Source organism: Sinorhizobium sp. CB7 (assembly GCF_041357635.1).
In the GTDB taxonomy this organism is placed as follows: domain Bacteria; phylum Pseudomonadota; class Alphaproteobacteria; order Rhizobiales; family Rhizobiaceae; genus Rhizobium.
Window position 1 is genome coordinate 1 of the sequence record NZ_JAULLL010000020.1, and the last position, 56,544, is coordinate 56,544.

Consider the following 56,544-nt stretch of genomic DNA (forward strand, 5'->3'; position numbering starts at 1 on the left):
CGAGCAAAAAATCAGGTACCGCGAAAGCCCCTCATCCGCCCTTCGGGCACCTTCTTCCCGCAGGCGGGGCGAAGGGGGAGTCGCACCCTCCGTCGTCCCTCACGGCGGTGTTGATCCGCCGCCGCTTGGCTGACAGCCGCCTCACCCTCTGTAGCGCAATGCATCGAGCACGACCGCGAAGGCGGAGGACGGTTGGCGGCGGCTTGGGTAATAGAGGTGATAGCCAGTCCAGAGCGGGCACCAGTCTTCAAGGACCCTGACAAGACGCCCCGCCTCCACATGCGTCCGCGCGAGATCTTCCGGCATGAATCCCAGTCCGTAACCGTCGAGCGCGGCGGCAAGGACCTGGTTAATGCCGTTGAAGGTCGTCTGGCCGTCGACCCGCACCCGGATCTCCTGGCTGTCCTTCTCGAATTCCCAGACATAGTTCCCGCCATGGGTCGGAAGCCGCAGGTTGATGCATTGATGGCCCGTCAGATCGTGGGGGACCCTCGGCCTCTGCCGTCCTTCGAAATAGGCCGGAGAACCGACGACGGCGAAAGCCAGGTCGGGAGCAATGCGCACTGCGATCATCCCGCTTGCGACCGTCTGGCCCAGCCTGACGCCGGCGTCGAACCGTTCCGCGACGATATCGGTCAGGCCGTAATCGGTCATGATCTCCACATTGATGTCGGGATAATCTCTCAGCACCTTCGCAAGCTTCGGCCAGATGACGGTGTCGATCGCATAGTCGACTGCCGTGATGCGGATGGTTCCGGCCGGGGTCCCACGCATTTCGGTGACCGCGGCGAGTTCCGCCTCGATCTCCTGAAAGCGCGGGCTTAGTTTTTCGAGAAGGCGTTCTCCCGCGGGCGTCGGGCTGACGCTGCGGGTGGTGCGCGTCAACAGCCGCACACCCATCCTTTCCTCGAGCTGGCGGACGGTATGGCTGAGCGCGGACTGCGAGACCCCGAGCTGGGCGGCTGCTCTCGTGAAGCTCCGTTCCCGCGCAACGGCAAGGAAGAACAGGAGATCGTTGACATTTTCGCGCAGCATTTATGATCAGTCCTCATAAGTCTATGCGCGGTTTATCATATTATCGAAAGAAACGACAGCGCCTAAGCTTTCACATCAGATCACGATATCGCGCGGGTGGATGCCTGCTCCGCCGGTCGCACAAATATTCAGCCCGCACGAGTGTCCACGATGTCCGCAAGCTCCTCCACCAATGTCGCAGCACCCTCCGTCGCGGCAGCACTCCTGCCGATCATGACGACGGTGTTCATCGCCTTCCTCATCATCGGTCTCGCTCTTCCCACGCTGCCCCTCCATGTCCACGACGATCTTGGGCTCGGCGGCTTCGCGGTCGGCCTCGTCGCCGGCAGCCAGTTCGCCGCCTCGCTTGTCTCGCGGATATGGGCAGGCGACTTCGCCGACGGACGGGGCGCCAAGCGTGCCGTCGTGATGGGCCTTGCCGCAGCCGCGGTTGCCGGACTGTTCTATCTCGCATCGCTCGCCTTCAAGGACAATCCGCCGCTCTCGGCCTCGATCCTGTTGCTGGGCCGGGCCGTGCTCGGCGGTGCGGAGAGCTTCATCATAACGGGCGCAGTGAGCTGGGGCCTCGCACTCGGCGGAGCGGCCAATACCGGCAAGGTCATCGCATGGATTGGAATGGCGATGTATGCGGCCTTCGCCATCGGCGCGCCGCTTGGCGGTTCGCTCTATGACGCCTATGGATTCCTTGCGATAGCGATAGCAACCGCCGTCGTCCCGCTCATGACGCTCCTGGTCGTCGCGCCGCTGAAGCCGGTTGCGCCGCAGCGCCGCGCCCCCTCCTCGGTCAGAACGGTTCTCGGCGCGATCTGGATGCCCGGCATCGGTCTCGCGATGGCGAGCTTCGGCTTCGGTGCGATGATGACCTTCGCATCGCTGCTGTTCGCCGAGCGCGGATGGGAGCCGGTCTGGCTTGGGGTTTCCGCATTCGCCGTCTCCTTCATCATCGCCCGCATGTTTTTCAGCCATCTCACCGACCGCCTCGGCGGCGCCCGCGTGGCTCTCGCTTGCCTGCTGGTCGAAGCGGCCGGTCTCGCCCTCATCTGGCTCGCGCCATCGGAAGCCATGGCATTGACGGGTGCCATCCTCACGGGTTTCGGCTACTCGCTGGTCTATCCGGGCTTCGGGGTCGAGGCCGTCCGCCGCGCGCCGGCGGAAAGCCGAGGGCTTGCCATGGGAACCTACACGGCCTTCCTGGACCTTGCCCTGGGGCTTGCCAGTCCTGCCCTCGGGCTTCTTGCGGGGCAGGCCGGAACCGGCCGCGTGTTCCTGGTCAGCGCCCTCGTCGTCGTCCTCGCCTCGGCGGTCGCCCTATGGCTGCGCCGGCACCCGGCGTCCGCCTGACATGCGAGAGCCGGAACGATTTATCGCCTCACCTCATAAGTCTATGCGGAGGTTGCCCCCTAATCCCGAACAATCCCTCGCTTAGATTCATCACGATAAAGCCGATCCCGAAAGGAAAACTATCATGGAAATCACGAGAAACGGCTCGAACCCTTCCGGAAAAGGAACATCCGACTGGTTCAGCGGCACGGTGCGCATCGACCCGCTCTTTGCCGCCAACGAGGCGCGGCGCGCTGCCGCAGGCAGCGTGACCTTCGAACCCGGCGCGCGCACCGCCTGGCACACGCATCCCCTCGGCCAGACCCTCATCGTCACAGCGGGCTTCGGCCGCGTGCAGCGCGAAGGCGGCCCTGTCGAGGAGATCCGGCCGGGCGACGTCGTCTGGTTCGAGCCGGGTGAAAAGCACTGGCACGGCGCCTCGCCGACGACAGCCATGACGCACATCGCCATCCAGGAGAATCTCGACGGCAAGGTCGTCGACTGGATGGAGCACGTCACCGACGAACAATACCAGGGAAAATAAGGGCGGGAAGACAATGAAGACGCTCGCTGCAATCCTTGCCCCGTTCGCCCTCCTTGCCGCATCCGCCAATGCCGAGACCATGGAAGTCCGCAAACCTGCCGCTGCGCCGGGCACTGCGGAGAACTTCACCGGCGACGTGCTCGTCGCGCCGCTTTTTTCTCCAGCGCAGCACTCGCAAACGAGCGGCGGCCACGTCACCTTCGAAGCCGGTGCGCGAAGCGCCTGGCACAGCCATCCCGCCGGCCAGACCCTGATCGTGACGTCAGGCACGGGCTGGGTACAGGAGGAAGGCGGAAAGAAGCGGGAGATCCGGCCCGGCGACGTGATCTGGACGCCGCCCGGCGTCATGCATTGGCACGGCGCCACCGACGATAGCGCGATGAGCCATATCGCCATTACCGAGGTCGTGGACGGCAGCAACGTCGAGTGGATGCAGAAGGTCACGGACGCGCAATATCTGGACTGAAATTCGAAACAAGGGACAGCATCGATGCCGCATGTCATCGTGAAGCTTGCCGCAGGCCGGTCGGAGCAGCTGAAGCAGAACCTCGCCGCAGAACTCGCCAAAGCCGTCACATCGACGCTCCATTGTGATGAGGCTTCCGTGTCGGTGGCGATCGAGGACGTCGAAATGACGGACTGGACCGAGAAGGTTTACGTCCCCGACATCAAGGAGAAACCGGAGCTCATCTACAGAAAACCGGGCTACGACCCGCTCAGGTGAACGAGTCGATCTGCACCTTTCCGCGCCTCTGCCGGAAAGCACAACGAAAGGAAAACCGAGGATGGAATGGTCGAGAGATGAACTGGAGAGGATCGCAGGTGCCGACGATCTGCACGTCTCGCCCTTTCGCGAGGACGGACAGACATACGGCACGCCGACATGGATCTGGTCGGTCGCGGTCGATGACGGCCTCTATGTGCGCCCCTACAACGGGCCGGATTCCCGCTGGTACAAGGCCGCAATGCGCGAGAAAGCCGGAAGGATCACCGCCGCCGGCATGACGAGGGACGTCTCCTTCGAGCCGGTGGAAGGGCCAATCAACGACCGGATCGACGACGCCTATCGCGAAAAATACGCCAGCAGCCCCTATCTCGCCCCAATGATCGGCGCTCGCCCGCGCTCAGCCACGGTCAGGATCGTGCCCCGTACCACCAGCGCCTGATCGACTGCCCGCGGCGGCTCGGAATGCCGCGCCGGTCACGGCAAGGATGAGGGCAGTTTCACAAGGAGGATGAATGCAGAAACGCAAGCTCGGACAAGGTCTCGTGGTTTCGGCGCTGTCGCTCGGCGCCATGGGCTATGGAAAGGCCCGTGAACTTCCCGATAGGGCGGAAATGATCAAGCTCATTCGAGTAGCGGTCGAACGCGGAATGGACTTCTTCGATACGGCGGAGACCTATGGTCCGTTCACCAACGAAGACATGGTTGGCGAGGCGCTTGAGCCATTGCGCGACCAGGTCAGGATCGCCACCAAATTCGGCTGGGACATCGATCCCGATACCGGCGTCCATCATGGCGGCGTCAACAGCAAGCCCGACCATATCCGCCGAGCCGTCGAAGGCAGCCTCAAGCGCCTGCGGACCGATCATATCGATCTGCTCTATCAGCACCGGGTCGATCCCGAAGTGCCAATGGAAGATGTGGCCGGTGTCGTGAAGGACCTGATCGCCGAAGGCAAGGTCCGCTGGTTCGGCCTGTCGGAAGCCGGTGCCGGTTCGATCCGGCGTGCCCATGCGGTGCAGCCGGTCGCAGCGCTCCAGAGCGAATATTCTTTATGGACGCGCGAACCGGAGGCCGAAATCATCCCCACACTCGAGGAACTCGGCATCGGCATGGTACCCTTCAGCCCGCTCGGCAAGGGATTCCTCACCGGCAAGATCGATGTCGACACCGCCTTCGACGGATCCGACATGCGCAACAACATTCCGCGCTTTGCTCCGGAAGCGCGCGAAGCGAACCGCAACCTTGTCGACCTTATCCGCGGCATCGGCGAAAGGCACGGTGCGACGCCGGCACAGGTGGCCCTGGCCTGGCTGCTCGCGCAGAAGCCCTGGATCGTCCCGCTCTTCGGCACCCGCAGGTTGGAGCGCTTCGAGGAGAACATCGGCGCGCTCGCAGTCCAGTTGACGCAGGAGGATCTCGCCGAGATCCAATCGGCCGATATCCGGATCGAGGGGGCGCGCTATCCCGACGAGCACATGCGCCGCGTCGGTCTGTAGCGGTTCGGTGCGCCTCTACCCGCACTCCCTGTGCTCGTCACAGGAATCTAGCGGTGGCGCGGGAGAACCGCTTCCTGCGATGTCGTCGCCTTGGCCCGTCGCATTGGAAGTCAGCGCCGTCTAGCGGGAGCCTTTTCGCCGTGCGGACGCCCGGCGGCTGGATCCCTGTGACGAGCACAGGGAAGAGGGAGACTGGGTAGGCTTCCGCGTCAAACAACTACCTATGAAATACTGGAGCCTTAGTACCGGTTCTGTCGTTTCCAAGTTCTCAGCCGGTGATTTGGGTCAGGGAGGCCTCATACTGCCTCTTCCCTGTGCTCGTCACAGGGATCCAGCAGCGCCGTGTCCACGGCGCGGGAGACTCATCTATTGAAACGAATCGAAATCTCTTTCCATTCGGCATCGCCCCTGGCCCATCACTTTGGCCGGTCAGGAATCGATCCAATTCCCGCAAGATTGGCGCTTCGGAAGATTACAGCTGTAGCGTGTCCGCACGCCGCTGACATGCTTCGGCAACACGCCCAACTTTAAAAGGCTTCTCTTTACAACGGAGAGGCTCATGGAAAATTCATCGACTCATCTGCCGGCAGCCGAAGATCTTCCGGTTCTGACAATCGCTGAGGTCGACGCGGACCCCCACGGCGTATTCCGGCACTGGCGCAGGACCCACCCTTTCGTGGCGCATGAGGCAGGCGGCTATATCGTTCTGCGCCACGCCGACGTCACACGGCTGAGCGGCGATCCCCGCCTTCGCTCGACGGAAACCGGCTTCCCGCAATCGCGCGGGATAACGCAAGGCCCGCTGTTCGATATGTTCCAGTACGGCATGCTGACGGCCAATGACGGGGTGCACGCCCGGCGCCGCGCGCCAATGTCGCGAACCTTCGCGGTCCAGATAGTTGACGAATTGCGGCCGCACATCCGGCGGTCCGCCGAGGATCTGATCAATGCATTCTATGACGACGGGCATGCGGAGTTCGTCAGCCAGTTTGCCGCCCATATCCCGGCGCATACGCTTGCCAGCCTTCTCGGCTTGCCGCGCGAGGACATCCCGTCATTCACGCGCCTCGTCTATGACGTAGGCCGGTTCTTCAGCCCGAGCTCGACGCAGGACGATATCCATCCTTGCGAAGCGGCGGCCGAGCAGCTGCAGGATTATGTCGAGAACATACTGCACGAAAGGCGCCGCGCCCCTCGTGGCGATTTCCTCTCGACATTCCTCGCGGAAGCGGACGAAGGGACGAAGCTGTCGGCGCTCGAAATGATCGTCCAGATCATCCAGCTGATCATTGGGGGCACGGAGTCCGTCCGCGCCGCAATCGTGGCGCAGACGGCCGTTCTGCTCCTGCATCGCGACCAATGGAAGGCGGTATGCGGCGATCCCGGACTTATCCCCGCCGCCGTTTCGGAAGCCATGCGCTTCGAGCCCGGCATTGCAGGGATGGTCCGATTTTCGGCCGAGGACATCGACATCGACGGGCTGACCCTTCCCGCCGGGCAGCTCGTCACGCTCTCGACCATGTCGGCTATGCGCGACGAGAACGCCTATAAGCGCCCCGACGAGTTTAATATTCACCGCAGCGACCTGCCGCGGCTGCATCCCGTCTTTGGCGGGGGGGCGCACCGCTGCATCGCCGAAGCCGTGGCGCGGGTCGAGCTGGAGGTGTGTCTGGCCGCGCTGACGGCCCGCATCCCTCACCTGCGCTTGGAAGAAATCCCGGTGTTCAAGGGCCATATCTTCGTGCGCAGCATGAGCTCGATGTGCGTTTCCTGGGACACCTGAAGTTCTCCGGAAAGTCGGGCAAGACACCCGACTTTCCGTTCGATCATGTCCTCACGGGCTTTCGGGAATAAAGCCATCCCCGTGCGACAAGCACGACACTGGCCATGACCGAGGCGTAGATCACAAGCGGCCAGGCGGTGTCGCCCTGCAGCCGGATCACCGCAAGCGTTCCCGCAAGACCGACAATCAGGCTTTGGATGCAGAAATAGATCGCGACCGCCGAACCCGCCATGTCCCCGAAATCTTCGAGCGCGCCGTTGGCAGTCACCGACACCGTGAACACGATCCCGATCGCCATGACCCACACGGGCGCGACGAAGGTCCAGAGCGAGGGGTTGCCGAAGACCTGTCCTATACCGAGGAGTGCTGTCCCCAGGAGCAGCATGACCATGCCGCGCAACAGACTGCCCGCGTTGCCCCAGCGGGCGACAAAGCGCCTGGCGAAGCGCGCCGTCACGATCATCGCGATTGCTGCCGTCGCAAAGGCAAGACTGAATTCCAGCTCCGTATAGCCTGCCCTGTCGATGAGGACGCGGGGCGCGGTGGAGAAGAACACGAAGAACGTCCCCATGGCGGCGCTGAATCCAAGGGTATAGGTCCAGAACGCGAGGCTGCGGAGAATGGGCAGGAACGAGCGCCGTGACAGGGCTGCCGGCGCGGGGCGGGTCTCATGCCATCGCGGCAAAGCATGCAGCGCCGCAAGAAGGGCAAAAGCGCCCAACGAGACGAAGATCGAGCGCCATCCGAACCTCTCCGCAAGCAACGCCCCCGCTATCGGTCCAAGAGCGGGCACGAATGCCAGCATGGAACTGAACAGGCTATAGATGACCACGCTTTCCGCGCGGTCGGCATAGACATCGCGGACCGTTGCGAAGGTGGCCACCATGGCCGCCGATGCCCCGAGCGCTTGCAGGAAGCGAAGGGCGACAAAGGGAATGGCCGCAGATGATGCGGCAAGACCGAACGATGCCGCCGCAAAAAGGAGCGCGCCACCGATCAGGACGGGCCGCCGCCCGATGCGATCGGAGATCGGGCCGAAGATGACCTGGCCGAGGCCGAGCATCACCATGTAGAGGCTCAGCGTGAGCTGAACCACGGCCGGGCTGGTTCCGAGAATGCCGGGCATGGCCGGCACGATGGGGAGATAGATATCCATGGCGAGCGACGCGAGGATATCGAAGGGCGCCATCAGCAACAGCGCTGTTGGCAGGCAATAGGCCCAGACAGGGGCTTTTGAAGACATGGGAAAACATCCGCTCAAATGAGGAACATTTGGCGGCGATCTGCCTGTCAGCTTGGGCTGAGATCGGTTCGACAGACGCCGCAACAACAAAGAAAGCGTTGTTGCGGCTTACTTGTCCGACGACTTTTGGGCTCCCATGCCACGGCTCCGGATCATGCGAAGTTGGAAGAAGGTGTGTTGGTTATCACGTTGTCCCGAGACGGACAATGCTCCTGAGATAGCAGAACCTTTTGCCCCTCTCAGGCGGCCAGTTTCAGCAATCCCATGTAAATAGCGGGCCGGATCGTGGTAACGGGCTCTGAGCGGAAAAACTCCATTCATCGAAAAACGCGAGTCTCCCGCGCCGTGTCCACGGCGCGAATGACTCGCCTTTGCGGTGCCGGCCGGGAAGGTTGCCTGTTACGTCGGTATGAGCCCGCCGTTCTGTTTCGAAGCATGTAGACGTAAATCCTTCATGGTTGCATGAGTGGCGGAGGATTAGGCTTCAGGCAATCGGCATGAGGAGTCTTTTCGCCGTGCGGACGCACGGCGGCTGGATCCCTGTGACGAGCACAGGGAAGAGGGAGGCTGGGGAGATGCCCATCATGAGCAACAGGCGCTTGCTACCTCCGCTTGGCCGCAGCAGGATGCCTTGCGCTTTTCTTCGGCGAGCCAGCGGTCGCGCGGCTTGCAGCTTGCGGGGCGCGGCGCGAGTTCCACATGCATGGCACCGTCCCGCAGGTCCGGAACGGCGGCGGAGTAGAGCTGCATCGGACTGACACCGTCGCTCACCTCGAAGGTCAGCTTTGCGGATCCGTCGAGCTGCACATGCTCCGACACCTTGCGGATGATCGCCGCGAATTTTCCGGCAAGCATATGCGTGCGATCGCCTTCCTCGATATTCCAGAGTTGCACGAAGATTTCCGACCAGGACTCTGGATTGGCACCGCAATCGAGTGCGGCGAACTGCCCGGCCTTGACCTCGGTTACGTGATAGCCGGGCTTCACCGGCCGCCCATCATAATGGAAGACCAGCGGCAGATCCGAAGCACCCGCCAGGGTCTCCAGCAGGAGGCCGAGGCTGATGTCCTGGGAAAGGGTCTTGTCGATCGCATTCATTTGGGCTACTCCTAATTTCAACACTTCAAGGATTATTGAATCATGGACGAACGTCAAGCCCTCGCCTCCTTCGGCGCATTGTCGCAGGAAACCCGCCTGCAGATCGTCCGCATGCTGGTCGTCGCCGGGCCTGACGGCATGGCGGCCGGAACGATCGCAGAAAGGCTGGAGGTTTCGCCCTCGAATGTCTCCTTCCATCTCAAGGAACTCGACCGCGCCGGCCTCATCACCCAACAGCGCGAATCCCGCTCTATCATCTACAGCGCAAACTACGATGCTCTCCGCGGCCTTATCCGCTTCCTGATGGAAGACTGCTGCGCCGGTCATCCCGAAATCTGCGCGCCGGCGGCCGTCGCTGCCTGCTGCGCACCCGAAGCGGAGACGGTGCGATGACCGCCGCCCCTAGCCTGGCGAAGCCGGCCACGGCTGAATTCTCCCCTTCGCGCCGCCTCTGCGCCGAAGCGCTCGGAACCGCCATCTTGGTCGCCACCGTGGTCGGTTCCGGCATCATGGCGACGCGGCTGACCGGCGACACCGCTCTGGCGCTGCTCAGCAACACGCTTCCGACCGGCGCCATTCTCGTCGTGCTGATCACGATCTTTGCGCCCGTCTCAGGTGCTCACTTCAACCCGGCCGTCTCCCTGATCTTCGCCCTGCGCCGCGAGCTGCCAGGTGGCATCGCCCTGGCCTATGGGCTTGCGCAAATCCTCGGCGGGATTGCGGGTACGTTCCTGGCACATGCGATGTTCGAGCTGCCGCTGCTTCAGGTGGCGGCGACAATCCGAACCGGGCCGGGACAATGGCTCGCGGAAGCCACGGCTGCATTCGGCCTTGTCTTCACTATCCTCGCCGGCCTGCGTTTCCGGGCGGACGCGATCCCGTGGCTGGTCGGCCTCTATATCACCGCCGCTTACTGGTTCACGGCCTCCACCTCCTTCGCCAATCCCGCCGTCGCGATTGCTCGCGCGCTGTCTGATACATTTGCAGGCGTCCGGCCGCTCGATCTGCCCGGTTTCATCGTCGCCGAGGTCTTGGGCGCTCTTCTCGCCCTCGCCGTTGCCGGATGGCTGTTGACCGAATCCCGTTCCCCTCAACCCCTCACCAACCAGGAAGGTGCCAGATGACCATCGACGTCACGATCTATCATAATCCCGCCTGCGGCACCTCGCGCAACGCGCTGGCCATGATCCGCAATGCCGGGATCGAACCCACCATCGTCGAATACCTGAAAACCCCTCCGACGCGCGCCGAGCTCGCCAGGATGATTGCGGATGCAGGCTTGAGCGTGCGCCAGGCCATCCGAGAGAAGGGCACGCCCTATGCGGAACTCGGCCTCGACAATCCGGATCTGACGGATGACCAGTTGCTCGATGCCATGCTGAAGGATCCTATCCTCATCAACCGGCCGTTCGTCATAACACCGCTCGGCACGCGCCTGGCACGGCCTTCAGAAGCGGTCCTGGACATTCTGCCGGACAGCCACAAGGGCCCATTCACCAAGGAAGATGGCGAGCAGGTGCTCGATGCCGAAGGCAAGCGCCTTGTCTGAACGGGTGCCGGTCGCAGCCGTTCTGGCGCTCGGCGTCACGCAGATCATCGGGTACGGCACCCTCTACTACAGCTTCAGCATCCTTGCGCCGGACATGGCGCGCGGCTTCAATCGGTCCTCGGAATGGATCTTCGGTGCGCTTTCGGCTGCTCTCCTGATCGGCGGCCTGGCTGCGCCGACGATGGGAAAGTGGGTCGATCGCTTTGGCGCGGGGCGCGTCATGACGGTCGGTTCGGCAATCGCGGCGGCCGCGCTGGCCGCCTGCGCCTTCGCTCCCGGCAAGATTGCCTTCGTTGCCGCATTGATCGCACTCGAAACAGCCTCGAATCTGGTCCAATACGCCGCCGCCTTTGCGTTGCTTGTCCAGATCCGGCCTCGGGTTGCCCAGCGCAGCATTACCTATCTGACCCTGATCGCCGGATTCGCTTCAACCATCTTCTGGCCAATTACGACGGCGCTGCACGCGCACATGTCGTGGCAGAACGTCTACTTGATCTTCGCCGCACTCAACCTTGTGGTCTGCCTTCCCATTCATGCATGGCTGTCGCAAAGTGCCAGCGAAACTCGCAAACGGAGCGGAGACGAAGCGGCAAAACATGTCGCACCCACCCTTCAGCCTTCGGTGCGAACCCCAGCCTTCATCCTGATGGTCATGGGTTTTGCCTTGGAAAGCTTCGTCAACGCCGCGCTCCTCGTGCACATGGTCCCGCTGCTATCCGGACTTGGGCTTGGAGCCATGGCGGTGATGGTTGGCACGCTTTTTGGCCCGTCGCAGGTGCTGAGCCGCTTCATCAACATGGTCTTCGGCGGCGGACTGTCGCAACTGGCACTGGCGCTCATCTCTGCTGTATTGTTGCCGGCGGCCCTGGTCATTCTGATAGTCACCGCCCCGTCGGTGCCAGGCGCCTTGCTATTTGCCGTCGTCTTTGGTCTCGGCTCAGGGCTCACCAGCATCGTGCAGGGAACGTTGCCACTGGTGCTATTTGGAAGTGAGGGCTACGGACGACGACAGGGACGGGTGTTGTCCGTTCGTTTGGTGATCTCGTCTACCGCGCCGTTCGTTCTGGCGTTCATGATGGAAAATATTGGCGCGCTGTGGTCTCTGTCCCTCGCCGCAGGGCTCGGCGCGGTCGCCGTCGCTGCATTCCTCGGCATCATGCGGCTGATGCGCACGTTTGCCCGCACCGAGCCCCTGCTCAGCGGGCAGTGACCCGCCGCTTACTCTCAGGTGTATCCGTCGACAAAGGCATGGCAGATCGATGCGGTTTCCATGATCAGAACGAATGCCGCTGTCTTTCAAAATGCTGCTTCAGACGCGTTATCTGTTCGGACGTCCACCCCTTAACATCCGTCACTTCGATCCACGCGTCGATATAATGTTCCGGCGCATAGACGTGCCCGTACCCCATCGGCGACGTTGTCGCCGTTGCGAAGTCGAACATGAGCTGGAGAAATGTCACCAGTGGATACCATCGCAGCTCGGGAGACACGTCCGGGCCGCGCGGCGCAATCATCCACTCCGGTTCCCTGTACAGAGACCGGTAGTCGAAGAAAGTCACCGGGTCGCTCGCATACTGAAGATAGACAATCCGCATCGGTCCCCAACGCGCTCCCGGAATATGCAGGGCGTTTTCCTGGTTCGTAAACCGTACGTACGACCCGTCCCGGAAACGCGGCAGCCAGGCGGGCGAATCGCGATCGCGATCGGCGGTGACCGAACGCCAGATTCTGCTCGGAAATGGCGGGCCGCTCCAAAGTGCTCCCTGATATGGATCGCCGATCACTTCGAACAGTTCCGCCGATTGCTCGGAGCTCAAGGCGCCAAGGCTCAGCCCGTAAAGGTAGAGCCTGGGGCGATGCTCCCTGGGGAGCCTGGTCCAATACCCGTAGACTTCCGCAAAAAGGGCGCGAGCGGCCTCGGCCCCGTAACCCGGCTCGACCAGAAGGGAGAGCCAGCTTGAAAGATAGGAGTATTGTATGGCAACGCTCGCGAGGTCGCCGCCATGCAGATATTCGACGGTGTCCATGGCGGACGGATCGATCCATCCGGTACCCGTCGGCATTACGACAATCAGCACCGACCGTTCGAATCCGCCCACACGCTTGAGCTCCTCGAGGGCAAGCTTTGCGCGTGCCTCGGCTGTCTCGGCAGACCTCAGCCCGGCATAGACGCGGATCGGTTCAAGCGCGTCTCTGCCCAGGAACGTGCTCAGATCCTTGGCTGTAGGTCCCGTCGCGATGAATTCCCGCCCCCTCCTTCCAAGTTCGTCCCATCGGACTAGGGATGCATCGCTGCCCGTCTTGTTGGGGTCGGTGGGTCGTGGGGTTTCAGGATCGATGAGTTCGTCGAGCGCCTGGAACGACGAATCCGCCGAGTGGAGCGCAACCCTGAAGAGGACTCCGTTGATGATCGACCAGAACAACACCACCGCAGCGACAATGCTGACCACATAGGAGATGCGCCGTGGCACGAACCGGTTGAGCGTTCCGGAGATGAACAGGAAAGTCAGCCGGAACAAGCGTGCCAGGACGATCAGGAATGCGAAGTTCAGCAAGGCGATCGCACCGACCTCGAGGGGACGCGCCGTATCGACCGGTTCCAGTCCCATAAAGTGTCTTATCGAGTTTTGCCATTCCGATGCCCGCCAAAGGAAGACGACGGCGGCGAGCGCGCAGGCAACGGCGGCAACGAATCTGAGTATCCGCAGGGTGCGGGCATTCGGCCTGGGTATTTCAAGATAGTCAGCCAGCCAGAGCCCGCCTACGCCAAGGCCATATCCGGCGGCGAACGAAAATCCGGACAGAACGCCCTGCATCTCAAACGTGCGCGGAAGCAGCGATGGCGTTAGCGAGGCGGCAAAGAAGAGCATTCCGATCATCAGGCCGACGGCCGAGAAGGAATGCCAGAACCTGAACCGTAATGGGTACACGGTGGCAGCCCCCGGAAGGAATGGTTCGAAGCAGCCTACTGTGCATGTCCCCTTGGCGCAATCCGCTCATCCGCGATGGCGCAGCGCATCGACTAGCAGGGCGAACGCCGGCGAGGCATGCCTGCGGTTCGGATAGTAGAGATGATAGCCCGGAAACGGCTGGCACCAGTCCTCCAGTACGCGGACCAGCCTGCCCCCGGCGACATGGATGTGCACCTGGTCCTCCGGCAGATAGGCAAGTCCCAGTCCGTTGAGGGCGGCTTCCAGCCGCAGCGCGATGTTGTTGAAAACCAGCTGGCCCTCGACACGGACGCGGAGCTCGCGGCCGTCCTTTTCGAACTCCCAGGCAAACAGGTTGCCATGCGTCGGGAACCGCATGTTGATGCAGTTATGCGCCGTAAGCTCCTGCGGCGTCGCCGGCGGCGGATACCGCTCGAAGTAGGAGGGGGACCCGACAACCGCGATCCGCACTTCGGGACTGATACGCACCGCGATCATATCCTTGGCGACCTGCTCTCCAAGCCGCACACCCGCGTCGTAGCGCTCGGCGACGATATCGGTCAGGCCGTAGTCGACGATGATCTCGACATTGATATCAGGGTTCTCGGGAAGGAACCGCGCAAGCGCTGGCGCAAGCACCGCGACGGCCGGATGCTCGCCCGCCGTGATCCGGATCGTGCCGGCCGGCTTGTCGCGCATTTCGCTCAAGGCGGCAAGCTCGGTCTCAATCTCCTCGAACCTCGGACCGATCGTGCGCAACAGCCGTTCGCCCGCCTGTGTCGGCGATACGCTGCGGGTCGTGCGGGTCAAGAGGCGCAGACGGAGCCTTTCCTCCAGCCCGCGGATGGTCTGGCTGAGTGCGGACTGCGAGACGCCGAGCTTTGCCGCTGCCTTGGTGAAACTCTGTTCGCGCGCGACGGCGATGAAGGCGGCCAGGTCATTGAGGTTTTCCCGAGGCATTCATTAATCCAGCTTATAGGTCCATGCCGATTATGACATCTAATCGCAAGCTGCCACAGGGTCTAGATTCCGGTCAACGCAACAACGAGACGGATGAACCTGATCCAGAGCCGGATGATTTCAGGTCGACCGACCTGAAATCTGAATCCGTCTCTCAATCAAAAAGTTAGAGCGGGCTGTCGCCCGCTCTAAGGAGGATCAAATGCGCAAACGCAAACTCGGCAGCGGCGACCTCGAAGTCTCCGCCCTCGGCCTCGGCTGCATGGGATTGAGCTTCGGCTACGGAACGGCGACAGACACGAAGGATGCGGTGAAGCTCATCCGCACCGCCTATGAACGCGGGGTTACCTTCTTCGATACCGCGCAGGTCTACGGCCCGTTTACCAACGAGGAGGTTGTCGGCGAAGCCCTTCAGCCGATCCGCGACAAGGTCGTCATCGCCACCAAGTTCGGCTTCGAGCTGCCGAGCCCTGACGGCGGGCAGCACCTGAACAGCCGCCCGGATTATGTCAGGCAGTCGGTCGACGCCTCGCTGAAGCGGCTCAAGACCGATGTCATCGATCTCCTCTACCAGCATCGCGTCGATCCGAACGTTCCGATCGAGGACGTGGCGGGCACGGTCAAGGACCTGATCGCCGATGGCAAGGTAAGGCATTTCGGCCTCTCCGAAGCCGGCGCCCAGACGATCCGCCGCGCCCATGCCGTCCAGCCGGTGGCAGCGCTTCAAAGCGAATATTCCCTCTGGTGGCGCGAGCCCGAAAAGGAAATCCTGCCGACGCTCGAGGAGCTCGGCATCGGCCTCGTGCCCTTCTCGCCGCTCGGCAAGGGCTTCCTGACGGGCACGATCGACGAGAAGACGAAATTCGAGAGCAACGATTTCCGCAACATCGTGCCGCGCTTCTCCGAGGAGGCGCGCAAGGCCAACCAGGGCCTCGTCGATCAGCTCGGCGCAATCGCATCCGAGAAGGGCGTCACCCCGGCGCAGATCGCGCTTGCCTGGCTGCTTGCCCGCAGGCCCTGGATCGTCCCGATCCCCGGCACGACGAAGCTGCACCGCCTCGAAGAGAACATCGGCGCCGCGTCCGTGGAGCTCAACTCCGCAGACCTGGCCAAGATCGAGGAGGCGCTGTCGAAGATCACCGTGCAGGGCGACCGCTACCCGGCACACCTGCAGGCCCGCGTCGGCCGTTGACAGCAGGCATCGTTTCGCAGTCGTTGGACATCACCGGCGCACCAGTCCCCTCGCCACGCGTGCGGGGAGAGGGCTAGGGTGAGGGGCAGACCTCTCAACGAATCCGATAGTTGCGAATAAAAATTCGAGTGCGGCGACAGCCCTCATCAGCCCTCGGGGCACCTCCCTCGCAAGCGGGGCGAAGGGGAGTCGCACCCTCCATCGTCCCTCACCGAGATATTCGTCCAAAACAGCCCACTTCCAGGCGCTGTCGAAGATCATCGTGCAGGGCGACCGCTACCCGGCGCATCTGCAGGCCCGCGTCGGCCGCTGATAGCAGGGCCCGACCGACGTCTTCCTAACCCTGCATAGCGGCTGAGGTACAGGCTCAAGCTCTTCAATAGCTTTAAGTAAGCGGTCTATGCCCTTGGCCCGGCTACAGCCGGTCGCGCGGTTTTGCAGAATCGCGGGTTTTTCAGGAAGCGGCCCGAGGGAACGCCGCGTTCCCGCCATTTTGCTGTATTGCCTTCACTTGCAAAGTATTCAATATTTACAACAGCTTTGGGGACACCGACATGTGTCGCAAGGGAACGGCACTCAATGTTTCGGATCAAACACAGCGTTCAGACTCGAACCGGCGAAATTCTCTCGGATGAGACCTTGGCAGCAACTTTTTCACAGGCTGGATTGGCCACTCCTCTCATTGAAGAGCTTATATCGACATTCGATAAACATGGCTTCGATAAGCGAAACGGCCGATGGTGGGCCTCGAGCAAGAAGCGATCTGGTGAAATTCACTTCTGGTGGGTCTTTTTTGAGGAGGATTCCCTCGATAACGACGGCAATGAAGGGTGATCATCGCCAGCTGCGAGAGGCTGTGGAACCCTAACTTATCAGGAGCGTTAATCTCTTCGGACCGCCGCTACCACTGTTGATGAGCGACAGTTTGGCTCCGCTTCCCATCCATCAGGAAGCGGCGCGACGGTCCGCCTTGATTGTCCCTCGCTTAGCCCCGCCAGTTGCGGGGCTTTTCGTGGAACTAACAGTTCCCTGGAAACGCTGCTGGCCGAGAAAGCGGCTCAAAGAGGCAACCTACAAGCCCGGCACCGGCTCTCCCCAAATTTCCCGCTTGCATAAAAGTACGAACGTTCGTATATTAAAGCCGTTTCCGTGGAGCCGCATCGTGTCCAGAACCAGAAAGATCACCGCCGACGAAATCCTCGACGCCGCCGAAAGGGTGGTCGTGCGCGAAGGGGCGGCCGGGCTTTCCATCGATGCCGTCGCCAGGGAAGCCTATGTGAGCAAGTCGCGGGTTGTTTACGACCACAAGACGAAGAGCGCCCTTCTCGAAGCGCTGATCGACCGCCGCGTTCAGGCGGAACTCGAGCGGACCAGGAAGAGCGTCGAGGAAAACGCCGACACACCCCATCCGGAACTCTTCGGAAGGATCGCGACGTCCGAGCGCGTCATGGATGAGACCGAAAGGGCCGTTGCCATGGCGGTCACCGCGTCTATGTCAAAAGAGGTGAAGATCCAGCAACAGATTCGGGACTGGGTCCTCACCGATCTCAAGGCAATGGAGAGCGGCCCGCGTCCGAAAGCAGCATTCATGGCCTACCTCGCACTGTCAGGCTTTTGCTGCATGGAACTCTTCGGCTTCCATGAATGGCAAGAAGCCGAGAGGCACAAGATTCTCGATGGGGTCCGCGCGATCTACGCCAGTTACCCCGAAAACGCATAGGCCCGCCCTCGGGCGGCATCACATTACAACAAGGACCTTACTCATGTTCAGCAGCCAGCCGCTGCCGCGCCTTAGAACTTTTTTGGCAGCCACGTCACTCATGATTCTCACATCAGGCATCGCCTTTGCCCAGCAGGGCGGCGAGATGCCGCCGACCGCGGTCGGCGTGATCGAACTCAAGGCCCATGCCGTTCCCGTCGTCAGTGAGTTGCCGGGCCGCGTTGCCGCAACGCGCGTGTCCGAGGTTCGCGCCCAGGTTTCCGGCATTCTCCAGGAGCGCGTTTTCGAGCAGGGCACGTTCGTGAAGCAGGGCGACGTTCTCTATCGCATCGACCCCAAACTCTTCAAAGTACGCGTCGCCAGCGCCGAAGCATCCCTTCAGCGCGCCAAGGCCACGCAGGCCAACGCCCGCCAGCAGCTCGAGCGGCAGAAGAACCTTCGCGACCGCAATGTCGCAAGCGGCGTGGAATACGACACGGCCGCCGTCAATCTTGCCCAGGCGGATGCCGACGTCGCTCTCGCCGAGGCCGCGCTCGACGAGGCGAAGATCAATCTCGACTATACCGAGGTGCGCGCCCCGATCAGCGGCATCATCGGCGGCGCGCTCGTCACCGAAGGCGCGCTCGTGACCGCCGATGGTTCACAGAACCTCGCCTTGATACAGCAGGTCGATCCGGCCTATGCCGACTTCACGCAGTCCGCTCAGGAACTGCTCGCCCTCAAGCGCGCCGTGGAACAGGGCAAGCTCGCAAGCCCCGCCCCCGGCGAGGCCAGTGTCGAGCTCGTCTTCGACGACGGCAGCGTCTACCCGCAGCCCGGCCGCCTGCTGTTTGCGAGCGCCAATGTCGACTCCACCACCGGCCAGGTGACGTTGCGCGCCGAGTTTCCGAATCCGACCCGCGACCTCCTGCCCGGCATGTATGTCCGGGTCAGGATCGCCCAGGCCGTGCGCCAGGATGCGATCACCGTGCCGCAGCGGGCCGTGCTCCGGACGCAGGACGGACGCCCTCAGGTCTATGTGGTGGCGGAAGGCCCCACCGCGGAACTGCGCGACGTCACCCTCGGCCAGGCCCTCGGCTCCGAATGGGTCGTGGAGTCCGGCCTGAAGGCCGGAGAGCAGGTCATCGCCGACGGCGCCCAGAAGGTCCAGCCGGGCGGCAAGATCGCCCCGGAGCCGTGGAACGCAACGAGCGGTGAGAGCAAGCCCACCGCAGACCAGGCCCAGAAGTAAGGTAGGCAAATGGCACAGTTCTTCATCAGACGGCCGATCCTTGCCTGGGTTTTCGCGCTGTTCATCTCCATCGCCGGCATCATCGCCCTTCCCTTCCTGCCGATCGCGCAGTATCCGAAGGTCGCGCCGCCGCAGCTCACCATCTCGACCAGCTATCCCGGCGCCTCGCCCCAGGAAATCTACCAGGGTGTGACGCGCCTTATCGAGGACGAGCTCAACGGCGTCGACGGGCTGATGTATTTCGAGTCGACCTCTGACACCTCGGGCTCGGCCTCCATCAACGCCACCTTCGAAGCAGGTACCGATATCGACCAGGCGTCCGTCGACGTCCAGAACGCGATACGCCGCGTCGAGTCCCGCCTGCCTTCGGTCGTCACACAGCAGGGCGTCACCGTCGAGGAGGCGTCGTCGGGCTTCCTCATGTTCATCTCGCTGACCTCCACCGACGGCAAGATGGACGAGGTCGCCCTCGGCGATTACATCACCCGCAATATCATCGGTGAACTGCGTCGTATCGACGGCGTCGGCCGTGCGCAGCTCTTCGCGGCCCAGCGCGCCATGCGCGTCTGGATCGACCCGGACAAGATGGTCGGCCTCAACCTGACGACCGCTGACATCAATGCCGCGATCGCCGCACAGAACGCTCAGGTCGCAGCCGGCCAGGTGGGTGCCGCGCCGAACCCCGTCACGCAGGACCTGACGGCAACGGTCCTGGTCAAGGGCCAGCTCGCCAACACCGAGGAATTCGGCAACATCGTGCTGCGCGCAAACGCCGACGGCAGTACCGTCCGGCTGCGCGACATCGCGCGCATCGAACTCGGCGCCGAGAGCTACAACTTCTCGAGCCGTCTCAACGGACAGCCGAGCGCTGCCGTCGCGATCCAGCTTTCGTCGACCGGCAACGCGGTCGCGACCTCGAACGCCGTCAAGGCGAAGATGGAGGAGCTGTCGCGGTTCTTCCCCAAGGGCGTCGAATACACCGTCCCCTATGATACCAGCCCCTTCGTTTCGGCATCGATCGAGAAGGTCCTGCACACCCTCATCGAGGCCGTCGTGCTCGTTTTCTTCGTGATGCTGATCTTCCTTCAGAACATCCGCTACACGCTGATTCCGACGCTCGTGGTTCCGGTCGCCCTCCTCGGCACCTGCGCGGTGATGCTGGCCGCCGGCTTCTCCATCAACGTGCTGACCATGTTCGCGATGGTTCTCGCGATCGGCATCCTCGTGGATGACGCTATCGTCGTGGTCGAGAACGTCGAGCGCATCATGGCGGAGGAAGGCCTGTCGCCCAAGGCCGCCACCAGGAAGGCGATGGGCCAGATCACGGGCGCGATCCTCGGCATCACGCTGGTTCTCTCCAGCGTGTTCATTCCGATGGCCTTCTTCCCCGGATCGACGGGCATCATCTACCGCCAGTTCTCGCTGACCATGGTCGTCTCGATCCTGTTCTCGGCGTTCCTGGCGCTCTCGCTGACACCCGCGCTCTGCGCCACTTTCCTGAAGCCCATCAAGCAGGGGCATCATCACAAGAAGGGCATCGGCGGCTGGTTCAATCGCAAATTCGAAGGCCTGACCAAGCGCTACACGATTCTCGCGGGTGGCATGGCGCGCCGCGCCGGCCGCATGATGGTGGTCTACCTCGCCCTCGTGGTCGGTCTTGGATACCTGTTCGTCAACCTTCCGAGCTCCTTCGTCCCGAACGAGGACCAGGGCTTCCTGATCGTCGACATCCAGGGTCCGCCGGAGGCAAGCGCCAACCGGACGCTCGCCTCGATCGAGCAGATCGAGAAGATCTTCCGTACCGAGCCTTCGGTCCGCGACGTGGTTGCCATCCAGGGCTTCAGCTTCTCGGGCAACGGCGCCAACGCCGCCCTGATGTTCGTTACCCTCAAGGATTGGTCGGAACGCGGCGAAGGCCAGTCCGTCCAGGACATCGCCAATCGCGTGAACATGCAGTTGTTCGCTCTCAAGGATGCGACAAGCTTCGCGCTCTCGCCTCCGCCCATCGAGGGCTTCGGCACGACGGGCGGCTTCTCCTTCCGTCTGCAGGACCGCAACGGCCTCGGCCAGGCCGCCCTTTCGGCGGCAGCGGGCGAACTGATGCAGAAGGCGGGCCAGAGCCCGGTCCTCGCCGGCATGCGCATCGAGGGCCTGCCGGATGCCGCACAGGTGCTGCTGGTGATCGACCGCGAGAAGGCCAACACCTTCGGCGTCACCTTCTCCGACATCAACAACACCATCACGGCCAACCTCGGATCGTCCTATATCAACGACTTCCCGAACGCCGGCCGCATGCAGCGCGTCATCGTCCAGGCCCAGGACCGCGACCGTCTCCAGGTCGAGGACATCCTGAAGCTCAACGTCCGCAACGCCAGCGGCGGCATGGTGCCGCTCTCCTCCTTCGCGATTGCTGAGTGGCAGAAGGGCACGCCGCAGATCGTCGGCTACAACGGCTATCCGACGGTCCGCATCTCCGGCGAACCCGCCCCCGGCATGTCTTCCGGCGCTGCAATCGCCGAGATGGAACGTCTCGCTTCGCAATTGCCGAACGGCATCGGCTTCGAATGGAGCGGGCAGTCGCTGGAAGAGATCAAGTCCGGATCGCAGGCTCCGATCCTGTTCGGCCTCAGCATCCTGTTCGTCTTCCTGCTGCTGGCGGGGCTTTACGAAAGCTGGTCGATTCCGTTCTCGGTCATGCTGGTGGTGCCGCTTGGCGTCATCGGCTGCGTGCTTGCCGTCATGCTGCGCGACATGCCGAACGACCTCTACTTCAAGGTCGGCCTGATCGCCATCATCGGCCTGTCGGCGAAGAACGCGATCCTGATCGTGGAGTTCGCCAAGGACTACTACGCGGAAGGAAGGTCGCTGATGGACTCCGCCGTCGACGCCGCCCGCGTGCGCTTCCGGCCGATCATCATGACCTCGCTCGCCTTCACGCTCGGCGTCGTGCCGCTTGCGATTGCGGCAGGTGCGAGTGCGGCCAGCCAGAACGCCATCGGAACGGGCGTCCTCGGCGGCATGATTTCGGCCACCATCCTTGCCATCTTCTTCGTGCCGGCATTCTTCGTCTTCGTACTTAAGGTCCTGCGAACGAAGCGGCCGTCCGAAGAGGACGATGCGGAAGATCGCCCTCTCCCCGCATCGGCCGCCCATCCCTGACCCCAGCCAGGATGGGCGGCACTCCCGCCTATGGCAGTGATGCAGCTGCGGCGCCGCGCGTCTTATCGGACGCACGGCGCTCCAATTCTTCAGTGCATGTCGCGCAAAAGTGTGCAGCGGTTTTTGCGATAACGACATGCATAAACAAGATGCATGCCGCGCAAAAGTGTGCAGCGGTTTTGCGGCACCGACGTGCATGAAAACAATAGCTTAGCCTGAATCTCACCTATGTCCTGTTCTGTGCCCTGCGCCGCCTCGCCTCAACATCTCGCCTTGCCGGTGCTCATCCATGGGAGCAATATAAGCAACATAGAATAATCGGCTGGTTATCTGGGGGGAACTCGGCAATCATGGTGCGGCACCGCTTAATTATCCCTGTTGCCGCCGTCGTTCTCGTTCTAAGCCTTGTGCTCATCGGTCTCGGAATTTGGATGGGAACCGTCATTGTCTCGATCATGTCCGAACGCCTGATCGCAGAAGTGACGCAAGCTGTGCATCGAGACGTGGGTCATTTGGTGCGGGGCGCTGACAGAGCGGTATCCCGCATGGCCGATGATCTTGTCCGGCACGATGTGCCGCTTGACGATCCACATGCGGTCGCAGGGGAGCTTTATGCATTGCTGGCCAATGAACCCGATGTCGACTGGCTGTTTTTCGGCAATAAGGCTGGCGGGATCGTTTCGGTGGGGCGATTGGAAGACGCAAGCACCGTTTTTTTGATGACCGATGAATTTCGCGCTGGCGTCGTGCGCGAGTTCGAAGCGTTGCCGGCGGGGCGGGTCGGTCCATTGCGGAAGTCGGAAAAAGCCTTCGATTCACGCCAGAAGCTCTGGTACGCCAACGCGAAGGACACGGGCAAGCCGTACTGGACCGAGCCCTATCTCGGTTCAGTCGAGCCGATCTTGGGCGTCACGCTCGCCGCCCCCGTCTTCACCAAGGATGGCGACTTCATCGGGGTGTGTGGGATCGACCTTATCCTCACTCAGCTTTCCAGATCCTTACAGGGGCTCGAACTGGGTAGGCACGGGCGAACTTTCATCATCGATGCCACCGGACATTTGGTGGCAGCCTCGGGCGGAGTCTCACCTGTCGCGATCGGCGCCAATGGCGAGCATCTGCGCCTGCAGGCGTCGGAGGCTGCCGATCCCATCGTTCGCGAGACGGCTCGCCATCTCGGTCAGCAGGCTGACATTGTCGGGTCGTCCTCGACTGCGCCGCGGGTCTTTTCCTTCGATGACCCCAAGAGCGGCAGGATCTATGCTGCCGTTAACCGCTCTGAAGCGCCAGGCGCACTTAAGTGGACCATCATCTCGGCGGTGCCAGCTTCGGATTTCCTGGGGCCCGTATATCGAGCGGCATATCTTGCGATGGGCATCGGCACAGTTATCGTTGCTGCCTTCGTGCTCCTCGGACTCTGGTTGGTCGCACGTACGTTGCGGCCGCTGACGGCCCTGACGCAGGCGGCGCACGCAATCGCAAAGGGAGAATGGCGAGACCTGCCCGAGGTTCGGCGAAACGATGAAATCGGCTTGCTTGCCCAGGCGTTCACTCTCATGACGTCGCGCCTCAAGGAGACATTGGACGGTCTGCGTCGGAGCGAGGCCTGCCTGGAGGAAGCTCAACGCGTCGCCCACGTCGGCTATTGGGAACGTGACCTGGCCACAGGCCGTCTTGCCTGGTCAGACGAGACCTACCGCATCTTTGGGCTCGCGCCGCGTGAAGGCACGGTTAGTCTTGCTCAAGCGATTGAGCGGATACACCCGCAGGATCGGTCGATCTGGAGCCAGGCTGCTGCCGAAGCCATACGTGGAGAATCGCGCTACGACCTGGAGTTTCGGATCATCCGGCCTGACGGCGAGCAGCGCATTGTCCACAGTCAAGGCGATCTGACAAGGGATGCACCGGGCCCGTCATGCAGCATGTTCGGTACGATACAGGACGTTACCGAGCGCAAACGCGCGGAAGAGGCGTTGCGGGACAGCGAAGAGCAATGGAGAGCCGTCTTCGAGAACAATCCGACGATGTACTTCATGGTCGATGCGACTGGCATCATCCTGTCTGTGAATCCCTTTGGGGCCGAGCAACTTGGCTACACCGCCGACGAACTGATCGGCCGTCCCGTACAGGACATCTTTTACGAGGCGGACCGAGAGGCCGTCCAGCGGCATGCGGCCGCCTGCCTCGATCATCTCGGCCAAGCCATAAGCTGGGAGCTGCGCAAGATTCGCAAGGACGGCTCGATGCTCTGGGTCCGCGAGACGGCCCGAGCAATGACAATCAAGAAGCGACCCGTCGTCCTGATCGTGTGCGAGGACGTCACCGAGCGCAAGCGCGCTGAAGAGGCTGCCCAGCGGAGTGAAGAAGAGCTTCGCGAGGTCATCGAGACAGTCCCGGCGATGGTGTGGACCGCGTTGCCCGACGGCCATGTCGATTTCATCAATCGGCGTTGGCAGGAGTTCACAGGTTTGTCCCTGGACGAAACAATGGGATGGAGCTGGGAAGCCGAAGCGCCGTTTCATCCTGAAGATCGTGAACAATATCTCAGCAAGTGGAATGCCTCCCTGGCCACCGGCAAGCCGTTCGACGTCGAGGTGCGGATGCGTCGCGCGACTGACGGCGAATATCGCTGGTTGTTCGAAAATGCCGTGCCGCTGCGCGACGAGCGCGGAAACATTCTTAAATGGTACGGGTTCGTCGTCGACATTGAAGACCGCAAGCGGGCCGAGGAGGCGCTGCAGAGGGCACAGGCCGAGCTTGCGCATGTCACGCGCGTAATGACGATGGGCGCGCTGACCTCCTCCATCGCCCATGAGGTTAACCAACCGCTGGCCGCCATGGTCACCAACGCCAACGCGGCCCTGCGCTGGCTCGCCGGCCAGCCCCCGAACCTCGAAGAGGTGCGGGAGACACTAGGGCGCATCGTCCGGGATGGACATCGGGCCAGCGAGGTCATCGGGCGGGTGCGAACGCTCCTTAAGAAGACGGCAACCGTCACGGCGCAAGTGGACCTGAACGGCCTGATCGAAGATACAGTCGCTCTCGTCCATAGTGAGGTACGCCGTCACCGGATCCAGGTGAGGACCGATCTGGCGCACGACCTTCCGCCTGTAGCGGGCGACCGGGTACAGTTGCAGCAGGTGGTCCTGAACCTGGTGATGAACGGCATCGATGCCATGAAGAACGTGACGGACCGGCCGCGTGAGCTGCTGATAAGGTCCGAGACCGACGCATCCGGGGCGGTGCAGGTCGCCGTGCAAGACTCTGGCGTCGGGCTGGAGCCACAAAATGCGGAGCGGGTCTTCGAGGCGTTTTACACGACGAAAGCAGAGGGCCTGGGTATGGGTCTGGCCATCTGCCGGTTGATCATCGAAACGCATGGCGGCCGGCTGTGGGCAAGCGCGAATGAGTCTCGGGGCGCTGTTTTTCAGTTCACCCTGCCCCCAGAACGGGACGGGAGCGCTCCCGGCGAGCCTGCCGGCCAAAAGGCAATCGTCTAAGATAATGCATGTCGCGCAAAAGTGTGCAGCGGTTTTGCGGTAACGACATGCATAAAAAACAACAAAGCTGTTCAAAGTGCTACAGGCGATCTTTGTGCGTCTGAAAAGACGCACGGCGCTGTAGTGGGCGGGGGCAAAGTCGCAGACCTGCAGGAGTTGGCACGGCCTCCGAGCAGCCGTCATGATCCGCTTTTGCCGTCGCTACCGCGCGACACGGCGCTACGGATGCAATCAAGCAGATCCTGCTCGTCAAATGGCTTCGTCAGGAAGCAGACGATGTCAGTGCCCAACCCCCGTGCGCGCCCATTCTCATCCGAATATGCAGTGATCAGAACTGTCGGAATGGCCTGGCCCAATGCCACGAGCCGCCGGTGAAGATCAATCCCGCTCATTCCGGGCATGTGGATGTCCGACACCAGACAGGTCGTGTTGCGGAGGTTGGGGAATCTCAAAAAATCATCCGCGGATGAAAAGGTCTCGGTGTCAAATCCCAGTGACCTCATGAGTCCCTTGATAGCCTCGCGCATCGACTCGTCGTCATCAACGATCGCAATCAGAGGCTTCTTGGTTGGCACTGCCGCCTCCAAAACTCGCGACAAGCGTTTTGCAGAATTCTAGCGCTGTCGAGCACACGCTAAGATACATCAGCATGGGAGGGCGACAAAGGCGGTCGAAGCTATACGATGGTATAGCTTAGATTGCACCATGGGGTCACGAGCGTTTGAGCCCTGCTTGCACTGCTCTCGCCGCCGCCCCCAGCGAGGCACAGCGTTCTCGCGCAGCCTGATCGCCTCGCAATTTGCCTTGTGACTGAGGTAATTAGGGCGCATTCTGATCTTCCAGGAAATTGTTGTCGATACAGGCGAAGGGGACGAATGGTCTCATCGCGTCATTGGCGCTCTGCTCGTAGGGCTTCCTCCCGTGCTGCCGCAGCGGGTGCAGACAGTGTATGTCTGCGAGATTCGGTTTCCCTTGCGAGGCGCCGACGATGACCGAGTTGCGAGAAACCGTCATTGTGATCGACGACGATCCGGCGATCCGGGAGGCGCTGGGCAGCCTGCTGCGATCTGTCGGCTTTGACGTGAACCTTCTCGCTTCGGTGCGCGACTTTCTCAAGTCCGGGCGGCCAGACGGACCGACCTGCCTCGTGCTTGATGTCCGGCTGCCAGGACAAAGCGGTCTTGATTTTCAGCGCGAATTGTCGCGGGAAAACTTCCGACTCCCGATCGTCTTCATCACCGGGCATGGCGACATTCCCATGTCCGTCCAGGCGATGAAAGGGGGCGCCATCGAGTTTTTGACGAAACCGTTTCGCGATCAGGATCTGCTCGACGCAGTGCACGTCGGCCTGGCGCACGACCGCGTGTGGCTTGAGAATCAAAAGGCATTGGCGACGTTGCGAGCGCGTTTCGATAGCTTAACCCCGCGGGAGCGCGAGGTAATGGCTTTGGTGGTGGCTGGACGACTGAACAAGCAGATCGCTGCCGATCTCGGCGTGAGCGAAATTACTGCGAAGGTTCACCGCAGCCAGGTCATGCAGAAGATGCGCGCCAAATCCCTACCCGAACTCGCCCGCATGGCGGACAAACTAGAGCTGGCAGCGCGAAAGTCGCAAGATTCTTAGGTCCGGATAAAAGCACTTAGACCCGCGTATAGGTCACCCCTTCCTTATTGGTGTCCGACCTTTCCTCTCGACCAATAGGCGGGTTGGGAGTGCATTGCTATGGTCGGACTACATCCTCCCGTGGGCCGTTTCCCCGAACTGGCCCCTCTCAAGCCCCTCCCAGCCCCCCCGGGAGGGGCCTTTTTTTGCGGCTAGAGCAATTCCAGGAAAAGTGCGGAACGCGGTTTTCCGTCCGGAATTGCGTAAAAACAAAAGGTTAGAGCGGTTCCGCGATTCCATAAAAAGCTGAATCACTCTAAATTGCAGTTGGCGGGCTCAATCCTCTGGCAGAGTGAAGACAGCGCAGGGATCGGCGATGCCGCGCAACGGGTGCTGGCCGAGCGGGGTCAAAGCCGTTGTCGTCTGGCCTGCCACCGCGCCCGAGATGAGCACATTGCGGCCAAGCACCTTGCACAGCCCTTCGAGCCTGCTGACGAGATTGACCGCGGGGCCGATGGCGGTGAAGTCCAGCCGGTCGGCCGCGCCGATATTGCCCCATAATATCTCGCCGAAATGCAATGCCGCGCCGAAGGGCAGTGGCGGCAGGCCCTGCGCCTGCCGCACGGCATCGAGATGGGCCATGCCGGCGCGGACGGCGACGACCGCGCGCAGCGCCGCCTCACAGGCCTCGCCCGGCGCACCTGTAACGGGGAAAATCGCCAGCACGCCGTCGCCCATGTATTTCAGCACCTCACCTCCGAAAGCGTGCACCGCGCCTGTCACGCGGTCGAACCAGGCGTCGAGCGCGGCAATCATCACCGCCGGTTCAGTCACCTCGGAGAGCGCGGTGAAATCGCGCAGATCGGCGCAGAGCAACGCCGCGCGGATGGTCTCCCCGCTGCCGCGGCTAAGCGACCCGGCCTGCACCCGGGCGGCACTGCGCCGGCCGAGATAGGCCTCCAGCAATGCGGCCATTGCCGCCCGCGCGGCGAGTGATGCCAGAGGAGCAGCGGCAAAGCGTGCGACTTGGCGTAACCGGCCGGCCTCGGCGGCGCTGAACGGCCGCGTCCCCGCCCAACCCAGCACCGGGCTGTCCGACGCCTGCCCTGATGTTTGATTGGCCGGAGCCGTATCTTCCTGCACCGGGCCAAGGCCAGCCAACCAGTCGCGCCCAGCCTGGTTGAGCGGCCCGCCGGCAAAGCCCAGCGCCTCGATCACCGCCCCGGTCTCCGCCCGCCATAGCCAGGTGCGCCGTGCGATAATCGGATGCGGGACCGCGAGCGTCAGGGCTCCACCGGCAAGCGGCAGACCATCAGCAAGCAGCCGACCGCCGAGCTCGGCCAGGAACCATTCCGGATTGGGCGCAGCGCCGGCTTCGTCGACCAGCCATGCGAAGGGGGCGGGCAGATCCATGCCGCGATCATGCCACGACCGCCGCAGGCTGTCATCCATGCGGCGATCATCTCCTCGCCTCGTTTACGGGCAGAAAGTAGGGCGAAGATCGCAGCGAATCCCCCTTCTCCCCCGCGGAGAGAAGTGCCGAGCAGCGCGAGGCGATGAGGGGGGCGAGGAGCAAAGCGACGAGCGTCCTGAGCGCAAGCGAAGGACAGTGCCGTGCGGCGAAACCACCGCCGCCACCTGCGTTCATCCCCTCGCCCCGCTTGCGGGGAGAGGGCTAGGGTGAGGGGCAAAAACTCTCAGAAAATCCGATAGTTGCGGATCAAAATTCGAGTGCCGCGACAGCCCCTCATCCCCCCTTCGGGGACCTTCTCCCCGCAGGCGGGGCGAAGGGGGAGTCGCACCCTCCGTCGTCCTTCACCAGGACATTGCTTCACCGCCGCACTCACGCCCTGCCATGAAATGAATCCGGCCCCGGGTCGCGCCCGCTCGCCACCGCGACCAGCCGGTCGAGGTAATGAGCCCAGCCCTCCGCATGGCCGGCGCATTGCTCGGCGGTGGGCAGGCCGGTGTGCGTCAGGCGCAGCAGTGTTCCGTCCGGCTGCTCGACCAGGTCGATCTCCACCAGGCTCGATCCCGGCGGCACCACCTCGCTGCCGTCCCAGCCGAAGCTGTAGGCCAGGCGATGGACCGGCACCACCTCGCGAAAGGAGCCGCGCGCATAGCGGGCGCCGGTGACGTTGACGAGATAGAGCCCTCCGGGCTGCGGCTCGGTCTCAGCCTCCGTTCCCATCCAGCGCAGGATCTTCTCCGGGTCGGTCAGGAGCGCGAATACGGCGGCGGGCGGCGCCGGGATATGCGTCTCGCGACGGACGACAAGGGCCTCTTGCATCGGTCTCTCCTATGGTTGCTATCGCCTGCATGTAGGCGCAGGCCCGCCTGCAACAAGGGTCTGGCGAACGCCGGATCAGGACCGGCGGATGCCGTTTCGTCGGGCTGAGAGAAGCTTCAGCCAGGGTGTGCAGTGGAAGACGCTCATCAGCACGTACATCGGCACCATTCCGCTGAACGGCAAACCCTCCTGCATGCCCTCGTGCATGGCCGAGCAGATCATGTCGGCACTGCCGCCTGCCGCCGAAAGCAGCGCCATGATCGCGAATGTCGGCGCGGCAGCAAGGGACAGCCAGCCGGAGAAGCCGAGGGCAGCGCTCTCGCTCGGGCGATCGGGAAGGACGGACATCGACATGTCAGGCCTGCCCGTACCTGTCGTGGTGACGCCACCAGATACCGTTCTCGTTGCGCCCTTTGGGAGCACGGTCGAGCCATTGATACATGCCCCAGAGCCCGTCCAGGCCGCGCGAATAGCTGGAATAGGTGTGGTAGACCACGCCGTCCTCGAGCGCGAACGCGCTCATGCCCGGCCTGTCGCGCGTATATGTGGCGACGTTGGTTCCGGTCATGGCCGCGATCTGGGCGACCGGGCCCTCCCCATCGCGCGCCTCCCATCCCTCGACGGTCTTGCCTGCGAGCGGCTCGGGTGCCGGCGCCTCACGGCGGAAATTGTATTCTATGCTTCCCTCGCGCTGCTGTTCTTCCGTGAACAAGACGCTGAAGTCTTGGTTGAAATCGCTGCCGAACGAGGACGCCCAAGGGAAGGTCCAGTCCATGCGCCGTTTGAACGCCTGCAGCTTTGCGAGCGGCGCACGCGACACCGCCGAGAAGGCGACGTCATGGTTTTCGAGGTGGACGACGAAGCCGTTGAACCCATCCGCGATCGAAGAGCAGGACGGGCACCCGGCCGTATAGTCGGGGCCGAACATGAAGTGGTAGACAAGGAGCTGCGAGCGTCCTTTGAAAAGATCCGCCAGCGAGGCGCTTCCTTCATCCGTCTCGAACCGATATTCCTTGTCGATTCGGACCCAGGGCAGTTCCTGGCGCCGCCTGGCGAGCTCGTCGCTCTGCCGCGTCAGCTCCTTCTCCGCATCAAGCAGATCGAGCCGCGCTGCCAGCCACTCCTTACGTGTTCCGGTCATGTGTCCTGTCATTGCTCTTCTCCTTTGGCTATTCGTCGTCGTACCATCGGCACGGCCTGTTGCTTGGCTGTTGCGAATAGACTAGGGCCGGATATCGAGGAGATGGGAGTTACAAGTTTGACGGGATTCGGATGGACTCGCTGATCATCGCAGCCGCGCATGCGCTGGCGACGGGTGATCCGCTCGGCGCATTGAAGCGGGTCGCCCTGCGTGACGACGCGCCTGCATTGGCACTCCGGGGCATTGCGATGGCGCAGCTCGGCGAGCTCGTTCGGGCAAAGGCTCTCCTCAAGAGTGCCGCGCGCGCCTTCCGGCCGAAAGAGGCGGTGGCGCGCGCCCGATGTGTCGTCGCCGAGGCCGAGATCGCGCTTGTCTCGCGCGATCTCACCTGGCCTGCAAAGGCGCTCGATGCGGCCCGGGCGACGCTCGAAGCCCATGGCGACCGGATCAACGCCGCGCATGCCCGCAATCTCGAGGCACGGCGCCTGCTGCTGATCGGCCGCATCGACGAGGCCGAACGCAGGCTCGCAGCCTTCGACCCGACGCCGCTCCCGCCCGCCTCGAGGGCGGCCCACGAGCTGGTAATGGCGGGTATCGCCATCCGCCGCCTGCAGATCGAGGCAGCGCGCGCCGCACTCGCGCGGGCGGGAAACGCCGCGCGCGAAGCGGACATTCCTGCTCTGACGGCCGAGGTCGAAAGCGCATCCCTCGTGCTGGCCACGCCCGCAGCGCGCCTGATCGCACGCGGTGAGGAGCGCCCTCTCCTGCTCGATGAAGTCGAGGCGCTGCTGGCCTCGGGCGCGCTCGTCGTGGATGCATGCCGCCATGTCGTGCGACATGAGAAGACGGTGGTCTCGCTTGCGACACGCCCGGTCTTGCTCGCGCTCGCACGCGCGCTCGCCGAGGCCTGGCCGGCGGACGTGCCGAGGGGCACGCTGCTCGCACGCGCCTTCCGGGCAAAGCACGCCGATGAATCGCATCGCGCCCGGCTCAGGGTCGAAATCGGTCGGCTTCGTACCGAGCTTAAGGCGCTGGCGGACGTGAAGGCGACGAAGCGGGGCTTTGCGCTGGCGCCGCGCCACGCAGGCGCGGTCGTCGTGCTGGCGCCGTCTGTCGACGAGCCGCATGCGGCGGTGCTCGCCTTCCTTGCCGATGGCGAGGCGTGGTCGAGCTCAGCGCTCGCGATCGCGCTTGGCGCCAGCCCGCGCACCGTGCAGCGTGCCCTCGAGGTGCTTGCGGAGGCAGGCAAGGTGCAGTCCTTCGGCCGCGGGCGGGCGCGTCGCTGGATGACCCCGCCGGTGCCGGGATTCCCGACAATCTTGTTACTCCCCCGTCCGCTGCCGAGCGACTAGAGTATATTCAGACGAAGGCGCAAGGGACATGCGCCAATGATTCCGCTTGATGGCACAATGCTCCAGGATGAAGACATGAAACGATCCAAAGCCGAAATCCTCCGCGAATATGGACCCTTTCCGGGAGCCAACAGCGTGCATGGCGTCACCTTCGACGGCCAGCATGTCTGGTTTGCCTCCGGAGACAAGCTCAACGCCTTCGATCCGGAAAACGGCAATATGGTGCACTCGTTCGATGCCGCCGCGCATGCCGGGACGGCCTTCGACGGTCAGCACCTGTTTCAGATCGCCGAGGATCGCATTTACAAGATCGATCCGAAGACCGGCCGCGTGCTCGCCACGATCCCCGCGCCCGGCAACGGCGGTGACTCGGGGCTCGCATGGGCCGAAGGAACGCTCTGGGTGGGCCAGCATCGCGGCCGCAAGATCCATCAGATCGATCCCGAGACGGGGGCGATCCTCCGCACCATCGAATCCAACCGCGTTGTCACAGGCGTGACCTGGACCGATGGCGAACTCTGGCACGGCACCTGGGAAGGTGACGAGAGCGAAGTGCGCCGGGTCGATCCCGAAACGGGAACGGTCCTGGAGAAGATCGAGATGCCGGCCGGCATGGGCGTGTCGGGGCTCGAAGCCAATGGCGGCGATTGCTTCTTCTGCGGCGGCGGAGAGAGCGGCAAGGTCCGCGCCGTCCGCCGGCCCGGGCGAGGCTCCACGGGCAAGTAATCCGCTAACCTGCCCGGAGCAGTCTCTTCAAAGGCAGCAGCGAAGGGAGTCACGCGACGGTGAGTTCATAGCCCCAACCTGCCGTTGTCCCCTCGCCCCGCCTGCGGGGAGAGGGCTAGGGTGAGGGGCAAAACTTTCATCGAATCCGACAGTTGCGGATGAAAATTCGAGTGCCGCAGCGAACCCCCCTTCTCCCCAGCGGGGAGAAGTGCCGAGCAGCGCGAGGCGATGAGGGGGTCGAGGAGCAAAGCGACGAGCGTCCGCAGCGCAAGCGAGGACAATGCCGTGCGGCGAGACCCCTCATCCGACCCTTCGGGCCACCTTCTCCCCGCTGGGGAGAAGGGATTCCACCCCAAAAGCTCACGCCTCGAGAACACTCCAGTCGAACTCGCGTGCCCAGTCGGCGAACCTGTGCCAACGCACCTCCGGAAAATCTCTCCTCAATGCAGCGATGTCGGCATCGTAGCCGACGCGGTCGAACCATTCGAACATGAGCGCGGCATCCTCGCTTTGCTGGCGCATCACGGCGATCGGGATTTCCTGATAGGTGATCGGGCGGCCGAGGACCTGCGACAGGATTTTCGCCTGCTCCTCGCCGGTCAATTCGTCGCCTGCGAAATCGAAGCGCTTGCCGAACACCTGCTCGCGCCGTTCCGCGAGTGCGGCGACGAAAGCCCCGATATCCATCAGGGATACCAGCTGCACGACGCGTTTGGGCGGCAGTGCGAAGGCGTGTATACCCTGGCGCAGCCCGGCAATCGACCAAGGTGCCACGATATTCTCCATGAAGGCGACCGGCGCGCTGATCGTGTAGGGAATGCCGAGTCCGGCGACATGCTTCTCGACGAGATACTTGCTCTCGAAATGCGGAATGCCTGTCTTCTTGTCGGCATCGCCGACGGACGAATAGATCAGATGCCCGACGCCGGCAGCCTTAGCCGCATCGGCCGCAAGAATGCCCTGGCGGGTCTCCTCCTCCGTTCCGCGCTCGTAGCTGTTGCCCATCAGAAACATGGTGTCGACGCCGCTTGCGGCACTTCGTACGGAGGCCGCGTCATCGAGATCGCCGGCCACGACATCGACGGCCGAAGACGCCAGCCGCCGTGCGGCTTCGCTGTCCGGCTTGCGGGTCAGCGCCTTGACGTGATGTCCCCTGGCCAGCAGTGCCTGCGCAACCGCGCCCCCCTGCTGGCCGGTCGCGCCGATAACCAGAACGCTTCGTTTGGTGGTCATGTGTCCGCTCCTTTCTGTTTCGGATGAAACAAAGTTAGGGCCTGCCATATTGGTCCATAATGGCCTATAATTGGGAAACATCGTCCCAAACGTGGATACAATGCTTGATCTGAACGATATCCTGATATTCGCCCGTGTCATCGAAGCCGGCAGTTTCACCGCCGCCGCCCGCCTGCTCGGCATGCCGAAGACGACGGTCAGCCGCCGCATTGCCGCACTTGAGCGTGAGGTCGGGGTCCGTCTGTTGCAGCGCACGACCCGCAGCCTCAACATGACGGACGCGGGGCGTCTCTACTACGAGCAGAGCAGCCAGGCGCTCCGGACAATCGAGGATGCCAACCTGCGGCTCGCGGAAGCAAGAGCGGAGCCTTCAGGCACAATTCGCATTTCAGCTCCGGTCGGCTTCGGCAGTTATTTCCTGACCCGAACGGTGTTCGACTTTCTGGCGACGCATTCGAAAGCCAGGGTCGAACTGCGCCTGACGGACGACCAGGTCAATCTGGTCGAGGACGGGATCGACCTCGCCTTCCGCACCGGCATCCTCTCGGACTCCACGCTGATTGCCCGCAAGCTCGCCTCCACGCATAGGATCCTCTGCGCGAGCCCGGACTATCTCGCCCAGCACGGCGTTCCGCAGGAGCCGGCCGAACTCGCCCGCCACCATTGCGTCATCGCCGGCCCCTCGACCACCGCCGCCCACTGGGTCCTGGAGGGGCCGCATGGCCAGGAAACGATAACGGTTGCCGGCCGCTTCGCCGCCAATGAAATGCTGGCGGTGAGCGCGGCTGCGATTGCAGGCTACGGCATCGCGCAACTGCCCCACAGGATGGCGGAGGCGTCCATCAGGGACGGGAAGCTCAACCGCGTCCTCGAGGCCTACACGACGCCCGCAGGCGGCCTCTATGTCCTCTACCCGAGCAGCCAGCATCTTTCGCCGCTCGTCAAGGCTTTCATCGAGCTTGCCGCCAGGACGTTCAGCGCCGCCGATACCGGCGAACTCCCCTTCTCTCCTCGAGAAGAAGGTGGCCGACAGGCCTGATGAGAGAACCGATACGGCAAATGCAATTAACACGACCATCCCGCTCGCCAGCCACGGTCGCGGTCATGGGCCAGCAAGCGCTCCCGCCTGGAGCGACCGAGCCGGCAAAACAGAAGGAAAGAAGCGGTTTTGCACTTCCATCGAAGCCGAACTGCTCTAGGTCGAGAGAAACCTCGAAATTCAACCAAGGATGATTACTATGAGCAGCATGGAAACGACAGAGTTCGTCCTGGTCGGCGTGATCATGAAGCGGCTTCTGTCCGGAGAGCAGACAAACGGCCAGTTCTGCCTCTTCGAAAACTTCAGCGGCGGAAACACCAAGACGCCGATCCACGTTCACGCCAAGGACGATGAGGCCGTCTACATCGTTGAGGGTGAATTGACCGTTGTGGTCAATGGAGAGGGCCATCGGTTGACCGCAGGTCAAAGCATCTTTCTCGAGCGCGGGGTGCCGCATCAACTGATGAATATGAGCGGCCGGCCGGCACGCTATATCATCATTGATACGCCGGCGCTCTTCGACAAATTCCTGGAGGAAACTGGCCGTGAACATCGGCGGGGCGAAGTGGTCGGGCCACCGACGCCCGAGGAACTTGACCGCCTCAGGACGGCTTCGCCGAAATTTGGCATTACCCTGCTGCCTGACTGGCCCGCTGAAAATTGATTATCGCGACCGGCCGGAATGTCCGATTTTCGACCAACTGCATGCGTCCCCTCATGAACCATGCAGAATACCGCCACACTTGTTACTCGCACCCTTCGATTTCCGGTGCCAAACTGTCTCACGGTCAACAGCGAGCGATGAGCGGCGAATGGACTGGCATGTGAGCCAGCGGGCGCCGCAATTCGCCTGGATCAGGAGGTTTGAAAGCCATGACCGCATCAACCGAGAACGGAAGTAAAGGCGGACAGTCCGCCATGCACACACCACCCGTCGTGTCGCCGAAGGCGTGGGAGGCGGCCCGTGAGCAACTGCTCGTGAAGGAAAAGGCCATGACCCGCGCCCGTGACGCCTTGGCGGCTGAGCGCCGGCGAATGCCGTGGATGGCCGTGGAGAAGGATTATGCCTTCGAGGGCCCTCAGGGCAAAGTCAGCCTGCTCGACCTGTTCGATGGTCGGCATCAGCTGATCGTCTACCGCGCCTTCTACGAGCCGGGCGTGTTCGGCTGGCCCGAACATGCCTGCCGGGGCTGCTCCATGGTGGCCGACCAGGTCGCCCACCTCGCCCATCTGAATGCCCGCGACACTACCCTCGTCTTCGTCTCGCGCGCACCCCAGGCCGACATCGCGCGGCTGAAGGCGCAGATGGGCTGGGATATTCCGTGGTTCACCATAACGGATAGCTTCGACTCCGACTTCGGCGTCGACGAGTGGCACGGCACGAACGTGTTCTACCGTGACGGCGACCGCGTGTTCCGCACCTACTTCATCAACAACCGCGGCGACGAGCAGATGGGGGGCACCTGGAACTATCTCGACATCACCCCGCTCGGCCGGCAGGAGGTCTGGGAGGACTCGCCCGAGGGCTATCCCCAGACCCCGACCTACAAGTGGTGGAACTGGCACGACAGCTACGTCGAGGGTGCCGCACCCGACAAGAAGTGGGTTGAGGTTTCGGACGCCGGAGAGGCGGCGTTCCGGAACCAGGACGCGAACACCAAGCCATCGGCTTGAACCATCCGGCGTTCCGATAAACCTGGAGCGCCGCAGTTTCTGCACTTATATGCCCGTTTGGACCAGGGTCTGCCCCTTACTGTCCGAACCAGATAGATGGGTAACAGAGCGGACCGTTACTTAGGCGCCAATCCTAGCCTCATTCGAAAATTTGGATTCGCTGAGAATTTTGCCCCTCACCCTAACCCTCTCCCCGCTCGCGGGGCGAGGGAACGATCGCGCAAGCTTGCAAACTCCCCCTCATCACGCTTCGCTGAATAGCTCCCGTCAAGGCGAAGAAGCTCATTCTTGCTCAGTCGTCCCCTCTCCCCGCGAGCGGGGAGAGGGTTAGGGTGAGGGGCAAACTCTCCATGCACTGAGCGCACCCGGCCCAGCATCTGTACCAAGACCAGGAAAAGCGATTGGCCAGAATTACATCGAGCGTTCGGCAGCTCCTCACGAAGCTCGCTCAAACGGTGCCAGATCGCAATCGTTGCGGCATCGTCCCAGATCAATGCAAACCTTCTGCTGGCAAATTCCAAAGAACCGCGCGACCATCCACAGGCTGTGGTGTCAGCTCGACACGTGCGCGTGCGGCTTCGCATGTCCATGTTCGCGCAGATAGCGAGCGTCCAGTTCCGCGATCAGAGCGTCTGCTTTCGCTCCGGCATTCAGCTTCAGCAATTCGTCGATTTTTGCTTCCATGCGGTCGTCGTTTTCCTTCGAACTGGGCGATCCAACATAAAGAAAATATGCGAGGCCGACGACCTGCCACAGCAGTTGCAGGAATTCCGATTGCCAGTTTTCAAAGGTGTCCCTCCCGATCTGCACCGCAAAATCCGAAAAGTCTGGTTGCTGACCATGCTGGGCCGCTTCTCCAACAAAGGCGTACCAGCCAAAGATCCAGTGTCCGGCAATTGAGATAAGGAAGAAAGCGATGGTAATCCAAGCATATGCGTAGCGTTTCATCATGAACTCCCAAGCACCTTTGAGGGCGGCGCAGTTCAAATGTTTCCCGGCAATCAATGGTTCCACTGCTCGCGAGCTTGGCTTGGTTTTTTTGCCAGCTCGACGGCCAAGAGACGCAGTAAGGGAAGCTTGGCGGACGTCGCATTGCCTCCTGACCCGCGCTTGACCCGGAACATCTGAAAGAATCGGCATCATCCGGCTCTAAGCGTCGCCGTGGGTCTCCGAGCAGAACGTGCGCGCCTCTAAATTGCCGTCTCAGTCTGGATTCTCAACCACTTCAGAAAACGGAGGTTTTTCCAATGGCCGATGCCCGATGCGCTTGCGGCGCTCTCGCACTCACGCTTCCGGAACAATCAAGACTGGTTGTCGCCTGTCACTGTCTTGACTGCCAACGGAGAACCGGCGCGCCATTCGGCGTCGGCGCCTTTTATCCGGCCGACGCCGTCGCCATTTCCGGGGCTGCGAAAGAGTTCACCCGCGACGGCGCAAGCGGAGGAAAGGTGCACATCTATTTTTGCCCAAACTGCGGCTCATCGGTCTATTGGACGGCCGACAAGCTGCCGTCGATGATCGGCGTTGCCGTCGGCGCGCTGGCGGACCCCAATTACCCCGCCCCTGTCCTGTCGATCTTCGAGCAGTCGAAACACGATTGGGTGCAGATGGATACTGCCGTCGAACGCTTCCACCAAAGCAGTGTGATAAAACCTTCAAAGTGAGACAGGAGCGAACTGACGAGGAGAAGAGGCCCGCTTTTGGCGCGCAAAGGAGATATTGCAGGGCGATGGGCGCGTGGGCGTTGCCGAGGTTTGTGATCACGCTCGGCGACCATCGGCCTCGCAAAGGACCCGTTGGGCCGATTGCAAGTCCGATGTCGCGAATCCTTCGGTAAACTTGCTACAGAGGGGCGCGAGCAGGTCATGAGCTTCGCCGCCGCGATGCTGCGCGATCTGTAGCCGGCCGAGACTTGTCGCCGCACGCAACTCCCACAAGGCGGCGTATTGTCCTCGAGCGACTTCAATCGCGTGCCGGAACCGTGCTTCCACCTCGGCTCGATCAACCATCGGCAACTGCAGCATCAGTTCGCCCGTCAGCCGATGCAACTCGGCCTCGAACCACCGCTCGCCGGTTTCGCGCACCCGACTCAGCGCGTCCGTCAGCAAATCCAACCCTATGTTCGCTTTGCCGGCTTGGGTTTCGAGGTGCGCGAGCAAGCTGAGAAAAAATGGAACCAGGAATCTCGCTCCGGTCGTCTGCCACGACCCCAAACCTTCTTGAACCTGTGTGATGGCCGCTTCTAACTCGCCTGTCTCTCCCAGCGACCAGCCTCGAATGACCATGCCTGCCCCAAGAAAGTGCGGAGAGCCCTGCGCTCTCGCGAGCGTGATCAGCGAATCCGCGCGTTCCCGCGCTTCTCGCCAGTCGCCGCGAAGCTGCGACAGGATGCAGCCATAAAGCAGGGCATAGCCGAGGGTGTTGCGGTGGGACAGTTCCCCCGCGTCCGCCAACGCCTCGTTGCTCTTCGTGCGGGCCCGATCGGGATAGCCAAGGGCGAACAGGGTCCAGGACAGGACGGACATCCCTGCTACTCTGGGGTCCTGGGCGAACAGGAAGGCGAGAGAGCGGTGTTGCTGCGGGTCATAAAGTGCGAGCGACTTCTCCAGATATTCACGAGCGATGACCAACTCGCCGCGAAGGAAGGCATCGGTTCCAACGATGCGGTTACCGACGGTCTCAGCCGACACATCCCCTTCTTCCCGGGCGCGGCGGAGCAGGTCCTCTCCTGCCTTTCGCCCCGCCTCCAACTCCGCGCGCACGACGTGAAAGACCCAGTCCCCGTAGAGGACTGGCAAGAGCCGATTTGAGCCGCCGAGCCGTTCGCATAATTCGCGGGCTCGCGCGTTGGTACGCCCGACCTCCGGCGCCGCCCAACCCTTGGCAATCATCAAGGCGACGCCAAGAGCGACTTGCAGCTCGAGTTCCTGCCGCCACCGTGCAGCATCATCGGGTAGGTGTTCAAGCAGCTCCAGCCCTCTTGTCAGATGGGTAATCGCTTCCGCCGTTGCGGAGCGTGCAATCTCCGCTTGTCCGGCCCTAAGCCAGTAATTGATCGCCAGTTCAGGCAGTCCCGCCTCCGAGTAGTGCTGGGCCAAAAGTTCCGGTTGCCCCTGGACGATTTCCGGGAAGCGGTGCTCGATCGCCCTGGCAATCCCCGCATGCAAGCGCAGCCGTTTCGTCCGTACAAGCGTCGCATAGGCCGCATCGCGTACAAGCGCGTGCTTGAAGCTGTACGTCGCCTGCGGAGAAATCCCGTGGCGGAACACCAGTCCCGACGCAATAAGGGCGGCCAGGGCATCCTCCACCTGGCCCTTCGGCAACGCCGCGGCTGCCACGAGCAACTCGTGTGAGAATTCTCGTCCGATAGCGGCTGCAAGCTGCGCTACCTCCCTGGCAGAAGCCAGTCGGTCGAGCCGGGCCAATAGCGACTCCTGAAGCGTGGCCGGAATCGCGATGGCTGACACCGGACTGGCGAGAGAGTAATGGTCGCCCTCGTCCTTGAGCACGTTGGTCTCAATCACGGCCCGCGTCAGCTCCTCCAAGAATAAGGGCACGCCGTCTGTCTTTGCGACGATGTCGTCTAATACTTCGGCGGGCAGCTCCCTGCCACCGGTCAGCCTTTCGACCATAGCTGTGCCCTGTCGTCGGCTCAAACGACTAAGGGTCAGCGCAGTGACATGAGCATGGCGCAGCCACGGCGGCAGGAACTCAGGACGGAACGTGATGAGCACCAATATCCGCGAGCCCTGCACGCGCTCAATCACAAGATTCAGCAGTTCCAGCGAGGTCGGATCCGCCCAATGGATGTCCTCATACACGGCCAAGACAGGCTGATGCGCCGCGAGCCCAATGAGTTGATCGACCAACACCTCCAGAGTCTGCTCCTTCTGCAGATGCGGACTTAACTCCAAGGGAGGGTAGCGGTCGCCCGCTGGAATCGACAGCAACGCCGCGAGCAAGGGGACCACGCCGGCGACATCTTCAGTTGAAAGCGCGAGCAACCCCTCGAGTTTGTTCAGTTTCGCTTCGGAGGAATCGCCTGCGGCGAAGCCGGCCGCCCGCTCCAGGAGGCCGATCACCGGATGGAGCGGGCTGCTCTGATAATACGGCGAGCAATAGTGACTGACCGTCATATGCGGTTCGCTGTCCACCCGCCGCCGCAAGGCCCTGACAAGGCGCGACTTGCCGATGCCGGGTTCGCCCGCAAGCAGCACCACCTGGCCTTCGCCTTCCTTGACTGCTTCCCAGTGCTTCAGCAGAAGTCCGATCTCATGGTCGCGACCGACGAGCGGCGTCAGGGCCGCCCCGTGCAAGGCTTCGAAACGGCTTTCTGCAGCGCTTTCGCCGAGCACGCGCCAAGCGCGTACGGACCCAGGAAAACCCTTCAGCGGCTGGAAACGGAGTTCGACAAGATCAAACAGAGCACCGATTAACTGCCGGGTACGGGATGCCACCACCACGGTTCCAGGTTCGGCCAGACTTTGAAGCCGCGCCGCCAGATTGGGCGTGTCGCCGACGACCGTCTCCTCACGCGCTGCACCTTCACCCACGAGCTCGCCGACAACCACCAGGCCGGTGGCGATGCCGACCCGGGCTTGAAGCGCCCCACCGTGCGGTGGTCGCAGATCCCGCACTGCCTCGACTGCCGCCAGCCCCGCCCGCACGGCCCGTTCAGCCTCATCCTCGTGAGCACGCGGATAACCGAAATATGCAAGCACGCCATCGCCCATGTACTTTGCAACGTATCCTTCGAACCGCGCAATCGCCCCCGCCACCGCACCTTGGTACTGCCGCAGCAATTCGCTCATCTCCTCCGGGTCAAGCCGTAACGAGAGCGCAGTCGACTCGACGAGGTCGACAAACATCACGGTGAGCTGGCGGCGCTCCGCCGGCGGGAGTGACATGGGCGTCCCGGTAGCGGCTGATGTATCCCCGGCTGGGCTGGACGACTGTTGAACGGTCTTACGCAGCGCTGCAATCGCGGCGAGCAGTTTACGGCGGTGCCCTACTGAATTGACGCCGATCTCAATCAGGTCTTCGGCGGTAAGATCCCGAAGTATTTCGGGATCGATGTCGTTTTGCCGGAACGCTTCCTCGTACTGTTCCAGGCCTTGATCGCGCAGCCAGGAACCGACCTTCATGGCTCCTCCTCCATCTGCTGGGACCGCACGTCGGACAGCATACTCCAGAAGCCTCTGAGCGGCACGAGGAAACTGTTTTGCGACGTTCGAACAGGTGACGGAGACGACCGGATTAGGCCAAAAGCTGCCGTTGGTGGCTTTGCTAACTAGCTAAGATCGTCAAGCCTGCCGCAGCAGCCCGATTTATCCCAGCCAATACCTCGGCCCCGGCCCCTTGCGTCCTGCCACGTCAGCAGGATTCGCCAGGCTACACCGGTCGATAGACAGGCAACCGCAACCGATACACTCGGTAAGCCCGGACCGCAGGCGCTGCAGCTCGGCTATGCGCTCGTCGATGCGCTTTGCCCACTCGCCCGACAACCGTGACCAATCGCGACGCGACGGCACGTGATCGGCTGGCAACTTGGCGAGCTCGGCCCCGATCTCCTCAAGTGTCAGCCCAATGCGCTGCGCAAAGGCGATGAAGGCGATCCGGCGCAATACGGATCGGTGATAACGCCTATGCCCCGAGCCGGCCCGCTCGGACACGATAAGCCCGCGCTCCTCATAGAAACGCAGGGCCGATGAGGCGACGCCGCTGCGTCGCGACACGTCCGTGATGGTCAGCATCGGATTCATGCATAAACAAAAGCACAATTCCCACTTGACTTCAAGTTAACTTGAACTTGTAGCAACTGATCGTACGGATTGAAGGAGCATCGGCAATGCAGACGAATATCGATCTTCAGGGACTTCGCGTGGCGGTCACGGGCGGCACCTCCGGCCTCGGACTGGCGCTTGTGCGGCAGCTTACGGCGAAGGGTGCGCGCGTCGCCTTCATCGCTCGCACCGCCGAGAATGTCGGACGCGTCGCAGCCGAGACGGGCGCGCACGGCATTGTCGCCGACATCGGCAAGAAGGACGACATCTATCCGGTCGCGATGCAGGTCACTGCCGGCCTCGGTGGCGTCGACGTCCTGATCAACAATGCGTCGAGCCTCGGTCCCGTCCCTCTGGCGCTCCTTGCCGATACCGAGTGCGAGGAGCTGGAAGCGGCACTTGCGGTTAACCTCCTCGGCGCGTTCCGGTTGACGAAGGCCCTGTTTGGTGCGCTTGCCGCATCCGCACGCGAAGGCCGCGGCGCTCTGGTGATCAACATCTCCAGCGATGCGGCGATCAACGCCTATCCCGGCTGGGGCGCGTATGGTGCGAGCAAGGCTGCTCTTGCACACCTGACGGCGATTTGGGACGAGGAGGCGCAAGCCGACGGCATTAGGGTCCTCGCGCTCGATCCCGGCGATATGGACACCCCGCTTCACGCGCTGGCGCTTCCGGACGCCGATCCCTCGACCCTGAAGGACCCCGCGTTGGCTGCTGGCGAGATCATCGAAAAGATGCTCGACGCATTGTCGGCCCGCGCTGGGCTTCTTGCCGGGGAACAAGCATGATCGCCGGCTCCCGCTCCGATCCGCGCTCCGCCAGGCTGTTCGTCGTCGAGGCGGACGGCAGGATGCGCGACCTGCCGCGCACCAGGCTCGCGACGCTGTTCAATCCCGGTGATCTGGTCGTCGCCAATGACGCCGCGACCTTGCCTGCCAGCTTGCAAGGCACGCATGTTCCAAGTGGGAAGGCGATCGAGATCCGCCTGGCAGGCTGGCTATCACTTCACGACCCTATCCGCTTCATGGCGATTGCCTTCGGCTCGGGCGATCACCGCACGCGCACGGAGGACCGGCTGCCCCCGCCTGCGCTGTCAATAGGCGACCGCCTCCGGTTCGGCCCGCTTGAAGCCGTCGCCGAGCGCCTTCTCGATCATCCTCGCCTTCTCGAGCTCTGCTTCCCAGGCAAGTGCACAGCGGTGCTTGCAGGAATGGCGCAGCACGGCCGGCCGATCCAGTACGCGCATGTTCCCGAGCCATTGGCACTGTGGGATGTCTGGACGAAGATTGCCGCCCGGCCGTTCGCGTTCGAGGCGCCGTCGGCGTCCTTCGCGCTCGACTGGCACACGCTTCAAGCCTGGCGTCGACGCGATATCGGCTTTGCAACGCTCACGCATGCAGCGGGCGTTTCTTCCACCGGCGATCCCGCACTCGACGCGCGCCTTCCTTTCGACGAGCCGTACCGCATACCCGAGCGCACCGCGGCGCAGGTCGCGCGGGCGAAGCTCCGCGGCTGCCGCATCATTGCGATCGGCACGAGCGTCGTACGCGCGCTCGAAGCAGCCGCCAATCCCGACGGCAGCGTGCGCACCGGAAATGGCATTGCGACCGGGCGCATCGCGCGGGGCACGCCGCTTCACGTGGTCGATGCAATTCTCACGGGCGTTCACCAGCCCGGCGAAAGCCATTTCGAGCTCCTGCGCGCTTTCGCCAATGATGGCCTGCTCTTCAAGGCCTCCGCAGCGCTCGCCGCGTGCGGCTACCGCGCGCATGAATTCGGCGATTCCGTGCTGCTGAATTGCTAACTGCTGCTTCTTCGGCGCGAATGGCCAGCGAAAGAGCGATCAGCTTAGCCCACTGATCGGATGTCTTGCGCGATGCCGCCGAGATCATTGTTGAGCTGGTGATCCCTGCCTTCGAACGTGCGGACTACGGCGTGCGGAATCGCTTTCGCATAGAGATGAACATGGGCAGTAGGCACCACGGTGTCGTCGGCGCCATGATAGAGATAGACGGGAACGCCGGGCGGAAGGCGTGTTGAGAAGTCCTTGCAATCCTCGATGTCATCGCTCGGCCATCCACCTTCACCGCTGAAGGGCGCAGCGATGATGAATAGCCCGCCGAACCTGAGTTTCGGCGGCTGTTCGGCAAGCACATGGATCAAGATCGTGCCGCCGACCGAGTGGCCCACGAGAATTGCCCCGTCTTCCAATGAGGCGAATTCTCTCATCAGCGCAGCCTTCCAGGCTGAGTAGCTAGGATCGTCCTCGCCGGGCATCCGGGGATAGCGGACAGCATAGCTTTCGCCGAGCTCACGCTCGAGGCTCGCCACGAGCTTGTTGTCCCAGCAATCGTGGACGCCTTCGCCGGCTCCTTGAACGAAGAGGACCTGCTTAGCCATCGCGCCATTTTATTCGACGAACACAGACGGACGCAAGTCCGTGCCGGCGACCCAGCCGCCTACCGCGACTTGTCGAAATGGTTTGTGCAGCCGGTTGGCGCGCCCTTGACCTTGAGATCCTTGATGGGCGTAACGGATTCGCTGTCGGCAAGAACATTGCCGCTCGCATCCCGAGCGACGGGTTCAGCGGCATTGGCAGGTGCCGTCACGACGACAATCGGGCAAGGAAAGGCCGAAAGGACATCATCTTGGCTTGGGCGCGTATGGAGAACCGTAACGCAGCGCGACGTCTTCAAGGCGGCCTTTGGCGATTGCCCACTTGAAATGGCTTCATGGGCTGGAGAAAGACAGTTTGCCTCTTATTTCAGGAAGGAAACGCAAAAATGAAGAGCGAAAGGAGCTGCACAATGTCAAAGAACACGATCTGCTTATGGTACGACAAGGACGCTGAGGCTGCTGCCCGATTCTACGCCGAAACCTTTCCCGACAGCGCGGTGGGTGCCGTCATTCGTGCACCTGGAGACTATCCGGACGGCAAGCAGGGAGATGTGCTGGTTGTTGAATTCACTGTCGCTGGAATTCCTTGTATCGGCTTGAACGGCGGTCCCGTGTTCAAACACAATGAAGCCTTCTCATTTCAGATCGCAACTGACGATCAGGAAGAAACCGACCGCTACTGGAACGCCATTGTCGGAAACGGCGGTCAGGAAAGTGAATGTGGCTGGTGCAAGGACAAATGGGGTGTGTCCTGGCAGATCACACCGCGTGTACTCACCGAAGCGCTTGCGGCAGGCGGCGATCAGGCAAAGCGAGCCTTCGATGCAATGATGACCATGAGGAAGATCGACGTAGGGGTGATCGAAGCCGCTCGGCGCGGCTGAGGCATCATCACGCCTGCGGCAATCGAACTGGCCGAGGCGCCTTTGCCGCGGGGTATTCAGAATTCGTTCATGAGCCGTTAAGCTTGAACGTGCAATTTGAGGATTCACGGGGGTTAGGTTCTAATCTCGACGGAGACGAAATGAAAAAGCTAGTCTTGTCCATGCTCATCGCCGCCATGACGGCCGGCAGCGTCCTCGCTGTGGCCGACACTGCTTCCGCGCAGGAATGGCGCCGGCGGCATTACGACGACTATCGTCACGACGACTATCGTCGCCACCACCATAACAACAATGGCGCGGCCATTGCCGGCGGCCTGGCAGCCGGCGTGATCGGCGGCCTGATTGGTGGAGCGATCGTCAACAACAGCGGACCGCGATACATCGATCCGCCACCGCCCCCTCCGCCGCGCTGCTGGTTTGAAGATCGTCGCGTCCCGAACGCCTATGACGGCGGCTGGCACGTGGAAAGCATCCGGGTCTGCCAATAAGCGGCTCGAACCACGGGAAGGGTCGGGGCGGCACGCGCTCCGACCGGTGATAGTTTTTCGATCGGGATAGGGCAGCGGGCAACATGTGCGCGCTCATTGTCGACCTATGACAAGATCGTGAATGCGGCTGCCTGGATTTTCACGTGATGTCGTGCCAATCCTTGATGCAATGCACAATTGGGTGCAGATGATCGAGAAATGGTGACAGACCGCCTGCATTTTCCATAGGCGTCGAACCGGACACGGCTGCAAGACGTCCTTTTCACTTCATCCAGAACTCTGTGCGAGACGGCAACGACAATGCCGTATCGCTCCTTACCCTGAGCCCATACGATGCCTGAGGCGGAAGCCACCGAGACCAACATTCGCCACGAGGAAGCACGCCTTTCCAAGCAACACCGTCTCGCCATGATCGCGCTGATGTTTTCGGTTGGTCTGGCGGTCCTCGATACGGCGATCGCCAACACCGCCCTTCCCTCGATCGCGGCGGACCTCGGCACGGCGCCGGCGGCGTCCGTATGGGTCATCAACGCCTATCAGCTGACGGCGGTCGCGACCCTGCTCCCCTTTGCGGCCCTTGGCAGCGTCATCGGACACCGGCGCGTCTATCTTTTGGGACTGGCGCTCTTCACACTCTCTTCGGCCGTCTGCAGCTTTTCCGGATCGCTTGCCACCCTCGTTGCCGCGCGCGCCCTTCAGGGACTGGGCGCCAGCGCGCTGATGAGCGTGAACACTGCGCTGATCGCGATGATCTATCCCTCCAGGATCGTCGGTCGGGGCTTCGGCCTGAATGCGCTCGTCGTGGGCGTGGCCTTCGCCCTCGGTCCCACGGTCGCCTCCATCATCCTTTCCCTCGGCCCATGGCCATGGCTCTTTGCCATCAATATCCCGATCGGCGTGCTGACGCTGGCCTTCGCCTGGTCGAATCTGCCGCATTCGGAAAGGTCGACGCTGAAATTCGATGCCCGGGCAGCCGGGTTGACGGCAATTGCTTTCGCCGCGCTCATTTTCGGTCTGGGTGAGGCAGCGCAATCGGGGCCGCCATATCGTACCGTGACAGCGCTGGTGGTATTCGCAGCCGCGACCCTGGCCTTGATACGCTACGAGTCCGGCAGCCTGGCGCCGATGCTGCCCGTCGATCTCCTGAAGCGGCCGCTCTTTGCCCTCTCCGCGCTCACCGCCTTTTGCGCCTTTGCCGCGCAGGGGCTCGCATTCGTGTCCCTGCCCTTCTATCTCGAGCACTCGCTGGGTGTCAGCGAGACACAGACGGGATTTGTCATGACGCCCTGGTCGGCCGTCGTTGCCCTGATGGCGCCATTGGCCGGCCGGCTCTGCGAGAAATATTCGCCCGGCCTGCTCGGGGCAATCGGTCTGGCGGTTCTTGCCGTGGGAATGGCGCTGCTTTCGACCACGCCATCCGGCGCCGGTATGATGTTGATCGAATTCTGCATGGTCGTTTGCGGGGTCGGATTCGGCTTCTTTCAGTCTCCGAACCAGAAAGCCCTGATGTCGGCCGCGCCCAGCGGGCGAAGCGGCGGCGCAAGCGGAGTCGTGGCAACCGCCCGCCTGATCGGACAGGCGACGGGCGCCGCACTCGTCGCATTCAGTTTCGGGGTCGCAGGCGAAGATGGCCCGATGCTCGCACTGATGCTGGGCGCAGCCTTTGCGGCGATCGGCTGCGCCGCCAGCGCATCCCGCCTTCTTACCCGCTAGAACGGGAATTCCAAAAAGTGTGCGCGGTTTTCGGCATCCCGCTCTAACTCTTTGATGTAGAGACGGATTCGGATTTCAGGTCGATTCGACCTGAAATCATCCTGCTCTAAGGCTCTCGGGTCGGATCATCTCGAACACTTCCACGCGTTGCCATACGCCGTTTTGTAGGAACGGATCCTTGGCCAGCGCCCGATCCAGGGACTCGCGGTTCTCGAAAGTGCAAAAGAAAGTAGACCCGATCGCCTTGCCCTGATCGACCAGCGCCCCGCCATCGATCACATTACCGCTCCGCATCAGCGCCTTCATATTGTCGAGATGACCAGGACGAAGCCTGCTCCTCTTCTCGGCTGTGCCGGGAGCCGGATCGTCATGCGCCACAACGAGAAAATCCATGTCATTGTCCTCCAGATGCTGATCGTTTCGAAGTTTTCCGGCTTCTCACCCTGGATCGGGACTGTTGCTTCACCGTTTCAGAACCGGTTTCGACGATTACAGCGGCAACAAGCTGAACTCGAACCGTGCCGCGGCACGCTTGAATTATATCGTAATACGATATAATATTTTCGTATCGGAGGATGTTTTGATGACCGATACGCCTACAACTGATCTGGACCTTCTTGCAAAGCGCCTGTCGCGCAGCAGGCGGCTGAGCCAAGCACCCCGGCATTCACCAACGACAAAGAGGCTGACCGAGCTCAGGCATGCCTTGCAGCACAGGCTGGACTCCGGTCGCGTGGACCTGAGACTTCTGGCGCTGGAGTGGCAATATGACGTCGCTCTGCTGCTCGACCAGTTCCGCCACTGGATGCAACACCTCGACCGTGACTTCGGCCACCGGGCTCGACCAGACGATCGTTGATCCGACATTGTACCGCTGGAGCGGGATGCCGAAAAGTGTGAGCGGTTTTCGACATAAATCCCGCTCTAACTCTTTGATGTAGATCAGGATTCAGATTTCAGGCCGATTCGGCCTGAAATCATCCTGATCTAGGATGTCAGCAGTCCGGGCAGCGATTTCCGGTCTATCTTGCCGAAAGCGTTTTTGGGGATCTCCTCGACCACCTGCAGCCGCTCGGGCAGCTTGTAGTCGGCGAGCCGGGCGCGGGCCGTCGCGAGGATGTCGACCAGCACCCCGTCTTGAGAGCCATCGGCCAGCGCGATCAAAGCGGCGACCCGCTGGCCGAGCTCCAGGTCCGGCGTGCCGAGCACGGCGACGTCACGGACGGAGGGGTGGGTTCTCAATACCTCTTCCACCTCGATGGGCGATATGTTGGAGCCACCGCGGACGATCAGATCCTTTTTGCGCGAGACGAACCACAGCTCATTCCTCTCGTCCTGCCGCATGATGTCCCCGGTGGCGAGCCATCCGTCGGCGCCGCAGGGCTCCACCTGCCCTGGTCCGACCCAATAACCAAGTGCGATATTTGCGCCCCGCACCAACAGCTCGCCCGGCATGCCGCGCGGCACGGGGTTGGCCTTGTCGTCGACGAGGCGGATCTCCACGCCCGGCACGATAGGGTAGACCGGGCCTGGTCGTTTGCCGAACGCCAGCACGCCTGCCGTCTCCGACATCCCCCAGTTCGAGTGCAGCGGGCGATCGAACACGAAGGGAAATTCCTGCTGCAGCGCGGCGGGACAGACGTCGCCGCCGGCCAGGCAGAAGCGAAGGGATGATATGTCCCGCGGTTGCGTCCGCTGGCGCTCGAGCATTGCCGAAAACATGAAGGGCAGCCCCATCACCCAGGTGGCTCCATGGGCCGCGATCGCATCGAGCATCGCATCCGGGTCGAAGCGTTCGAGCAGCACCGCCCTGCCCCCGTGGTAGAAGGAGGAGATGAAGCTGAAGAGGCCGATGCCATGGACCATTGCGGAGCTGCTGACGACGATGTCGCCGGGCACCAGGCCGAAGCGGAGGAACCCCTCGGCGAACGCCGTCATCGTCGCCATGTTATGGGCCACGAATTTGGGGTGGCCGGTGGTGCCTGACGTCGTCAGCAAGAGGACCGGGGCGGTTTCGGGAGGGAGCGATGCCTCAAGCGTGACCTTGCCGTGATCGAACAGGGCGTCGAAGGGCCGCGCGCCACCGTTCATGGTCGTGCGTCCGACGATGAAGCGCGTCTCCACCGGCAGGATTTGCGGATCGATCGAAGCGATCAACGGATAGAGATGGTCCTGGCCGATATAGAGTGCGGGCTGCAGCCGCTCCAGCAGGGCGCTGAGCTCCGGGGTCTTGAGGCGGTTGTTCAGCGGCGCCGCGATGGCGCCGAGCCTGAAGCAGGCGAAGTAGGCGATCGCGATCTCCGCCACATTGTCCATGTGCAGCGCCACGCGGTCGCCCGGGCGCACGCCGTGGGCCGACAGCGCCTGCGCCATGCACTCGACATGCCCGGCGAAGCGGCGAAAGCTCCAGTTTCTCTCATCCGCGATAAAGGCGATCTGATGCGGACGCGTCTCAGCCGCATGAAACAATCTCTCCAGAATGGTCATCGTCTGCCAGCTGCCCTCTCAGTTGCCCTGGCGCACAACAGACACTGGCGAGGCTATCCGACGGTTACGGGCGGGAGAAATCGCGTTACAGCGATAACTTTCGGATCGCGAACGGGAACGAGCCGAATTATTGCCCGATACGTTGCAAAACAGATTGACGCAACCTGTGCAAGCATCATACCGTCTCTCCCACGAGTCCTTCCCTCCATTTCCTTTCCCGGTATCCAATGCGCACCCCGACTGCCATTCTGCTTACGGCGATCCTGCTCGCCGGCTGCCAGACATTCACAGATGCCGAAAAGCGCGAGGCTTTTGCCTTTAGCGAGAAGTCGATCCGGGCCGAACTCGAACTGGACAGGACCGGCAGGATCATCGGCGAACCGAAAATAACAATGGAGGACGGTTCGCCGGCCCCTGAAAGCCTCAGGGCAGGAGTCTATAGGGCAATCATGAAGTCCCAGCCCCTCCATCTACCGCCCGATAAATATGAGATGTGGCACCACCTCATCATCCACTTCGACCCCGAGGACCTGAAATCGTCCGCCTAAACCTGCCCTTCCCTCCGTTCCTTTTCCGGTACCCATGCGCACCCCGACCGCCATCCTGCTTACGGCGATCCTGCTCGCCGGCTGCCACACGACACGCTCCGATGCTGAAAAGCGAGAGGCTTTTGGCTCTTCAAGCGAGACGAAGATCCTGGCCAAGTTCGAAGTGGATGGGACCGGCAGGATCGTCGGCGAACCGAAAATAACAATGGAGGACGGTTCGCCAGCCCCTGAAAGACTCAGGGCAGGAATCTACAGAGCGATTATGAAGTCCCAGCCCCTCACTAATTTACCGCCTGATAGGTATGAGGAGTGGAAAAACATCGTCATCCGCATCGAGCCCGAATCCGTTCCATAGGCCGCCCGTCCGCCAATTCCGAGAGCTGCCCCTCACCCTAGCCCTCTCCCCGCTTGCGGGGAGAGGGAACAATCCAGTCCGACTGCGGACTCGGACTCCATTCTGCCGGATTGATCTTGCTCGGTTATCCCCTCTCCCCGCAAGCGGGGAGAGGGCTAGGGTGAGGGGCAAAACTTTCAGCGAATCCAGAAGCTTCAGATCAAAATACCCAAGAGATGACGGGGAATGTCGGAAACGGCAGGAGAGCTCCTTCCCCCCGCTTCAGTAGCTGAGCTTCGGATACCAGTCCGTCCCGCGGCCCTGGGGTGTCAGGTCAAGGATCGACCAGAGCGAGGCTATGTCGGGGGCGTCCCTGGGATCCTGGCCGGGGTCTGCCATCTCCATGGTCATCTCGCTTGCCCAGAACAGCCTGACGGTATCGCCGTCGCGCTTGAAGACGACGAGCGCCGGGTTCTCGCTCCCATCGTCATTGATGAGGCCGAGGTCCCGGGCGTAGTCGTCGCCCAAGGTCTGGACGAAATCGAGGTGACGCCATCCCCGTTCCTGCGCGAAGGCGAGCTGCCGTTCGACGGGACTCCGGCCGAGTATTTTCAGGGCCACCTGCTGCTTGATGTCGGCCGCATTGCCGTTCACCGCCCCGAGCCAGTTCGTGCACATCGGGCATGGCCGTTCCCGCTGAGGCCCGTACATCCAAAAATAGGTGACGAGCGTCGGCTTGCCATCGAACAGATCGACGAGGCCGACATCGTTTCCGTTCTCGTCCCTGAAACGGTAATCCTTGGCGATGACCGGCCCGTCAGGCAGGGAACGGCGCTGCTCGACGAGCTCTGTCATCTGCCGTCTGAATTCGATCTCCTTTTGCAGCAAGGCCATGCGGGCGTTCCTGTAGGCCTCGGATTCACCGGGAAACGGCGTTTTTCCGTTCGCCGCCAGATCCGGCGCCGGAACGAGTTGCTCCAAGTTCATGTTGGATCCTCCTCTTTTCTAGAGCCGGATGATTTCAGGTCGAATCGACCTGAAATCTGAATCCGCCTCTAAATCAAAACGTTGGGAGCGGGATGTCGCCCGAAAACCACGCACACTTTTCGGTGTCCCGCTCTACTGCATGTTTCCTTAAATCGGAGCCGATTTAAGGAAACATGCAGTAATTCAAAGTGCTACAGCGACCTTTGTGCGTCTGATAAGACGCACGGCGCTCCAGAGGCAAACGTTGCCGAGCGCTCGCGGTTCCGCTTCCGGACGGCATGTCGTCTGCCGCCGGCGGGATTTCACAGCACTATCCCCCTTTCGAGGGTGTACAGCGTATGATCCGACCGTAATATGCAGACAAGAGGATGAACGGCTTCATGCCGCAAGCAGCGGCAATGCCCTGTACCCGTTTTGCTCGACACGGCGTGGCGTGGATGGAGTCCGTTCCAGAGGATTGGACTGATGAACATGTATCAGACGGAACACGATCATAGTCCCGACAGGAGGAGCGCTGTCCGTGCCTCTGATGAAACCTCCGCTCACGAGGCTCCGGAGGTGCACCGCGTCGTCAGGGCGGATGAGCTGCATGAGATAAGCCTGGCGCTCTGGGTTGCCATGCTGCGCGCGCACTCCAATCTGCGCTGGCTCGAACGCGAGTCCCCCGATGTAGAGGCCGCCAGGCGATCGGCTGCCAACTTGGTCGAGAACCTGGATCAGCTGGGGAAGTTGATCGGTCGGCTGTAATGGTTCAGCATGCGGCACGAAGGTCGCTGTAGCACTTTGTATTGCTGCATGTTCTTATCCTTGGATCGACTCCGATTTAAGGAAACATGCAGCAGGGCGGTTTGGCATGCCGTTTGGGATAAAGCGCACACTTCGACATGTGCTGTCCGCGCTGATGATCGTCTGTTCACCGGCATTCTGCCTGCCTGCGACCTTTCCCGGCGACGTGGAGATTGTAACCGTCGCTCCCGAGGTGACCCCGATCGAAGTCCATGACCGGAGCGATATCCTCTTCCGCCGGCTGTCGCTGACCCAGGGTCTTTCCCAGACCAGGGTCGCCCAGATCGTCCAGGATGACGAGGGCTATATCTGGTTCGGCACGCAGCATGGCGTCAGCCGCTATGACGGCTACGGCTACCATGTCTTCAAACATGTTCGAGAGGATCCGGCGAGCCTCAGCGGAATCTTCATCTACGCGCTGTTCAAGGACCGCGACGGCACGATATGGGTCGGAAGCGACCAGTACCTCGACGCCTTCGACAGGACCACCGGCGGCTTTCGCCACTACATGGTCGACCCGGCCTACCCGACGGTCATTCACATCAGCCAGGATAGAGACGGCCTGTTGTGGCTCTCGACGAGCCTCGGGCTTTTCAGCCTGGATCCGAAGACCGGCGCCACGCGGAAGTTCGTCCACGATCCCGCCGACCCCCACAGCCTGATGACGAGCGACATCAAATCCACCGGCGAGGATCGGGCGGGGACTTTCTGGGTGGCTGACGGGTACGGCCTGGAGGCGTTCGACCGGTCCACGGGTCGGGTGACAATGCGGATACCCATTCGCCAGGAGGTCAGGGAATTCAGCTTCCATGAGGACGCGCACGGCGTCTTCTGGGTCGTCTACGGCTCGGGCAACGGCGTCGCCATACTCGACAGGCAAGCGAAGATCCTGCGTCGCTACTCCTTCGACGGCGGCCCGCCCGATAGCGGCCTTTCCGGCGTCTACGCGGTCCTGGAGGCGGGCAACGGCGACATCTGGTTCGCGACCATGGGCTCCGGATTGCTGCGCTTCGACAGGGAGACTCTCTCGTTCGACCGCTATCGCAACGATCCGAGCGATCCCCAGAGCCTCGCCGAAAACCGCGCGATCGCGCTTTATGAGGACAGGGAAGGCAACATATGGGCGGGGCTGCACGCCAGTCCGCCCAACATGTTCCCCAGGGAGCGCCCGCCCTTTCGGAAGCTCTGGCCGTTTCCGGGTCATCCCAACAAGCTTGGCGAAACGCTCGTCAACACCGTTTTCGAGGACAGGGACGGCTATGTCTGGATCGGCGCCGGCGGCGCGCTGAACCGGATCAGCCCCGACGGCAAAGAGATGACCGCAATCGGCCCGGCGGGGCCTGACACGCCTGTGGAAGTCCTGGCGATCAGCCAGGACAAGTCCGGGACCCTCTGGATCGGCACACTCGGAATGGGCCTCTTCGCACTCGATCCGCGCACGGGCGCGTTTAAATCCTACCGCTTCGAACCCAATCGGTCGGACTGGCTCAGCAGCGATATCGTCACGCGCATCCATATCGACCAGACGGGTCAGCTCTGGCTATGCACCTGGAACGGGCTGTCGAAGTTCGATCCCAAGACCGAGCGGTTCACGACCTACGAGTGGGATCAGGCCCCCAACGCGGCCTTCTTCTCCATCGTTCCCGACAATCGCGGCAACCTGTGGCTTGGATCGACGCAAGGGCTCGTGCGCTTCAATCTCGCCTCATCGACCTTCGCAGCCTTGAAGCACGACCCGGATGACCTGACATCCCTCAGCAACAACACGGTGAATACGATTTTCATTGACCGCAACGGCACGCTGTGGGTCGGAACGCAGAACGGCCTGAACCGGATGCGCGCCGATCAGAGCACCTTCGATGCCTTCTTCGATCAGGACGGCCTTGCCGGCAACGCTGTCAGCTGCATCCTGGGCGACGGCGGCCGCCACCTCTGGATGAGCACGAACCGGGGCATATCCAGGATGAGCCTCGACGACACGACGTTCGAGACCTTCACCAGCCTGGACGGACTGCCCGGCGAAGACCTGACGGGATGGAACGCCTGCGAGAGAAGCAAGACCGGGGCACTCTATTTCGGAGGTTTTTCCGGCGCGGCGGTCATGGAGCGCGAAGATGACGATCATCCCGTCTTCGGCGCGCCGCCCGTGGTTTTTACCGATATTGAGGTCGCAGACCGCCCCCTGGTTCTTGCTGCCGACGCCGGACAAGAGGTGAAGGTCCCCCATGACGCAAGCCTCGGCGTGGCCTTCGCAGCGCTCAGTTTCCGCGATCCGGAAGGCACCCGATACCGATACCGGCTGGAGGGCCTGGACAATAACTGGCACGCGGTCGCGAGCGCGACCCGATCGGTCAACTATCCCTATCTTCCACCCGGAAACTACACGCTTCTGATCGAGGCGGCCTCTGCAAGGGGTCCCTGGAACGAGCCGGGAGCAAGCCTGCAGATACGGGTCCTGCCGCCCTGGTGGGCAACCTGGTGGAGCTATTCGCTCGGCGCGCTTGCGCTGGCCAGTCTTTTCATCATCGTCTACAGGGCGCGTGTCGCGCGGGTTCAGAAGCAATATGCCATCCGGCTGGAGGAGCGGCTCGGCGAAAGAAGCCGGCTGGCCCGCGAATTTCACGACACGCTTCTTCAAAGCTTCCAGGGCCTGATCTTCCGCCTCCAGGCGGTCCGGGATCTTCTTCCCGGTCGCCCGCTGGAAGCAGCCGAACTGCTCGACGTCGTCCTGGAGAAAGGCGACGCCGCGATCGCCGAGGGCCGCGATGCGGTTCAGGCGCTGAGAGACCCGCAGAAGCTCGACGTCGACATTCTCGCCGCCCTGAAGGCGGAAGGCGAAGAGCTTTCCCGCCTGAAAGGAAAAGACGGGCCGACCTTCATCTTCACGGTCGAAGGGACTGCAAGGGTACTGGCGCCGAGCATACGGCAGGAGGTCGTCCGAATCTGCTCGGAGGCGCTTCGCAATGCCTTCAGCCACTCGGGCGCAGACAAGATCGAATGCCGTTGCACGTTTTCCATGGAAGACGTCAGGATCATCGTCAGGGATAACGGGAAAGGGATGGCAAACGCACGAGGGCGGCCGGGCCATTTCGGGCTTTCCGGCATGCGCGAACGCGCCGAGAGGATCGGCGCAGAACTATCCCTGGAGAGCGTGGAAAACCTCGGAACCAAGGTCGAATTGCGGATTGATACGCGATCGAACCGGAGCCTTTGGCCCATCCTTCGGAAAGCACGCAGGAGTATATTTTTCAATCTCATCTAAAATTTCAAATATAGCGCGAAAATAATGGGGAATATATACGCTTAATGGTTGAAGTTAATCCGTTTTCTTGACAGGAAATATTGTTCAGCCGATACTTCCCATCCCATCCAGATGCTTGTCGAGGGTGCCGGACCGCAGTGTGCGAGCCGCGGGTGATCGACATTGGGTTGGGCGGTCGCGGATTGCGCGACAAGAGCCGGATGATTTCAGGTCGAATCGATCTGAAATCTGAATCCGCCTCTAAATCAAAAAGTTAGAGCGGGATGATTTCAGGCCGAATCGGCCTGAAATCTGAATCCTGATCTACATCAAAAAGTGAGAGCGGGATGCTGC

Annotated in this window: 52 protein-coding genes and 1 pseudogene; 34 read left to right on the top strand and 19 right to left on the bottom strand. The window is 62.2% G+C overall.

Annotated features, from left to right (window positions below):
* Positions 1-141: 141 nt before the first annotated feature.
* On the bottom strand, positions 142-1,035 hold the full coding sequence (locus AAE029_RS28970; RefSeq protein ID WP_371076372.1) for a LysR family transcriptional regulator: 894 nt from the start codon (positions 1,033-1,035) through the stop codon (positions 142-144).
* A 150-nt stretch (positions 1,036-1,185) separates the two neighbouring features.
* On the opposite strand from AAE029_RS28970, the gene AAE029_RS28975 reads away from it, so the two are divergent.
* From AAE029_RS28975 to AAE029_RS29005, 7 genes are all read left to right on the top strand, one after another.
* A complete protein-coding gene (locus AAE029_RS28975; RefSeq protein ID WP_371076373.1) occupies positions 1,186-2,376 on the top strand; it encodes an arabinose transporter in 1,191 nt (396 codons plus the stop codon).
* A gap of 124 nt (positions 2,377-2,500) precedes the next feature.
* Entirely contained in the window at positions 2,501-2,899 is a 399-nt protein-coding gene (locus AAE029_RS28980) for a cupin domain-containing protein (protein ID WP_371076374.1), read from the top strand.
* A 13-nt stretch (positions 2,900-2,912) separates the two neighbouring features.
* A complete protein-coding gene (locus AAE029_RS28985; RefSeq protein ID WP_371076375.1) occupies positions 2,913-3,365 on the top strand; it encodes a cupin domain-containing protein in 453 nt (150 codons plus the stop codon).
* Positions 3,366-3,389: 24 nt separating this feature from the next.
* Positions 3,390-3,623 carry a tautomerase family protein gene (locus AAE029_RS28990; protein WP_371076376.1) on the top strand — a complete coding sequence of 78 codons (234 nt, stop codon included), beginning with the start codon at positions 3,390-3,392 and terminating at the stop codon, positions 3,621-3,623.
* A 61-nt stretch (positions 3,624-3,684) separates the two neighbouring features.
* A complete protein-coding gene (locus tag AAE029_RS28995) occupies positions 3,685-4,065 on the top strand; it encodes a DUF2255 family protein (protein WP_371076377.1) in 381 nt (126 codons plus the stop codon).
* A gap of 73 nt (positions 4,066-4,138) precedes the next feature.
* A complete protein-coding gene (locus tag AAE029_RS29000) occupies positions 4,139-5,122 on the top strand; it encodes an aldo/keto reductase (RefSeq protein WP_371076378.1) in 984 nt (327 codons plus the stop codon).
* A 559-nt stretch (positions 5,123-5,681) separates the two neighbouring features.
* A complete protein-coding gene (locus tag AAE029_RS29005) occupies positions 5,682-6,905 on the top strand; it encodes a cytochrome P450 (protein ID WP_371076379.1) in 1,224 nt (407 codons plus the stop codon).
* Positions 6,906-6,948: 43 nt separating this feature from the next.
* Here the strand turns inward: AAE029_RS29005 and cml are convergent, their stop codons facing one another.
* Both cml and AAE029_RS29015 read right to left on the bottom strand, forming a co-directional pair.
* Positions 6,949-8,148, bottom strand: coding sequence for a CmlA/FloR family chloramphenicol efflux MFS transporter (cml, locus tag AAE029_RS29010; protein WP_371076380.1), 1,200 nt, complete (start codon positions 8,146-8,148; stop codon positions 6,949-6,951).
* Positions 8,149-8,730: 582 nt separating this feature from the next.
* A complete protein-coding gene (locus tag AAE029_RS29015; protein WP_371076381.1) occupies positions 8,731-9,246 on the bottom strand; it encodes a DUF6428 family protein in 516 nt (171 codons plus the stop codon).
* A gap of 42 nt (positions 9,247-9,288) precedes the next feature.
* Here AAE029_RS29015 and AAE029_RS29020 point away from each other — a divergent pair, with 42 nt between their 5' ends.
* Genes AAE029_RS29020 through arsK form a run of 4 tightly spaced genes read left to right on the top strand, consistent with a single transcriptional unit; the run spans position 9,289 to position 12,005 of the window.
* Positions 9,289-9,639 (top strand): ArsR/SmtB family transcription factor, encoded by a 351-nt coding sequence (locus AAE029_RS29020; protein WP_371076382.1) that lies wholly within the window; start codon positions 9,289-9,291, stop codon positions 9,637-9,639.
* On the top strand, positions 9,636-10,370 hold the full coding sequence (locus tag AAE029_RS29025; RefSeq protein ID WP_371076383.1) for an aquaporin: 735 nt from the start codon (positions 9,636-9,638) through the stop codon (positions 10,368-10,370). Before AAE029_RS29020 ends, AAE029_RS29025 begins: the two co-directional genes overlap by 4 nt.
* Positions 10,367-10,795, top strand: a complete 429-nt coding sequence (arsC, locus tag AAE029_RS29030; RefSeq protein WP_371076384.1) for an arsenate reductase (glutaredoxin) — start codon at positions 10,367-10,369, stop codon at positions 10,793-10,795. The genes AAE029_RS29025 and arsC overlap by 4 nt, the downstream gene beginning before the upstream one ends.
* A complete protein-coding gene (arsK, locus tag AAE029_RS29035; RefSeq protein ID WP_371076385.1) occupies positions 10,770-12,005 on the top strand; it encodes an arsenite efflux MFS transporter ArsK in 1,236 nt (411 codons plus the stop codon). The genes arsC and arsK overlap by 26 nt, the downstream gene beginning before the upstream one ends.
* Positions 12,006-12,069: 64 nt before the next feature.
* Here arsK and AAE029_RS29040 read toward each other — a convergent pair whose 3' ends face one another.
* Complete coding sequence (locus tag AAE029_RS29040) at positions 12,070-13,674, bottom strand: alpha/beta hydrolase (RefSeq protein ID WP_371076506.1); 1,605 nt, start codon at positions 13,672-13,674, stop codon at positions 12,070-12,072.
* Between the two features lie 117 nt (positions 13,675-13,791).
* Positions 13,792-14,685: a LysR family transcriptional regulator gene (locus AAE029_RS29045; RefSeq protein ID WP_371076386.1), complete on the bottom strand. Its 894-nt coding sequence runs from the start codon at positions 14,683-14,685 to the stop codon at positions 13,792-13,794.
* Positions 14,686-14,887: 202 nt separating this feature from the next.
* Here AAE029_RS29045 and AAE029_RS29050 point away from each other — a divergent pair, with 202 nt between their 5' ends.
* The 6 genes from AAE029_RS29050 (at position 14,888) to AAE029_RS29075 (ending at position 25,484) form a co-directional block, all read left to right on the top strand.
* Positions 14,888-15,877, top strand: a complete 990-nt coding sequence (locus AAE029_RS29050; RefSeq protein ID WP_371076387.1) for an aldo/keto reductase — start codon at positions 14,888-14,890, stop codon at positions 15,875-15,877.
* A 579-nt stretch (positions 15,878-16,456) separates the two neighbouring features.
* Positions 16,457-16,711 (top strand): hypothetical protein, encoded by a 255-nt coding sequence (locus tag AAE029_RS29055; protein WP_371076388.1) that lies wholly within the window; start codon positions 16,457-16,459, stop codon positions 16,709-16,711.
* 328 nt (positions 16,712-17,039) lie between these two features.
* On the top strand, positions 17,040-17,597 hold the full coding sequence (locus tag AAE029_RS29060) for a TetR/AcrR family transcriptional regulator (protein WP_371076389.1): 558 nt from the start codon (positions 17,040-17,042) through the stop codon (positions 17,595-17,597).
* 100 nt (positions 17,598-17,697) lie between these two features.
* Positions 17,698-18,828, top strand: coding sequence for an efflux RND transporter periplasmic adaptor subunit (locus tag AAE029_RS29065; protein ID WP_371076390.1), 1,131 nt, complete (start codon positions 17,698-17,700; stop codon positions 18,826-18,828).
* 9 nt (positions 18,829-18,837) lie between these two features.
* Positions 18,838-21,987 carry a multidrug efflux RND transporter permease subunit gene (locus AAE029_RS29070; protein ID WP_371076391.1) on the top strand — a complete coding sequence of 1,050 codons (3,150 nt, stop codon included), beginning with the start codon at positions 18,838-18,840 and terminating at the stop codon, positions 21,985-21,987.
* A 350-nt stretch (positions 21,988-22,337) separates the two neighbouring features.
* Complete coding sequence (locus AAE029_RS29075) at positions 22,338-25,484, top strand: PAS domain S-box protein (protein ID WP_371076392.1); 3,147 nt, start codon at positions 22,338-22,340, stop codon at positions 25,482-25,484.
* Positions 25,485-25,663: 179 nt separating this feature from the next.
* Here the strand turns inward: AAE029_RS29075 and AAE029_RS29080 are convergent, their stop codons facing one another.
* Positions 25,664-26,059 (bottom strand): response regulator transcription factor, encoded by a 396-nt coding sequence (locus AAE029_RS29080; protein ID WP_371076393.1) that lies wholly within the window; start codon positions 26,057-26,059, stop codon positions 25,664-25,666.
* A gap of 413 nt (positions 26,060-26,472) precedes the next feature.
* Here AAE029_RS29080 and AAE029_RS29085 point away from each other — a divergent pair, with 413 nt between their 5' ends.
* Positions 26,473-27,108, top strand: a complete 636-nt coding sequence (locus AAE029_RS29085) for a response regulator transcription factor (RefSeq protein WP_371076394.1) — start codon at positions 26,473-26,475, stop codon at positions 27,106-27,108.
* 315 nt (positions 27,109-27,423) lie between these two features.
* Here AAE029_RS29085 and AAE029_RS29090 read toward each other — a convergent pair whose 3' ends face one another.
* The 4 genes from AAE029_RS29090 to AAE029_RS29105 form a co-directional block, all read right to left on the bottom strand.
* Positions 27,424-28,500, bottom strand: coding sequence for an adenylate/guanylate cyclase domain-containing protein (locus AAE029_RS29090; RefSeq protein WP_371076507.1), 1,077 nt, complete (start codon positions 28,498-28,500; stop codon positions 27,424-27,426).
* A gap of 430 nt (positions 28,501-28,930) precedes the next feature.
* Entirely contained in the window at positions 28,931-29,377 is a 447-nt protein-coding gene (locus tag AAE029_RS29095) for an SRPBCC domain-containing protein (protein ID WP_371076395.1), read from the bottom strand.
* Positions 29,378-29,452: 75 nt separating this feature from the next.
* Positions 29,453-29,731: a hypothetical protein gene (locus AAE029_RS29100; protein WP_371076396.1), complete on the bottom strand. Its 279-nt coding sequence runs from the start codon at positions 29,729-29,731 to the stop codon at positions 29,453-29,455.
* A gap of 1 nt (position 29,732) precedes the next feature.
* Positions 29,733-30,530, bottom strand: coding sequence for a DUF899 domain-containing protein (locus tag AAE029_RS29105; protein ID WP_371076397.1), 798 nt, complete (start codon positions 30,528-30,530; stop codon positions 29,733-29,735).
* Between the two features lie 119 nt (positions 30,531-30,649).
* Between AAE029_RS29105 and AAE029_RS29110 the strand changes: the two genes are divergently transcribed.
* Entirely contained in the window at positions 30,650-31,870 is a 1,221-nt protein-coding gene (locus AAE029_RS29110; RefSeq protein ID WP_371076398.1) for a helix-turn-helix domain-containing protein, read from the top strand.
* A 75-nt stretch (positions 31,871-31,945) separates the two neighbouring features.
* Complete coding sequence (locus AAE029_RS29115; RefSeq protein ID WP_371076399.1) at positions 31,946-32,596, top strand: DUF5074 domain-containing protein; 651 nt, start codon at positions 31,946-31,948, stop codon at positions 32,594-32,596.
* Positions 32,597-32,956: 360 nt separating this feature from the next.
* On the opposite strand, the gene AAE029_RS29120 is transcribed toward AAE029_RS29115, so the two are convergent.
* Entirely contained in the window at positions 32,957-33,829 is an 873-nt protein-coding gene (locus tag AAE029_RS29120; protein ID WP_371076400.1) for an NmrA/HSCARG family protein, read from the bottom strand.
* Positions 33,830-33,929: 100 nt separating this feature from the next.
* On the opposite strand from AAE029_RS29120, the gene AAE029_RS29125 reads away from it, so the two are divergent.
* The 3 genes from AAE029_RS29125 (at position 33,930) to AAE029_RS29135 (ending at position 36,542) form a co-directional block, all read left to right on the top strand.
* On the top strand, positions 33,930-34,868 hold the full coding sequence (locus AAE029_RS29125) for a LysR substrate-binding domain-containing protein (RefSeq protein WP_371076401.1): 939 nt from the start codon (positions 33,930-33,932) through the stop codon (positions 34,866-34,868).
* A 199-nt stretch (positions 34,869-35,067) separates the two neighbouring features.
* A complete protein-coding gene (locus AAE029_RS29130; protein ID WP_371076402.1) occupies positions 35,068-35,532 on the top strand; it encodes a cupin domain-containing protein in 465 nt (154 codons plus the stop codon).
* A 209-nt stretch (positions 35,533-35,741) separates the two neighbouring features.
* Positions 35,742-36,542, top strand: a complete 801-nt coding sequence (locus tag AAE029_RS29135; protein ID WP_371076403.1) for a DUF899 domain-containing protein — start codon at positions 35,742-35,744, stop codon at positions 36,540-36,542.
* A gap of 552 nt (positions 36,543-37,094) precedes the next feature.
* Here the strand turns inward: AAE029_RS29135 and AAE029_RS29140 are convergent.
* Entirely contained in the window at positions 37,095-37,493 is a 399-nt protein-coding gene (locus AAE029_RS29140) for a DUF6766 family protein (RefSeq protein ID WP_371076404.1), read from the bottom strand.
* 296 nt (positions 37,494-37,789) lie between these two features.
* Here AAE029_RS29140 and AAE029_RS29145 point away from each other — a divergent pair, with 296 nt between their 5' ends.
* On the top strand, positions 37,790-38,206 hold the full coding sequence (locus AAE029_RS29145; protein ID WP_371076405.1) for a GFA family protein: 417 nt from the start codon (positions 37,790-37,792) through the stop codon (positions 38,204-38,206).
* A 96-nt stretch (positions 38,207-38,302) separates the two neighbouring features.
* Here AAE029_RS29145 and AAE029_RS29150 read toward each other — a convergent pair whose 3' ends face one another.
* Positions 38,303-41,686: an AAA family ATPase gene (locus AAE029_RS29150; protein WP_371076406.1), complete on the bottom strand. Its 3,384-nt coding sequence runs from the start codon at positions 41,684-41,686 to the stop codon at positions 38,303-38,305.
* 183 nt (positions 41,687-41,869) lie between these two features.
* Positions 41,870-42,304 (bottom strand): redox-sensitive transcriptional activator SoxR, encoded by a 435-nt coding sequence (gene soxR, locus AAE029_RS29155; protein WP_371076407.1) that lies wholly within the window; start codon positions 42,302-42,304, stop codon positions 41,870-41,872.
* 86 nt (positions 42,305-42,390) lie between these two features.
* On the opposite strand from soxR, the gene AAE029_RS29160 reads away from it, so the two are divergent.
* Both AAE029_RS29160 and AAE029_RS29165 read left to right on the top strand, forming a co-directional pair.
* On the top strand, positions 42,391-43,113 hold the full coding sequence (locus tag AAE029_RS29160; RefSeq protein WP_371076408.1) for an SDR family NAD(P)-dependent oxidoreductase: 723 nt from the start codon (positions 42,391-42,393) through the stop codon (positions 43,111-43,113).
* Positions 43,110-44,129 carry an S-adenosylmethionine:tRNA ribosyltransferase-isomerase gene (locus tag AAE029_RS29165; protein WP_371076409.1) on the top strand — a complete coding sequence of 340 codons (1,020 nt, stop codon included), beginning with the start codon at positions 43,110-43,112 and terminating at the stop codon, positions 44,127-44,129. Before AAE029_RS29160 ends, AAE029_RS29165 begins: the two co-directional genes overlap by 4 nt.
* Before the next feature lie 44 nt (positions 44,130-44,173).
* Here the strand turns inward: AAE029_RS29165 and AAE029_RS29170 are convergent, their stop codons facing one another.
* On the bottom strand, positions 44,174-44,725 hold the full coding sequence (locus tag AAE029_RS29170; RefSeq protein WP_371076410.1) for an alpha/beta fold hydrolase: 552 nt from the start codon (positions 44,723-44,725) through the stop codon (positions 44,174-44,176).
* A 98-nt stretch (positions 44,726-44,823) separates the two neighbouring features.
* Positions 44,824-44,943 (bottom strand): annotated as a pseudogene (locus AAE029_RS29175) (PhnA domain-containing protein); the annotation flags it as partial.
* A gap of 189 nt (positions 44,944-45,132) precedes the next feature.
* Here AAE029_RS29175 and AAE029_RS29180 point away from each other — a divergent pair.
* The 3 genes from AAE029_RS29180 (at position 45,133) to AAE029_RS29190 (ending at position 47,807) form a co-directional block, all read left to right on the top strand.
* Positions 45,133-45,606, top strand: a complete 474-nt coding sequence (locus AAE029_RS29180; RefSeq protein ID WP_371076411.1) for a VOC family protein — start codon at positions 45,133-45,135, stop codon at positions 45,604-45,606.
* Between the two features lie 140 nt (positions 45,607-45,746).
* A complete protein-coding gene (locus tag AAE029_RS29185) occupies positions 45,747-46,094 on the top strand; it encodes a hypothetical protein (protein WP_371076412.1) in 348 nt (115 codons plus the stop codon).
* Between the two features lie 333 nt (positions 46,095-46,427).
* On the top strand, positions 46,428-47,807 hold the full coding sequence (locus tag AAE029_RS29190; RefSeq protein ID WP_371076413.1) for an MFS transporter: 1,380 nt from the start codon (positions 46,428-46,430) through the stop codon (positions 47,805-47,807).
* 96 nt (positions 47,808-47,903) lie between these two features.
* On the opposite strand, the gene AAE029_RS29195 is transcribed toward AAE029_RS29190, so the two are convergent.
* Positions 47,904-48,200, bottom strand: coding sequence for a YciI family protein (locus AAE029_RS29195; RefSeq protein ID WP_371076414.1), 297 nt, complete (start codon positions 48,198-48,200; stop codon positions 47,904-47,906).
* A gap of 190 nt (positions 48,201-48,390) precedes the next feature.
* Here AAE029_RS29195 and AAE029_RS29200 point away from each other — a divergent pair, with 190 nt between their 5' ends.
* Complete coding sequence (locus AAE029_RS29200) at positions 48,391-48,666, top strand: hypothetical protein (RefSeq protein WP_371076415.1); 276 nt, start codon at positions 48,391-48,393, stop codon at positions 48,664-48,666.
* Between the two features lie 128 nt (positions 48,667-48,794).
* Here the strand turns inward: AAE029_RS29200 and AAE029_RS29205 are convergent, their stop codons facing one another.
* Positions 48,795-50,294: a class I adenylate-forming enzyme family protein gene (locus AAE029_RS29205; RefSeq protein ID WP_371076416.1), complete on the bottom strand. Its 1,500-nt coding sequence runs from the start codon at positions 50,292-50,294 to the stop codon at positions 48,795-48,797.
* 227 nt (positions 50,295-50,521) lie between these two features.
* On the opposite strand from AAE029_RS29205, the gene AAE029_RS29210 reads away from it, so the two are divergent.
* Positions 50,522-50,842, top strand: coding sequence for a hypothetical protein (locus AAE029_RS29210; protein WP_371076417.1), 321 nt, complete (start codon positions 50,522-50,524; stop codon positions 50,840-50,842).
* A 34-nt stretch (positions 50,843-50,876) separates the two neighbouring features.
* A complete protein-coding gene (locus tag AAE029_RS29215) occupies positions 50,877-51,197 on the top strand; it encodes a hypothetical protein (protein ID WP_371076418.1) in 321 nt (106 codons plus the stop codon).
* 261 nt (positions 51,198-51,458) lie between these two features.
* Here the strand turns inward: AAE029_RS29215 and AAE029_RS29220 are convergent, their stop codons facing one another.
* A complete protein-coding gene (locus tag AAE029_RS29220; protein WP_371076419.1) occupies positions 51,459-52,163 on the bottom strand; it encodes a DUF899 family protein in 705 nt (234 codons plus the stop codon).
* A 465-nt stretch (positions 52,164-52,628) separates the two neighbouring features.
* On the opposite strand from AAE029_RS29220, the gene AAE029_RS29225 reads away from it, so the two are divergent.
* Positions 52,629-52,910, top strand: a complete 282-nt coding sequence (locus AAE029_RS29225) for a hypothetical protein (RefSeq protein ID WP_371076420.1) — start codon at positions 52,629-52,631, stop codon at positions 52,908-52,910.
* Positions 52,911-53,016: 106 nt separating this feature from the next.
* Positions 53,017-56,211, top strand: coding sequence for a two-component regulator propeller domain-containing protein (locus AAE029_RS29230; RefSeq protein ID WP_371076421.1), 3,195 nt, complete (start codon positions 53,017-53,019; stop codon positions 56,209-56,211).
* Positions 56,212-56,544 lie beyond the last annotated feature (333 nt).

Coding starts and splice junctions, on each gene's coding strand:
- AAE029_RS29000 (WP_371076378.1), top strand. CDS start 4,139: ATGCAGAAACGCAAGCTCGGACAAGGTCTCGTGGTTTCGGCGCTGTCG.
- AAE029_RS28995 (WP_371076377.1), top strand. CDS start 3,685: ATGGAATGGTCGAGAGATGAACTGGAGAGGATCGCAGGTGCCGACGAT.
- AAE029_RS29110 (WP_371076398.1), top strand. CDS start 30,650: ATGGACTCGCTGATCATCGCAGCCGCGCATGCGCTGGCGACGGGTGAT.
- AAE029_RS29095 (WP_371076395.1), bottom strand. CDS start 29,377: ATGCAAGAGGCCCTTGTCGTCCGTCGCGAGACGCATATCCCGGCGCCG.
- AAE029_RS29145 (WP_371076405.1), top strand. CDS start 37,790: ATGGCCGATGCCCGATGCGCTTGCGGCGCTCTCGCACTCACGCTTCCG.
- AAE029_RS29190 (WP_371076413.1), top strand. CDS start 46,428: ATGCCTGAGGCGGAAGCCACCGAGACCAACATTCGCCACGAGGAAGCA.
- AAE029_RS29065 (WP_371076390.1), top strand. CDS start 17,698: ATGATTCTCACATCAGGCATCGCCTTTGCCCAGCAGGGCGGCGAGATG.
- AAE029_RS28975 (WP_371076373.1), top strand. CDS start 1,186: ATGTCCGCAAGCTCCTCCACCAATGTCGCAGCACCCTCCGTCGCGGCA.
- AAE029_RS28970 (WP_371076372.1), bottom strand. CDS start 1,035: ATGCTGCGCGAAAATGTCAACGATCTCCTGTTCTTCCTTGCCGTTGCG.
- AAE029_RS29015 (WP_371076381.1), bottom strand. CDS start 9,246: ATGAATGCGATCGACAAGACCCTTTCCCAGGACATCAGCCTCGGCCTC.
- AAE029_RS29210 (WP_371076417.1), top strand. CDS start 50,522: ATGCGCACCCCGACTGCCATTCTGCTTACGGCGATCCTGCTCGCCGGC.
- AAE029_RS29105 (WP_371076397.1), bottom strand. CDS start 30,530: ATGACAGGACACATGACCGGAACACGTAAGGAGTGGCTGGCAGCGCGG.
- AAE029_RS29185 (WP_371076412.1), top strand. CDS start 45,747: ATGAAAAAGCTAGTCTTGTCCATGCTCATCGCCGCCATGACGGCCGGC.
- AAE029_RS28990 (WP_371076376.1), top strand. CDS start 3,390: ATGCCGCATGTCATCGTGAAGCTTGCCGCAGGCCGGTCGGAGCAGCTG.
- AAE029_RS29070 (WP_371076391.1), top strand. CDS start 18,838: ATGGCACAGTTCTTCATCAGACGGCCGATCCTTGCCTGGGTTTTCGCG.
- AAE029_RS29225 (WP_371076420.1), top strand. CDS start 52,629: ATGAACATGTATCAGACGGAACACGATCATAGTCCCGACAGGAGGAGC.
- AAE029_RS29020 (WP_371076382.1), top strand. CDS start 9,289: ATGGACGAACGTCAAGCCCTCGCCTCCTTCGGCGCATTGTCGCAGGAA.
- AAE029_RS29180 (WP_371076411.1), top strand. CDS start 45,133: ATGTCAAAGAACACGATCTGCTTATGGTACGACAAGGACGCTGAGGCT.
- cml (WP_371076380.1), bottom strand. CDS start 8,148: ATGTCTTCAAAAGCCCCTGTCTGGGCCTATTGCCTGCCAACAGCGCTG.
- AAE029_RS29215 (WP_371076418.1), top strand. CDS start 50,877: ATGCGCACCCCGACCGCCATCCTGCTTACGGCGATCCTGCTCGCCGGC.
- AAE029_RS28985 (WP_371076375.1), top strand. CDS start 2,913: ATGAAGACGCTCGCTGCAATCCTTGCCCCGTTCGCCCTCCTTGCCGCA.
- AAE029_RS29040 (WP_371076506.1), bottom strand. CDS start 13,674: ATGATCGGAATGCTCTTCTTTGCCGCCTCGCTAACGCCATCGCTGCTT.
- AAE029_RS29125 (WP_371076401.1), top strand. CDS start 33,930: ATGCTTGATCTGAACGATATCCTGATATTCGCCCGTGTCATCGAAGCC.
- AAE029_RS29120 (WP_371076400.1), bottom strand. CDS start 33,829: ATGACCACCAAACGAAGCGTTCTGGTTATCGGCGCGACCGGCCAGCAG.
- arsC (WP_371076384.1), top strand. CDS start 10,367: ATGACCATCGACGTCACGATCTATCATAATCCCGCCTGCGGCACCTCG.
- AAE029_RS29150 (WP_371076406.1), bottom strand. CDS start 41,686: ATGAAGGTCGGTTCCTGGCTGCGCGATCAAGGCCTGGAACAGTACGAG.
- AAE029_RS29025 (WP_371076383.1), top strand. CDS start 9,636: ATGACCGCCGCCCCTAGCCTGGCGAAGCCGGCCACGGCTGAATTCTCC.
- soxR (WP_371076407.1), bottom strand. CDS start 42,304: ATGAATCCGATGCTGACCATCACGGACGTGTCGCGACGCAGCGGCGTC.
- AAE029_RS29200 (WP_371076415.1), top strand. CDS start 48,391: ATGACCGATACGCCTACAACTGATCTGGACCTTCTTGCAAAGCGCCTG.
- AAE029_RS29050 (WP_371076387.1), top strand. CDS start 14,888: ATGCGCAAACGCAAACTCGGCAGCGGCGACCTCGAAGTCTCCGCCCTC.
- AAE029_RS29130 (WP_371076402.1), top strand. CDS start 35,068: ATGAGCAGCATGGAAACGACAGAGTTCGTCCTGGTCGGCGTGATCATG.
- AAE029_RS29160 (WP_371076408.1), top strand. CDS start 42,391: ATGCAGACGAATATCGATCTTCAGGGACTTCGCGTGGCGGTCACGGGC.
- AAE029_RS29045 (WP_371076386.1), bottom strand. CDS start 14,685: ATGCCTCGGGAAAACCTCAATGACCTGGCCGCCTTCATCGCCGTCGCG.
- AAE029_RS29135 (WP_371076403.1), top strand. CDS start 35,742: ATGACCGCATCAACCGAGAACGGAAGTAAAGGCGGACAGTCCGCCATG.
- AAE029_RS29170 (WP_371076410.1), bottom strand. CDS start 44,725: ATGGCTAAGCAGGTCCTCTTCGTTCAAGGAGCCGGCGAAGGCGTCCAC.
- AAE029_RS29100 (WP_371076396.1), bottom strand. CDS start 29,731: ATGTCGATGTCCGTCCTTCCCGATCGCCCGAGCGAGAGCGCTGCCCTC.
- AAE029_RS29195 (WP_371076414.1), bottom strand. CDS start 48,200: ATGGATTTTCTCGTTGTGGCGCATGACGATCCGGCTCCCGGCACAGCC.
- AAE029_RS29075 (WP_371076392.1), top strand. CDS start 22,338: ATGGTGCGGCACCGCTTAATTATCCCTGTTGCCGCCGTCGTTCTCGTT.
- AAE029_RS29165 (WP_371076409.1), top strand. CDS start 43,110: ATGATCGCCGGCTCCCGCTCCGATCCGCGCTCCGCCAGGCTGTTCGTC.
- AAE029_RS29230 (WP_371076421.1), top strand. CDS start 53,017: ATGCCGTTTGGGATAAAGCGCACACTTCGACATGTGCTGTCCGCGCTG.
- AAE029_RS29085 (WP_371076394.1), top strand. CDS start 26,473: ATGACCGAGTTGCGAGAAACCGTCATTGTGATCGACGACGATCCGGCG.
- AAE029_RS29220 (WP_371076419.1), bottom strand. CDS start 52,163: ATGAACTTGGAGCAACTCGTTCCGGCGCCGGATCTGGCGGCGAACGGA.
- AAE029_RS29115 (WP_371076399.1), top strand. CDS start 31,946: ATGAAACGATCCAAAGCCGAAATCCTCCGCGAATATGGACCCTTTCCG.
- AAE029_RS29140 (WP_371076404.1), bottom strand. CDS start 37,493: ATGATGAAACGCTACGCATATGCTTGGATTACCATCGCTTTCTTCCTT.
- arsK (WP_371076385.1), top strand. CDS start 10,770: ATGCCGAAGGCAAGCGCCTTGTCTGAACGGGTGCCGGTCGCAGCCGTT.
- AAE029_RS29090 (WP_371076507.1), bottom strand. CDS start 28,500: ATGGATCTGCCCGCCCCCTTCGCATGGCTGGTCGACGAAGCCGGCGCT.
- AAE029_RS28980 (WP_371076374.1), top strand. CDS start 2,501: ATGGAAATCACGAGAAACGGCTCGAACCCTTCCGGAAAAGGAACATCC.
- AAE029_RS29005 (WP_371076379.1), top strand. CDS start 5,682: ATGGAAAATTCATCGACTCATCTGCCGGCAGCCGAAGATCTTCCGGTT.
- AAE029_RS29055 (WP_371076388.1), top strand. CDS start 16,457: ATGTTTCGGATCAAACACAGCGTTCAGACTCGAACCGGCGAAATTCTC.
- AAE029_RS29205 (WP_371076416.1), bottom strand. CDS start 50,294: ATGACCATTCTGGAGAGATTGTTTCATGCGGCTGAGACGCGTCCGCAT.